The 57,671-nt window shown below is 63.5% G+C and carries 51 protein-coding genes (1 of these 51 running past the window's edge); 16 read left to right on the top strand and 35 right to left on the bottom strand.

All coding sequences use genetic code 11. From position 1 onward, the window contains the following. The 3 genes from pyrF to PCLY_RS09435 form a co-directional block, all read right to left on the bottom strand. On the bottom strand, positions 1–381 hold the 5' portion of the coding sequence (gene pyrF, locus PCLY_RS09445; protein ID WP_061239049.1) for an orotidine-5'-phosphate decarboxylase. Its footprint begins 321 nt before the window's first position; only the first 381 of its 702 coding nucleotides appear in the window; its start codon is at positions 379–381; its stop codon lies off the left edge, out of view. A gap of 151 nt (positions 382–532) precedes the next feature. Further along, entirely contained in the window at positions 533–1,450 is a 918-nt protein-coding gene (locus PCLY_RS09440; protein WP_156458578.1) for a response regulator, read from the bottom strand. Next, positions 1,447–2,751, bottom strand: coding sequence for an ATP-binding protein (locus PCLY_RS09435; RefSeq protein ID WP_082768049.1), 1,305 nt, complete (start codon positions 2,749–2,751; stop codon positions 1,447–1,449). Before PCLY_RS09435 ends, PCLY_RS09440 begins: the two co-directional genes overlap by 4 nt. Before the next feature lie 196 nt (positions 2,752–2,947). On the opposite strand from PCLY_RS09435, the gene PCLY_RS24440 reads away from it, so the two are divergent. Together PCLY_RS24440 and PCLY_RS09430 are read left to right on the top strand one after the other, a co-directional pair. After that, positions 2,948–3,115, top strand: coding sequence for a DUF2897 family protein (locus PCLY_RS24440; protein WP_082768048.1), 168 nt, complete (start codon positions 2,948–2,950; stop codon positions 3,113–3,115). Between the two features lie 65 nt (positions 3,116–3,180). Next, complete coding sequence (locus PCLY_RS09430) at positions 3,181–3,939, top strand: CPBP family intramembrane glutamic endopeptidase (RefSeq protein ID WP_061239047.1); 759 nt, start codon at positions 3,181–3,183, stop codon at positions 3,937–3,939. Here PCLY_RS09430 and PCLY_RS09425 read toward each other — a convergent pair. Both PCLY_RS09425 and PCLY_RS09420 read right to left on the bottom strand, forming a co-directional pair. Beyond that, positions 3,890–4,708, bottom strand: a complete 819-nt coding sequence (locus PCLY_RS09425) for a substrate-binding periplasmic protein (RefSeq protein WP_061239046.1) — start codon at positions 4,706–4,708, stop codon at positions 3,890–3,892. The genes PCLY_RS09430 and PCLY_RS09425 overlap by 50 nt on opposite strands. 231 nt (positions 4,709–4,939) lie before the next feature. Further along, positions 4,940–5,563, bottom strand: coding sequence for a TetR/AcrR family transcriptional regulator (locus tag PCLY_RS09420; protein WP_061239045.1), 624 nt, complete (start codon positions 5,561–5,563; stop codon positions 4,940–4,942). Positions 5,564–5,785: 222 nt separating this feature from the next. On the opposite strand from PCLY_RS09420, the gene PCLY_RS09415 reads away from it, so the two are divergent. The 8 genes from PCLY_RS09415 to PCLY_RS09380 all read left to right on the top strand — a co-directional run bounded on the left by PCLY_RS09415 (position 5,786) and on the right by PCLY_RS09380 (position 17,559). Beyond that, positions 5,786–7,573: an acyclic terpene utilization AtuA family protein gene (locus tag PCLY_RS09415; RefSeq protein WP_061239044.1), complete on the top strand. Its 1,788-nt coding sequence runs from the start codon at positions 5,786–5,788 to the stop codon at positions 7,571–7,573. A gap of 111 nt (positions 7,574–7,684) precedes the next feature. Further along, the gene (locus PCLY_RS09410) at positions 7,685–8,554 is read left to right on the top strand and encodes an SDR family oxidoreductase (RefSeq protein WP_061239043.1); all 870 of its coding nucleotides are present in this window, start codon (positions 7,685–7,687) and stop codon (positions 8,552–8,554) included. A gap of 4 nt (positions 8,555–8,558) precedes the next feature. Next, the gene (gene atuC, locus PCLY_RS09405; RefSeq protein WP_061239042.1) at positions 8,559–10,175 is read left to right on the top strand and encodes a geranyl-CoA carboxylase subunit beta; all 1,617 of its coding nucleotides are present in this window, start codon (positions 8,559–8,561) and stop codon (positions 10,173–10,175) included. Between the two features lie 48 nt (positions 10,176–10,223). Then, complete coding sequence (atuD, locus tag PCLY_RS09400) at positions 10,224–11,381, top strand: citronellyl-CoA dehydrogenase (protein WP_061239041.1); 1,158 nt, start codon at positions 10,224–10,226, stop codon at positions 11,379–11,381. Between the two features lie 327 nt (positions 11,382–11,708). Further along, positions 11,709–12,509, top strand: a complete 801-nt coding sequence (gene atuE, locus PCLY_RS09395) for an isohexenylglutaconyl-CoA hydratase (protein WP_061239040.1) — start codon at positions 11,709–11,711, stop codon at positions 12,507–12,509. Positions 12,510–12,608: 99 nt separating this feature from the next. After that, positions 12,609–14,597 (top strand): acetyl/propionyl/methylcrotonyl-CoA carboxylase subunit alpha, encoded by a 1,989-nt coding sequence (locus tag PCLY_RS09390; RefSeq protein ID WP_061239039.1) that lies wholly within the window; start codon positions 12,609–12,611, stop codon positions 14,595–14,597. 108 nt (positions 14,598–14,705) lie between these two features. Beyond that, positions 14,706–15,530: an SDR family oxidoreductase gene (locus tag PCLY_RS09385; RefSeq protein WP_061239038.1), complete on the top strand. Its 825-nt coding sequence runs from the start codon at positions 14,706–14,708 to the stop codon at positions 15,528–15,530. Between the two features lie 202 nt (positions 15,531–15,732). Next, complete coding sequence (locus tag PCLY_RS09380; RefSeq protein WP_061239037.1) at positions 15,733–17,559, top strand: long-chain-acyl-CoA synthetase; 1,827 nt, start codon at positions 15,733–15,735, stop codon at positions 17,557–17,559. Positions 17,560–17,604: 45 nt separating this feature from the next. Here PCLY_RS09380 and PCLY_RS09375 read toward each other — a convergent pair whose 3' ends face one another. The 8 genes from PCLY_RS09375 to PCLY_RS09340 form a co-directional block, all read right to left on the bottom strand. Beyond that, positions 17,605–17,943 (bottom strand): hypothetical protein, encoded by a 339-nt coding sequence (locus PCLY_RS09375; RefSeq protein WP_231740137.1) that lies wholly within the window; start codon positions 17,941–17,943, stop codon positions 17,605–17,607. A gap of 228 nt (positions 17,944–18,171) precedes the next feature. Next, positions 18,172–18,861, bottom strand: a complete 690-nt coding sequence (locus PCLY_RS09370) for a hypothetical protein (protein ID WP_061239035.1) — start codon at positions 18,859–18,861, stop codon at positions 18,172–18,174. Continuing rightward, positions 18,858–19,430 (bottom strand): RNA polymerase sigma factor, encoded by a 573-nt coding sequence (locus tag PCLY_RS09365; protein WP_061239034.1) that lies wholly within the window; start codon positions 19,428–19,430, stop codon positions 18,858–18,860. The genes PCLY_RS09370 and PCLY_RS09365 overlap by 4 nt, the downstream gene beginning before the upstream one ends. Next, the gene (locus tag PCLY_RS09360; RefSeq protein WP_061239033.1) at positions 19,427–21,115 is read right to left on the bottom strand and encodes a vWA domain-containing protein; all 1,689 of its coding nucleotides are present in this window, start codon (positions 21,113–21,115) and stop codon (positions 19,427–19,429) included. The genes PCLY_RS09365 and PCLY_RS09360 overlap by 4 nt, the downstream gene beginning before the upstream one ends. Positions 21,116–21,202: 87 nt before the next feature. After that, positions 21,203–22,648 (bottom strand): aminotransferase-like domain-containing protein, encoded by a 1,446-nt coding sequence (locus PCLY_RS09355; protein ID WP_061239032.1) that lies wholly within the window; start codon positions 22,646–22,648, stop codon positions 21,203–21,205. A 190-nt stretch (positions 22,649–22,838) separates the two neighbouring features. Beyond that, complete coding sequence (locus PCLY_RS09350) at positions 22,839–23,651, bottom strand: OmpA family protein (protein ID WP_061239031.1); 813 nt, start codon at positions 23,649–23,651, stop codon at positions 22,839–22,841. Continuing rightward, positions 23,651–24,001, bottom strand: coding sequence for a DUF4398 domain-containing protein (locus PCLY_RS09345; protein ID WP_061239030.1), 351 nt, complete (start codon positions 23,999–24,001; stop codon positions 23,651–23,653). Before PCLY_RS09345 ends, PCLY_RS09350 begins: the two co-directional genes overlap by 1 nt. A gap of 9 nt (positions 24,002–24,010) precedes the next feature. Beyond that, complete coding sequence (locus PCLY_RS09340) at positions 24,011–24,844, bottom strand: substrate-binding periplasmic protein (RefSeq protein ID WP_061239029.1); 834 nt, start codon at positions 24,842–24,844, stop codon at positions 24,011–24,013. Positions 24,845–24,957: 113 nt separating this feature from the next. On the opposite strand from PCLY_RS09340, the gene PCLY_RS09335 reads away from it, so the two are divergent. Next, entirely contained in the window at positions 24,958–25,884 is a 927-nt protein-coding gene (locus tag PCLY_RS09335) for an alpha/beta fold hydrolase (protein WP_061239028.1), read from the top strand. 63 nt (positions 25,885–25,947) lie between these two features. On the opposite strand, the gene PCLY_RS09330 is transcribed toward PCLY_RS09335, so the two are convergent. Then, complete coding sequence (locus PCLY_RS09330; protein ID WP_061239027.1) at positions 25,948–26,877, bottom strand: electron transfer flavoprotein subunit alpha/FixB family protein; 930 nt, start codon at positions 26,875–26,877, stop codon at positions 25,948–25,950. Further along, positions 26,878–27,627: an electron transfer flavoprotein subunit beta/FixA family protein gene (locus PCLY_RS09325; protein WP_061239026.1), complete on the bottom strand. Its 750-nt coding sequence runs from the start codon at positions 27,625–27,627 to the stop codon at positions 26,878–26,880. It abuts the gene before it with no gap. Positions 27,628–27,952: 325 nt separating this feature from the next. Between PCLY_RS09325 and PCLY_RS09320 the strand changes: the two genes are divergently transcribed. Beyond that, a complete protein-coding gene (locus tag PCLY_RS09320) occupies positions 27,953–29,617 on the top strand; it encodes an electron transfer flavoprotein-ubiquinone oxidoreductase (RefSeq protein ID WP_061239025.1) in 1,665 nt (554 codons plus the stop codon). Positions 29,618–29,703: 86 nt separating this feature from the next. Here the strand turns inward: PCLY_RS09320 and PCLY_RS09315 are convergent, their stop codons facing one another. The 15 genes from PCLY_RS09315 to leuC form a co-directional block, all read right to left on the bottom strand. Next, entirely contained in the window at positions 29,704–30,480 is a 777-nt protein-coding gene (locus PCLY_RS09315; RefSeq protein ID WP_061239024.1) for an SDR family oxidoreductase, read from the bottom strand. A 2-nt stretch (positions 30,481–30,482) separates the two neighbouring features. Further along, positions 30,483–31,694, bottom strand: coding sequence for an O-succinylhomoserine sulfhydrylase (locus PCLY_RS09310; RefSeq protein ID WP_061239023.1), 1,212 nt, complete (start codon positions 31,692–31,694; stop codon positions 30,483–30,485). 112 nt (positions 31,695–31,806) lie between these two features. After that, positions 31,807–33,315, bottom strand: coding sequence for an amidophosphoribosyltransferase (gene purF, locus PCLY_RS09305; protein ID WP_061239022.1), 1,509 nt, complete (start codon positions 33,313–33,315; stop codon positions 31,807–31,809). A 75-nt stretch (positions 33,316–33,390) separates the two neighbouring features. Next, positions 33,391–33,912 carry a CvpA family protein gene (locus tag PCLY_RS09300; protein WP_061239021.1) on the bottom strand — a complete coding sequence of 174 codons (522 nt, stop codon included), beginning with the start codon at positions 33,910–33,912 and terminating at the stop codon, positions 33,391–33,393. Between the two features lie 82 nt (positions 33,913–33,994). Beyond that, entirely contained in the window at positions 33,995–34,612 is a 618-nt protein-coding gene (locus tag PCLY_RS09295) for an SPOR domain-containing protein (RefSeq protein WP_061239020.1), read from the bottom strand. A 15-nt stretch (positions 34,613–34,627) separates the two neighbouring features. Beyond that, a complete protein-coding gene (gene folC, locus PCLY_RS09290) occupies positions 34,628–35,905 on the bottom strand; it encodes a bifunctional tetrahydrofolate synthase/dihydrofolate synthase (protein ID WP_061239019.1) in 1,278 nt (425 codons plus the stop codon). Next, entirely contained in the window at positions 35,902–36,786 is an 885-nt protein-coding gene (accD, locus tag PCLY_RS09285) for an acetyl-CoA carboxylase, carboxyltransferase subunit beta (protein ID WP_061239018.1), read from the bottom strand. Before accD ends, folC begins: the two co-directional genes overlap by 4 nt. 139 nt (positions 36,787–36,925) lie before the next feature. After that, on the bottom strand, positions 36,926–37,558 hold the full coding sequence (locus tag PCLY_RS09280; protein WP_061239017.1) for a phosphoribosylanthranilate isomerase: 633 nt from the start codon (positions 37,556–37,558) through the stop codon (positions 36,926–36,928). Between the two features lie 45 nt (positions 37,559–37,603). Beyond that, positions 37,604–38,467, bottom strand: coding sequence for a tRNA pseudouridine(38-40) synthase TruA (gene truA / locus PCLY_RS09275; RefSeq protein ID WP_061239546.1), 864 nt, complete (start codon positions 38,465–38,467; stop codon positions 37,604–37,606). Between the two features lie 8 nt (positions 38,468–38,475). Further along, positions 38,476–41,304: a motility hub landmark protein FimV gene (locus PCLY_RS09270; protein ID WP_061239016.1), complete on the bottom strand. Its 2,829-nt coding sequence runs from the start codon at positions 41,302–41,304 to the stop codon at positions 38,476–38,478. Positions 41,305–41,459: 155 nt separating this feature from the next. After that, on the bottom strand, positions 41,460–42,470 hold the full coding sequence (locus tag PCLY_RS09265) for an aspartate-semialdehyde dehydrogenase (protein WP_061239015.1): 1,011 nt from the start codon (positions 42,468–42,470) through the stop codon (positions 41,460–41,462). A 141-nt stretch (positions 42,471–42,611) separates the two neighbouring features. Continuing rightward, a complete protein-coding gene (gene asd, locus PCLY_RS09260; RefSeq protein WP_061239014.1) occupies positions 42,612–43,724 on the bottom strand; it encodes an aspartate-semialdehyde dehydrogenase in 1,113 nt (370 codons plus the stop codon). 56 nt (positions 43,725–43,780) lie between these two features. Continuing rightward, on the bottom strand, positions 43,781–44,863 hold the full coding sequence (leuB, locus tag PCLY_RS09255) for a 3-isopropylmalate dehydrogenase (RefSeq protein WP_061239013.1): 1,083 nt from the start codon (positions 44,861–44,863) through the stop codon (positions 43,781–43,783). 100 nt (positions 44,864–44,963) lie between these two features. Next, a complete protein-coding gene (gene leuD / locus PCLY_RS09250) occupies positions 44,964–45,611 on the bottom strand; it encodes a 3-isopropylmalate dehydratase small subunit (protein WP_061239012.1) in 648 nt (215 codons plus the stop codon). A gap of 11 nt (positions 45,612–45,622) precedes the next feature. Beyond that, entirely contained in the window at positions 45,623–47,050 is a 1,428-nt protein-coding gene (gene leuC, locus PCLY_RS09245) for a 3-isopropylmalate dehydratase large subunit (protein WP_061239011.1), read from the bottom strand. A gap of 225 nt (positions 47,051–47,275) precedes the next feature. Here leuC and PCLY_RS09240 point away from each other — a divergent pair, with 225 nt between their 5' ends. Both PCLY_RS09240 and PCLY_RS09235 read left to right on the top strand, forming a co-directional pair. After that, positions 47,276–48,157 carry a LysR family transcriptional regulator gene (locus PCLY_RS09240; protein ID WP_061239010.1) on the top strand — a complete coding sequence of 294 codons (882 nt, stop codon included), beginning with the start codon at positions 47,276–47,278 and terminating at the stop codon, positions 48,155–48,157. A 102-nt stretch (positions 48,158–48,259) separates the two neighbouring features. Further along, positions 48,260–51,550 carry a sensor domain-containing protein gene (locus PCLY_RS09235; RefSeq protein WP_061239009.1) on the top strand — a complete coding sequence of 1,097 codons (3,291 nt, stop codon included), beginning with the start codon at positions 48,260–48,262 and terminating at the stop codon, positions 51,548–51,550. A 42-nt stretch (positions 51,551–51,592) separates the two neighbouring features. Here PCLY_RS09235 and PCLY_RS09230 read toward each other — a convergent pair whose 3' ends face one another. Beyond that, positions 51,593–52,042: an Hsp20 family protein gene (locus PCLY_RS09230; RefSeq protein WP_061239008.1), complete on the bottom strand. Its 450-nt coding sequence runs from the start codon at positions 52,040–52,042 to the stop codon at positions 51,593–51,595. Between the two features lie 114 nt (positions 52,043–52,156). Beyond that, positions 52,157–53,104, bottom strand: coding sequence for a tRNA dihydrouridine synthase (locus PCLY_RS09225; RefSeq protein WP_061239007.1), 948 nt, complete (start codon positions 53,102–53,104; stop codon positions 52,157–52,159). A gap of 96 nt (positions 53,105–53,200) precedes the next feature. Between PCLY_RS09225 and PCLY_RS09220 the strand changes: the two genes are divergently transcribed. After that, entirely contained in the window at positions 53,201–53,596 is a 396-nt protein-coding gene (locus PCLY_RS09220; RefSeq protein WP_061239006.1) for a hypothetical protein, read from the top strand. A gap of 6 nt (positions 53,597–53,602) precedes the next feature. Here PCLY_RS09220 and PCLY_RS09215 read toward each other — a convergent pair whose 3' ends face one another. Next, positions 53,603–54,052: an acyl-CoA thioesterase gene (locus tag PCLY_RS09215; protein ID WP_061239005.1), complete on the bottom strand. Its 450-nt coding sequence runs from the start codon at positions 54,050–54,052 to the stop codon at positions 53,603–53,605. A 224-nt stretch (positions 54,053–54,276) separates the two neighbouring features. Between PCLY_RS09215 and PCLY_RS09210 the strand changes: the two genes are divergently transcribed. Beyond that, positions 54,277–56,115, top strand: a complete 1,839-nt coding sequence (locus PCLY_RS09210) for a sensor domain-containing diguanylate cyclase (protein WP_061239004.1) — start codon at positions 54,277–54,279, stop codon at positions 56,113–56,115. Here the strand turns inward: PCLY_RS09210 and PCLY_RS09205 are convergent. Both PCLY_RS09205 and PCLY_RS09200 read right to left on the bottom strand, forming a co-directional pair. Beyond that, positions 56,085–56,924 (bottom strand): alpha/beta fold hydrolase, encoded by an 840-nt coding sequence (locus PCLY_RS09205; protein ID WP_061239003.1) that lies wholly within the window; start codon positions 56,922–56,924, stop codon positions 56,085–56,087. The two genes, PCLY_RS09210 and PCLY_RS09205, sit on opposite strands and share 31 nt — an antisense overlap. A 23-nt stretch (positions 56,925–56,947) precedes the next feature. Beyond that, a complete protein-coding gene (locus tag PCLY_RS09200) occupies positions 56,948–57,487 on the bottom strand; it encodes a TetR/AcrR family transcriptional regulator (protein ID WP_061239002.1) in 540 nt (179 codons plus the stop codon). Positions 57,488–57,671: the final 184 nt, after the last annotated feature.

Below are 57,671 nucleotides of genomic sequence, written 5' to 3'. Positions count from 1 at the left end.
CTGCTGCTCCATGCTGGTCAGCACCGTCACGCCGATCAGCAGCGGCTTGGCGCCAGCGAGCTTGTCCAGCTCGTTACGGCATGCTGCCATCATGCGCAGGCCGCCGGAGCAGTGCACGTTGACCATCCACACGCCCATTTCCGCCGCGGCCTTGACCGCCATCGCCGTGGTGTTGGGGATGTCGTGGAATTTCAGATCGAGGAACAGCTCGAAACCCTTGGCCTGCAAGGCCTCGACCACTTGCGGACCACTGCGGGTGAACAGCTCCTTGCCGACCTTGACCCGGCACAGCGCCGGATCGAGCTGATCGGCCAACGCCAGAGCGGCATCACGGCTGGGAAAGTCGAGGGCGACGATGATCGGGGTTTGGCAGGCGGGCATGGGCGGGTCTCGAACAGGATGAAAAACGCCGCGCATTGTAGCGCAAAGCTATCGAACGCTGTCGCGGCTGAAGCGGAATGCCGCCCAGCCGCTCCTACAGGGCAATGAATTTTCGTAGGAGCGGTTGGGCGAACGTTAGGACAGCAAAGGGTCAGGCAATCAAACGTTCACGCAGGCGCCCGAGCATGCCCATCAGGCTGCCCACCTTTTCCTGTTCACGTTCGTCACGGGGCACCTCGGCCAGGCGACTGACCATCTGCTGCGGCTGGGTACGCCAGAGCTGCGCCTGTTCGGCAGCGGCTTTCAGCCCCTTCTCGAACAAACCACGACGAATGGGCTTGGGCAGGTAGCGGAAAATCTGCGCCTCGTTGACCAGACGCAACAGCGCCTGGGTGTCCTGAAACGGCGTGACCACCAGGCTGAGCAGCCGTGGATGAGCCTGTGCCAGCGTCTTGAGCAACGGCGCGGTATCATCACCCGCCAGCTTGAGGTCACTGACCAGAATGTCCACGCTCTCGTTGTTGAGCTGCAGCATGGCCTCGGCCAGGTTGCGCGCGCGCAGCAGGCGGTGCCCGCCCGCGGCACAGAACTCGCCGACCACGTCGAGGGTGCCCTGCTCATCATCGAGCAGCAGGAGCGACAGCGGCGCACTCAGCGCCTCGCTGGCCACGGCTGGCAACGGCAACGCCTGGCGTACCGCCAGTTCGGCGGCCTGGCGCAGGGTGAAGGCCATCTCCTGCGGGTCCCAGGGTTTGGTCAGGTAGCGGAAGATGCCGCCATTGTTCAGCGCCTCCACCGCCGCATCCAGATCGGAATAGCCGGTCAACAGAATGCGCAGCGTGTTCGGCGCGATTTCGCGTGCTTCAGCCAGCAACTGTGCGCCACTCATCTGCGGCATGCGCTGATCGCTGACCAGCACATGAATCTGCTCCTCGCGCAGGCGCTGTAACGCGCGTAACGGGTCGCTCTCGGTCAGGACCTCGTAGTGGCGGCGAAACTGCATCGCGAGGCTACGCAGAATGCGCTCCTCGTCATCGACGAAGAGAATGCGAACGGGTGCAGACATCAGGCGCTCCTTTTCATGGCGACGGTAGCGGGCAGCGGCAGGCTGATCAGAAAACGCGTGCCACGCCCCGGTTCGGAGGCAACGCGAATCTGCCCACAGTGGTCCTGGACGATCTTGTAGCTGATGGACAAACCAAGGCCGGTACCCTGGCCGACCGGCTTGGTGGTGAAGAAGGGGTCGAAGATCTTCGCCATGACCTCGGACGGCATACCGCGTCCGTTGTCCTGCAGCGAGATATGGATGCCCTGCTCATCCGCCCAACTGCGAATCTGGATGCGCCCCAGGCCATCGATGGCCTGGGCGGCGTTGGTCAGCAGGTTGAGCAGCACCTGGTTGATCTGCGACGGCGCGCAGGCGATGCGTGGCAACTCGCCGAGCTGCTGCACCACCTCGACCTTGTCCTTGATGTGGTTACGGGCAATCAGCAGGGCGCTGCGGATGCAGTCGTTGAGGTCGACCTCCTCGCTCATGGCGCGATCAAGACGAGCGAAATCCTTGAGCCCTACCACCAGCTCGGCAATCTGTTCCAGGCCGTACAGGGTGTCGCCATAGAGTTGCTGCAGATCCTCGGCCAGCAGCTCCGGCGCCGCGTGCTGGCGGGCCTGCTCGGCAACCTGCAGCGCCTGAGCGAGGCTCGCCTCGTCGCAATCGGGGTCGTTCAGGCACTGCCCCAGTCGCGCCTGCGCAGCGGCCAATTCGAACAGCGGCTCGCTCAGCTCACGCAGCAGTTGCACGTTGTTCTTCACATAACCCAGCGGCGTGTTCAGCTCGTGGGCGACGCCCGCGACCATCTGCCCGAGCGAGGCCATCTTCTCCGATTGCAGCAACTGCGCCTGGGACTCCTTGAGGTCCACCAGCGCCTGACGCAGCACGCGGTTGCGCTGGGCGACGCGCGCCTCCATGGCCTTGAGCAGGTCCAGCACCGTGCCCTGGCCGCAGTACCCGCCCTGAGCATCAATCAGGATGAAGTCTTCGGTGATCGGGTACTGCAACTGCGCGGTGACCTGTTTGGCAGCATCCTCGAGGCTGGTTTGCAGACTGACGATCAGCGGCGCCTCGTTCATCACCTCACCCACCGGATGACGACCACGTAGGTCGCGCCCGAAGCGCTGCATGAAGATGTCCTGCAGCGTGGCGCGGCTGACCAGGCCAAGCGGCCGATTGTGCTCGTCCACCACCGGCAAGGAGAGAAAAGCGCGGTGTTCCGCCGCCAGGAACAGATCGGCGACTTCATTGATGCTCATCGATGCGGCGAGCGGTGTGACGGCTCGCATCAGCGATTGCAGCGCTCTGGCATGGGTCACGAACGGCCTCCCCGTGCTATTGGAAAGCCGATATTCAAGCAGTGCCAGGTTGCCATCATGTGACAGGCATCACAGGGCCTCGCGCCTGCAAGCCGGACAGCGCCGCGCTCGGCAGCTGCAGATGCCGCAGCAGCCAGCCTGACAAGCAGGTTGCGAGCGGGTATGGTGGAAGTCCAACCCACGAGAGGAATCGATCATGCCCTGGTACGCCTGGCTCATCCTGATCCTGGCCTTGGGCTCCATTCTCGGCAGCATCTTGATGCTGCGTGACACGGCGAAGAAACTGCCGTTGACCGAGGAACAGCTCAAGCGCATCCACGAGCGCAATATCGAGCAGGACGCCAAGGATCGCCGCGAAGGCTGAGTGCCCTCTTCACGCCTGCCCCCAAACGGCCTGCTAGACTGCGCCTCCTTCCCCGAGGAGGCGCCATGCCCCTGCATCTGCGACTGCTGCTACCCGCTTTCACCCTGGCGCTGGGTCATGCGCTGGGCTTCATTGATCCCATCGGCCTGGTACTTGGCGCCGCCGCCAGCGCGCTGATTCTGCTCGGTGATCGACGCCTGCCGGATGGCGCCTGGCGGATTCTGGTGCTGGCCAGCGGTATCGCACTGGCTGCACATCTGGTACCTGGTTTCAGCCCCTGGGCACTGTGGCAACCACGCTCAATCAGCCCTGACGCACCGCCCTACGCCTTGCGCCTGTCCTGGGACAAACTGCTACTCGGTAGCGCCCTGCTGGCCTGGTGGCTGGGGCAACCGTCCAAGCCCGCGCGCTCTGTGCAGGGTGCGGCACTGAGCTGCTTCGTTACGCTGCTGGCGGTGCCAGTGCTGGCGATGCTGGTCGGTCTGCTGGCGTGGCAGCCGAAATGGCCGGAGGGCCTGCTGCTGTGGTTACTGGTGAACCTGGGGGTGGCCGTACTGGCCGAGGAGCTGTTGTTTCGCGGCGTGCTTCAGCCTGCGCTGGTCAAACGCCTGGGGACCTGGCCTGGCCTGTTGCTGACGGCAGCCCTGTTCGGTGCCGTGCACCTTCCCTTCAGCCCACTGTTCGCCTTGCTGGCAACCCTCGCTGGCCTCGGTTACGGCCTGGCCTTCCATTACAGCGGCCGCCTGAGCCTGGCGATCGCGCTGCATGGTGCCGTCAATCTTCTGCATCTGTTGCTATTGAGCTACCCGCTACGACTGCTTTGACCTCGATACGGTAAGGCGAAAAGATGCGCTGCAACTCGCCATCGGCGCGCAGTTTGTCGAGCAATGCGGCGAAGCGCTCAGGGCTGATCGGCGCGCCACCGCGGATCATCGCATGATGGCGGTAGACCTGATCGACGCGCTCGGAAATCAGCAACTGGCGCGCATGCTCACGATTGCGCTTGATGAAGTCGTAGAGATTGGAGCGAGTCACCAGTGCGATATCGGCACGGCCCCGCACCACCATCAGCAGATTGCTGTCGTGTGAATGCCCGAGATTGGCGTTGAAGGTACGGGTGAGGAAGTCCGGGTCACTGTTGAACTGGGCGAAGCCATAGTGATAACCGCGATACAGGGCCAGGCGCTTGCCTTCGAGTTGGTCGAAGTACTCCTGGCCACGCAGTTCCTCGTCGCGGGCAACGAACAGCTCGGCGTCTTCCAGGCCCATGTCGACAGCGGCGGCATCGATGCCCTGCCAGCCCCAATCCGGATTCTCGAAAATCGCCATGTCGATGCGTCCGCGCTGCAGGTCGTCGAAGCGACGCACGATAGCCGTGGGCACCATGGTGAACTGATAGTCGCCCTGAGCTCGGTTGAGCGATTCGAGCAGTTGCGGCAGAAGCCCGCTCGACTCCAGCGAATTGGACTTGATCACGTAGGGAGGAAAATACGCACCGCCCACCTTGACCACTTCGGCAGCACAAGCGTAACCCGCGAACAGGAAACCCAGGGCAATCCAACATCCATGAATCCAGTGCCGCAAGTGCCGCATGTCGAATCCCCAAAAATTCCTTCTTTTAGTGTGATGCAGCCTACTCCAGTCTCTCCTGACCGACCAGATGGTTTTTCGCTACACAGACACTTTGTTGCGCAATGTCAGACGATAACTCCCAAGTTCCCCGGGTAGCCCGCACTGGCCCGGGGTCAGCCCCGTGAACAGGCGGAATATCGCAGCAAATACCTGCCCGCCAGGCTGACGCAATGGTAAGGAGGCACAAGCGACTCAGGCGTCCTTGCACACCAGTGACAGGGCTTCTTCGGCCAGTTGATCCAGACTCATCGGCCCCTGCGGTCGGAACCAGGTGTTGGTCCAGCTCAGGGCGCCGGTGAGAAAACGCCGCTGAATGAACGGATCACCCTTGAAGTAACCCGCGTCACGCGCCTCGCCAAGCACCTTCAGCCAGATCTGCTCATAGGTGTCACGCAACGCCAGCACCTGCGCCTGGCCCTCTTCCGACAGCGAACGCCATTCGTAAACCAGTACCGCCATGGCTTCACCGGTACCGCCCATGATCGACTGCAGCTCGCAGCGGATCAGCGCCAGCAAGCGCTCACGCGTGCCCCGCGCCGAGGCCAGCGCATCGCGCATCAGCGCGGTGTTGTAGACGATGGTTTCCTCCATCACCGAACGCAGGATTTCCTCCTTGCTCTTGAAGTGATGAAAGATGCTGCCCGACTGAATGCCGATGGCCGCGGCCAGATCACGCACGGTGGTGCGCTCGTAGCCCTTGCTGCGAAACAGATGGGCTGCCATCTGCAACAGCTTGCCGCGCGCGCTCTGCGGATCGGTCACCTGGCCACTTTCGACCAACTCCTGCATCACGGCCTGGGCTCTGTGTTCGTCCACGCTGACTGCTCCCCTTAGTTGCCCTGCTCGGCGATTGTTCTGATGAATTCTTCATGCTGCCGGCAAGTGCTTGTCTTGCTTGATGAAATGTATGCGGCGGCAGGCAACCAAGCAAGCGCTTGGGCGCATTTTTGGCCAGTTTGCCCTCTTCCGCCGCTTTTCAACCAAGCGCTTGCTTGGTAATGTCGACTCACCTTCTCAATGTGTGCCGGGCCAATTCCAATGAGCAAAACCGTACGCATCGGCTGCGCCTCCGCATTCTGGGGCGACACCTCCACCGCCGCCGCCCAGTTGGTGCGCGGTACCGACCTGGATTATCTGGTGTTCGACTACCTGGCCGAGATCACCATGTCGATCATGGCCGGCGCGCGCATGAAGAAGCCGGACGACGGCTACGCCCGCGATTTCGTCGAAGTGCTCACGCCGCTGCTGGGCGAGTTGGCGGCGAAGAACATCCGCGTCATCAGCAACGCTGGCGGGGTCAACCCGATGGCCTGCGCGGCCGCCCTGGGCGCCGCCTGCGAGCAGGCCGGGGTAAAGCTGAAGATAGCCGTGCTGCACGGCGACAACCTGCAGCCCCAGCTCGGCGAGCTGGTCAAGGCCGACACCCGCGAGATGTTCACCGACGCCGCACTGCCGCCTTTCTGCGTTTCGGTCAACGCCTACCTGGGCGCACCGGGCATCGTCGCCGCGCTGGAACAGGGCGCCGACATCGTCATCACCGGCCGCGTGGTCGACAGCGCAATAGTCAGCGCCGCCCTGGTGCACGAGTTCGGCTGGGCCTGGAGCGACTACGACAAGCTGGCCCAGGCCGCGCTGGCCGGGCACATCATCGAGTGCGGCGCGCAGTGCACCGGTGGCAACTTCACCGACTGGCGCGACGTACCGGATTACGAGCACATCGGTTTCCCCATCGTCGAAGTCGAGGACGATGGCCGTTTCGTCGTGACCAAGCCAGAGGGTTCCGGCGGCCTGGTCACGCCTTTTACCGTTGGCGAGCAGATGCTCTACGAGATCGGCGATCCGCGTGCCTACCTGCTGCCGGATGTGATCTGCGACTTCACCCAGGTCGAACTGAGCCAGGTCGGCGACAACCGCGTGCAGCTCCAGGGCGCGCGCGGCCTGCCGCCCAGCGATCAGTACAAGGTCAGCGCCACCCACCCGGACGGTTTCCGCTGCACCGCCAGCTTCCTGCTGGCCGGCATCGACGCCGTGGCCAAGGCCGAGCGCGTCGCCCAGGCGATCATAAACAAGACCGATGAGCTGTTCGCTGAACGCGGCTGGGGCCATTATCAGGAGATCAGCGTCGAGCTGCTCGGCAGCGAAGCCACCTATGGCGGCCAAGGTCAGCGCCGGGATAACCGCGAGGTGGTGGTGAAGATCGCCGCGCGCCACGCCAGGAAGGAGGCACTGATCCTCTTCTCCCGCGAGATCGCCCAGGCCGCCACCGGCATGGCGCCGGGTCTGACCGGCATCGTCGGCGGCCGCCCCACCGTCTACCCGGTGATCCGGCTGTTCAGCTTCCTGGTGGACAAGAGCGCCTGCAGCCTGGACGTGGAAATCGACGGCGAGCGCCAGCCGGTCGCCCTGCCCCAGGTCGATGGCTTCGATCCGGCGCAGCTCCGTGCGCCCGCCGCGCTGCCCGTGCCGATGGGCGAAGCCGACGCCACCGTACCGCTGATCCGCCTGGCCGTGGCCCGCTCCGGCGACAAGGGCAACCACAGCAACATCGGCGTGATGGCGAGAAAGCCCGAATACCTGGCGTGGATAGCCGCTGCACTGACGCCCGAAGCCGTGGCCAACTGGATGGCGCATACCCTGGACGCCGAGCAGGGCCGCGTCAGCCGCTGGTACCTGCCAGGCAGCCACAGCCTCAACTTCCTGCTGGAGAACGCGCTGGGTGGTGGCGGCGTCGCCAGCCTGCGCATCGACCCGCAGGGCAAGGCTTTCGCCCAGCAACTGCTGGAATTTCCGGTGCCAGTGCCCAGCGCGCTGGCTGAAGCGCTGTAGGTGCTAATCGTAGGGTGGATGACGCTTCATCCATCCACCGGCTTCTGGTGGAAAACGCTTCGCGGTTTTCCACCCTACATGTTGTAGGAACCGAGAAGGACAACAAGAACCATGAGCTACGACTCCGTATTCAAACCTGGCCTGTTCGCTGACCAGACCATTCTGGTCACCGGTGGCGGCAGCGGCATTGGCCGCTGCGTAGCCCACGAACTGGCTCACCTCGGCGCCCACCTTGTGCTGGTCGGGCGCAAGCAGGACAAGCTGGAGAAAACCTGCGCCGAGATCATCGAGGACGGAGGTAGCGCCAGCTATCGGGTCTGCGACATCCGCGACGAAGACGCGGTCAAGGCCATGATCGCTGCGGTGATTCAGGAACGCGGGCGCATCCATCAGCTGGTGAACAATGCTGGCGGCCAGTTCCCCGCGCCGCTGATCGGCATCAACCAGAAAGGCTTCGAGACCGTGGTGCGCACCAATCTGGTGGGCGGCTTTCTGGTGGCCAGGGAAGTCTTCCTGCAGAGCATGAGCAAGCACGGTGGCAGCATCGTCAACATGCTCGCCGACATGTGGGGCGGCATGCCCGGCATGGGGCACTCCGGCGCGGCCCGCGCGGGCATGGAGAACTTCACCAAGACTGCCGCCTACGAATGGGGCCACGCCGGTGTGCGAGTCAACGCCGTGGCGCCGGGCTGGATCGCCTCCAGCGGTATGGACACCTACCCCGAGTCGATGAAGAACATGATCCGCAACCTCAAGGATCACGTGCCGCTGCAACGCATCGGCAGCGAGTCCGAGGTAGCCGCGGCCATCGTTTTCCTGCTCAGCCCCGGCGCCAATTTCATCAGCGGCAACACCATCCGCATCGATGGCGCCGCCAGTCAGGGCACCCGTGCCTGGACGCTGGGCAAGGCGAAAAACAGCGAGCCCTACAACGGTTTCCATCGGGCCTACCTGCCCGACGTGCTGAAAGATCAGGAGTAAGGCGATGCCTGTGATCCAATCGGAAATCGATGTGCATGACGCAGCCTTCGCGCAGAACCGCGAAGCCATGCTCGCGGCCATCGCGGCCTTCCGCGACGTGGAGCAGAAGGTGCTGGACAAGGCCCAGGAGGCCAAGGCCAAGTTTGACAAACGCGGCCAGTTGCTGCCGCGTGAACGCATCAGCCTGCTGCTCGATACCGGTGCGCCCTTTCTCGAACTGGCCTCGTTGGCCGGCTACAAGCTGCACGACGACAAGGATGGTAGCCAGGCCGGCGGCGGCCTGATCGCCGGTATCGGCTACATCGCCGGGGTGCGTTGCCTGGTGATCGCCAACAACAGTGCGATCAAGGGCGGCACCATCTCCCCCAGCGGCCTGAAGAAGTCGCTGCGCCTGCAGCAGATCGCCTTCGAGAACAAGCTGCCAGTGGTGACCCTGGCCGAGAGCGGCGGCGCCAACCTCAACTACGCTGCCGACATCTTCGTCGAAGGCGCGCGCGGCTTCGCCAACCAGGCGCGCATGTCGGCCATGGGCCTGCCGCAGATCACCGTGGTGCACGGCTCCAGCACCGCCGGCGGGGCTTACCAGCCGGGCCTGTCGGATTACGTGGTGGTGGTGCGCGGCAAGGCCAAGATGTTCCTGGCCGGCCCTCCTCTGCTTAAAGCAGCCACCGGCGAGATCGCCACCGACGAGCAACTCGGCGGCGCCGAGATGCATGCCCAGGTCGCCGGCACCGCCGAATACCTGGCCGAGAACGACGCCGACGGCGTACGCCTGGCCCGCGAGATCATCGCCATGCTGCCGTGGAACCAGCAGTTGCCGGCGCGTCCGACGAAGACCTGGCGCGAGCCGCTGTACCCGGCCGAGGAGCTGCTCGGCCTGGTACCGGCCGACGCCAAGAAGCCCTATGACGTGCGCGAGATCATCGCGCGCATCGCCGATGGCTCGGCGTTCCTCGACTTCAAGAACGAATTCGACAGCCAGACCGTCTGCGGCCACCTGCAGATCGAAGGCCAGGCCTGCGGTTTCATCGGTAACAACGGCCCGATCACCCCGCAAGGCGCAGCCAAGGCGGCGCAGTTCATCCAGCTATGCGAGCAGAGCAACACGCCGATCCTGTTCTTCCATAACACCACCGGTTTCATGGTCGGCACCGAGTCCGAGCGCAGCGGCGTGATCAAGCACGGCTCGAAGATGATCCAGGCCGTGGCCAACGCCACCGTGCCCAAGCTGACCATAGTCGTCGGCGGCTCCTACGGCGCCGGCAACTACGCCATGTGCGGCAGAGGACTGGATCCGCGCTTTATCTTCGCCTGGCCCAACAGCAAGACCGCCGTGATGGGCGGCGCCCAGGCCGGCAAGGTGCTGCGTATCGTCACCGAAGAGAAACATACCAAGGAAGGCAAGGAAGCCGATCCGAAAATGCTCGACATGCTGGAAACCGTGACCGCGCAAAAGCTCGACAGCCAGTCCACAGCACTGTACGGCACCGCCAGCCTGTGGGACGACGGCCTGATCGACCCGCGCGATACGCGCAAGCTGCTGGGCTTTTTGCTGGACATCTGCGCCGAAGCCAACCTGCGACCGCTGAAGAAGAGCAGCTTCGGCGTCGCGCGTTTCTGACCTCAATACAAGATCCGGTGCGCACGGCGCACCCTACGGAGAACAACAATGATCTTTACCCAGGAACACGAGGAACTCCGCCGCACCGTGCGCAACTTCGTCGACAAGGAAATCAATCCGCATGTCGACGAGTGGGAAAAGGCAGGCCGCTTCCCCATCCACGACATTTTCAAGAAGGCCGGCGAGCTGGGCCTGCTGGGCATCTCCAAGCCGGAGAAATTCGGCGGCATGGGCCTGGACTACAGCTACTCCATCGTCGCTGCCGAAGAGTTCGGCACCATTCATTGCGGCGGCATCCCCATGTCCATCGGCGTGCAGACCGACATGTGCACCCCGGCCCTGGCGCGCTTCGGCTCCGACGAGTTGCGCGACGAGTTCCTGCGCCCGGCCATCAGCGGCGAGAGGGTCGGCTGCATCGGTGTCTCCGAGGTCGGTGCCGGCTCCGACGTGGCAGGCCTGAAGACCACCGCGCGCAAGGACGGTGACGACTACGTGATAAACGGCAGCAAGATGTGGATCACCAACTCGCCGTCGGCCGACTTCATCTGCCTGCTGGCCAACACCTCGGACGACAAGCCGCACGTCAACAAGTCGCTGATCATGGTGCCGATGAAGACGCCGGGCATCACGCTCAGCCCGCACCTGGACAAACTCGGCATGCGCAGCTCGGAAACCGCCCAGGTGTTCTTCGACAACGTGCGCGTACCGCAGCGCTACCGCATCGGCCACGAAGGCGCCGGCTTCATGATGCAGATGCTGCAGTTCCAGGAAGAGCGCCTGTTCGGCGCGGCCAACATGATCAAGGGCCTGGAGCACTGCGTCGACACCACCATCGACTACTGCAAGCAGCGCCACACCTTCGGCCAACCGCTGATCGACAACCAGGTCATCCACTTCCGCATGGCCGAGCTGCAGACCGAGATCGAGTGCCTGCGCGCGCTGGTCTACCAGGCCACCGAGCAGTACGTGAAGGGCCGCGACGTGACCAAGCTGGCGTCGATGGCCAAGCTCAAGGCCGGCCGCCTGGGCCGCGAAGTGTCCGATGCCTGCCTGCAGTACTGGGGCGGCATGGGCTTCATGTGGGACAACCCGGTGTCGCGCGCCTACCGCGACGTGCGCCTGGTCAGCATCGGCGGCGGTGCCGACGAAATCATGCTCGGCATCATCTGCAAGCTGATGGGCATTCTGCCTGGGAAGAAAAAATAACGTCGCGTAGCGACGGCCCGGAGGGGGCACCTCTAAAAACGTAGGCGAGGCAGCCACCGCAAGGCAGAAACAGGCGAAGAAGCGCAGTTTACGTGTTGTAAATGAGCATTCTGAGCCTGTTTTTAACGCCGCGATGGCAACGTAGGTAGTTTTTAGAGGTGCCCTAGGGTGGCCGCCAGGGACGGCAGGCCATAAGAAGGGCTGAACGTAGGGTGGACGTCGCTTTTCACGTCCACCACCACGGTGGATCGATAAAGCGTGATCCACCCTACGCACTGAAATGCCATTGTCGTGCGGCGGGTTTCACCCGCCCTACCGAGGTATGCGATGAACGACCTGCCCCACTGCGAAACCCTGCTGCTGAATCTCGACGCTGGCGTGCTGCACGTCACCCTCAACCGCCCGGACAGCCGCAACGCCATGAGCTTGGCAATGGTCAGCGAACTGCGCGCGACCCTGGAAGCGGTGCGCCATGATCCGAACGTGCGCGCCCTCGTGCTGCGCGGCGCCGGCGGCCACTTCTGCGCCGGTGGCGACATCAAGGACATGGCCGGCGCCCGCGCCAAGGGGGGCGACGCCTACCGCGAGCTGAACCGCGCCTTCGGTGCGCTGCTGGAAGAGGCCCAGGCCACGCCGCAGGTACTGGTTGCCGTGCTGGAAGGTGCCGTACTCGGCGGCGGTTTCGGCCTGGCCTGCGTGTCCGACGTGGCCATCGCCGCCAGCGGCTGCAAATTCGGCCTGCCGGAAACCACGCTGGGCATCCTCCCGGCGCAGATCGCCCCCTTCGTCGTGCAGCGCATCGGCCTGACTCAGGCGCGCCGCCTGGCCCTGACCGCCGCCCGCTTCGACGGAGCCGAAGCCCTGCGCCTGGGCCTGGTGCATTACTGCGAAAGCGATGACGCCGCCCTGCAGCAGCGCCTGGCCGAAACCCTGGAGCAGATTCGCCAGTGCGCGCCACAGGCCAACGCCCAGACCAAGGCCCTGCTGCTGGCCAGCGAAAGCGAAGCCCTCGGCCCGCTGCTCGACCGCGCCGCCGAACAGTTCTCCGCCGCCGTCACCGGCGCCGAGGGTGTCGAAGGCACCATGGCCTTCGTGCAGAAACGCAAGCCAAAGTGGGCTGCCAATTAACCCTGTGGGAGGGGCTTTAGCCGCGACATGTAGCCCCCACACATGCCAGAACACCGTAGCCCGGATGCAATCCGGGGATCGCCCCACAGGAGCACGAAGATGCCCGCATTCAACAAGATCCTGATCGCCAACCGCGGCGAGATCGCCTGCCGGGTGATGCGCACCGCCGTCGAGCTCGGCTACCGCACCGTGGCGGTGTACTCCGAGGCTGATGCCGACGCCCGCCACGTACAGCTCGCCGACGAAGCGGTGTGCATCGGCCCGGCCCAGGTCAACCAGTCCTACCTGCGCATCGAGGCCATCATCGAGGCCGCGCAAAAGACCGGCGCCGACGCCATTCACCCCGGCTACGGCTTCCTCTCCGAGAACGCCGACTTCGCCCGCGCCTGTGAAGCAGCCGGCATCGTCTTTATCGGCCCAACCGTGGACGCCATCCACCTGATGGGCAGCAAGCGCCTATCCAAGATCGCCATGCTGGAAGCCGGTGTGCCCTGCATTCCCGGCTACGAAGGCGCCGCCCAGGATGACGACACCCTGGCCAGCGAGGCCGAGCGCATCGGCTACCCGCTGATGATCAAGGCCAGCGCCGGTGGTGGCGGTCGCGGCATGCGCCTGGTAGAGGAATCCGCCGAACTGCTGGGGCAGATCCGTACCGCCCGCTCGGAGGCGCAGAATGCCTTCGGCTCCGGCGAGCTGATTCTCGAACGCGCGGTGATCCGCCCACGCCATGTCGAAATCCAGGTCTTCGGCGACCAGCACGGCAACATCGTCTACCTCGGCGAGCGCGACTGCTCGGTGCAGCGTCGCCACCAGAAAGTGGTCGAGGAAGCGCCCTGCCCGGTGATGACGCCCGAACTGCGCCGCGCCATGGGCGAGTCGGCGGTCAAGGCTGCAGCCTCGGTCAACTACGTCGGCGCCGGCACCGTGGAATTTCTGCTCGATCAGAGCGGTGAGTTCTTCTTCCTGGAAATGAACACCCGCCTGCAGGTCGAACATCCGGTCACCGAACTGATCACCGGGCAGGATCTGGTGGCCTGGCAGATTCGCGTAGCGGAAGGCCAGCCCCTACCGTTGCAGCAGGAAGAAATCTGCCTCAGCGGCCACGCCATGGAGGTGCGCCTGTACGCCGAGGATTCGGCCGCTGGCTTCCTGCCACAAACCGGCCAGGTGCTGCGCTGGGAGCCCGAACTGCTGACTGGCGTGCGCATCGACCACGGCCTGGTCGAGGGCCAGGCCATCACCCCCTTCTACGACCCGATGCTGGCCAAGGTCATCGCCTATGGCGCAACCCGCGACGAAGCCCGGCGCAAGCTGGTGCGCGCCGTCGAGCAGTGCGTGCTGCTGGGCGTGAACGGCAACCAGCGCTTTCTCGCCAACCTGCTCAAGCACCCGCAGTTCGCCGCCGGCAACGCCACCACGGCCTTTATCGCTGAGCATTTCGAAGGTGACCCCAGCCTGCAGCCGCATAGGGCCAGCCTGGCTGAACTGGCCATCGCTGCCGCCCTGCTCTACCAGACCTCGGCCAGCGCCCGCGCGCACCAGCCCGGCCTGTCCGGCTGGCGTAGCGCCGGCAGTGCGCCCTGGCGCTTCGTCCTCAAGCAGGGCGAGCACAAGCACGCCGTGGAACTGGACGTGATCACCAGCGGCCAGCAAGCGCAGCTGTGCGTGCGCCGGGGCGAGGAGCAAGTGTCCTTGCGCCTGCTGGCCAGCGATGGCCGCTGGCTGACCCTGGAACTGGACGGCGTGCGCCGCCGCCAGGCCTACCACATCGAAGACAAGCGCCTGTGGCTGTACGCTGAGCACGGCAACCTGGAGCTGCTGGACGTCACCCACGAACCAGCCGGCGGGCAGAGCGCCGCCAGCAGCGGCGCAGTGAAGGCACCGATGGATGGCGCCATCGTCGAGGTGCTGATTGCCGAAGGCGCCAGCGTCAGCAAGGGACAACTGCTGCTGGTGCTGGAAGCAATGAAGATGGAGCACCCGCTCAAGGCGGGCGTCGACGGCATCGTTCGTCGCGTTGGTGTGAGCCAGGGCGACCAGGTGAAGAATCGCCAGCTGCTGGTGGAGATCGAAGCTGCAGAGGCTTGATATATCGCTGTGGGAGAGGCTTTAGCCGCGAGCGTCGTTCATCGCGGCTAAAGCGGATCGCCGCCCGGCCCTTCCCACGCCCCCATAACAACAAGAAGGAGCACGCCCATGTCACTTTCCGGCAAAACCCTGTTCATCACCGGCGCCAGCCGTGGCATCGGCCGCGAGATTGCACTCAAGGCCGCCGCCGATGGCGCCAATATCGTCATCGCGGCCAAGAGCGCCGAACCGCACCCGAAACTCGAAGGCACCATTTTCAGCGTCGCCGCCGAGGTCGGAGCAGCAGGCGGCAAGGCCTTGGCGCTGCAGCTGGATGTGCGTGACGAAAAGGCCGTGGCGGCGGCCATGGCCCAGGCCGCCGAGCATTTCGGCGGCATCGACGCGCTGGTCAACAATGCCGGAGCGATCAAGCTGGTGGGCGTGGAGAAGCTCGAAGCCAAGCGCTTCGACTTGATGTACCAGATCAACACCCGTGCGGTGATGGTCTGCAGCCAGGCGGCCCTGCCTTATCTTAAAAAAAGCGCGGGCGGGCATATCCTCAACCTCTCCCCGCCGCTCAACCTCGACGCCAAGTGGTTCGCCCAGCACGGCCCCTACACCGCCACCAAGTACGGCATGAGCATGCTCACCCTGGGCATGAGCGAGGAGTTCAAGAAGTACGGTATCAGCGTCAATTCGCTGTGGCCGAAGACCATGATCGCCACCGCCGCCATCGAATTCGAGCTGGGCAGCCGCGATGCCTTCAAGCGCGCGCGTACCCCGGCGATCATGGCCGACGCGGCTCACGCGATCCTGGCCAGCGAGGGTCGCAGCATCAGCGGGCGCCTGCTGGTCGACGAGGACATCCTGCGCGAACAGGGTGTCAGCGACTTCGAGCAGTACCGCTTCGATCCCGCAGGCGGCAGCCTGGTACCCGATCTGTTTATCGATTGAGCACTGCTGCCCCCTTCGTAGCCCAGATGCAATCAGGGGATTGGCTTTCTCGATCCCCTGATTGCATCTGGGCTACGCCTTAGTGGGCGCGGCCTATTTGCCGATCTGCCCTCGCCCGCATGCGCCAGGGCCATGGCTGCGCCCAGCCAGGCTGACTAGAGTCAGGGCTCGCCTCCAATTCATGACACCAAGTGCGAGCCCCATGAGCCAAGCCGATCTGATTTCGCCCTTCCGCTTCCTGGCCCATCTACCGCAGCACCTGCCGCGTGTGCCGCGCATGCTGCGTGGCCTCTACTACGCCGGCATCCGCAACCGCGAGAAGAACCTGTCACTGGCCTGGGCCCTGCAGCGCGCCGCCGAACGCTACCCCGAACGCCCGGCGCTGATGGATGAAAACCGCCAGCTCAGTTACCGCGCCTTCAATGCCTGGGCCAACCGCCTGGCCTGGACATTCAAGGCCGAGGGTGTCGGCCATGGCGACGTCGTCGCGGTGATGCTGGAAAACCGCCTGGAACTGCTGGCGATCCTCGCTGCGCTGAGCAAGCTCGGCGCGGTCGGCGCCCTGATCAACACCACCCAGCGCGGCAAGGTGCTGGCGCATAGCTTCAACCTGGTCAAACCCGGCTTTCTGGTGATCGGCGACGAACTGCGCAGCGACTTCGAGGAAATAGCGGCGCAGCTACACGAACAGCAGGCTCGCCGCTACTGGATCGCCGACCAGGACTGCCTGCACGACCCGGGCCAGGCGCCAGACGGCTGGTTCAACCTCATGCAGATCGCCAGTGGACAGGCCGAGGACAACCCGCCGGACAGCCTGCGCGTACGCATGAAGGACGCCTGTTTCCTGATCTACACCTCCGGCACCACCGGCCTGCCCAAGGCCTCGATCATGAGCCACGGCAAGTGGATCAAGGCCTACGGCGGCTTCGGCCATTCCGGCCTGACCCTGAGCGAACGCGACGTGCTCTACCTCACCCTGCCCTGCTACCACAACAACGCCGTCACCGTGTGCTGGAGCGCGGTGCTGGCCGGGGGCGCGGCCATCGCTTTGCGCCGCCGCTTCTCCGCCAGTGCCTTCTGGAGCGACGTCGCGCGTTATAACGCCACCTGCTTCGGCTATATCGGCGAATTGTGCCGGTACCTGCTCAACCAGCCCGTGCACCCCGCAGAACGGGGCAACAGCCTGCGCTGCATGATCGGCAACGGTCTGCGCCCGTCGATCTGGGCCGAGTTCAAGCAGCGCTTCGGCGTCGAGCAGATCACCGAGTTCTATGCCTCCAGCGAAGGCAACATCGGTTTCACCAACGTCTTCAACTTCGACAACACGGTGGGCTACACCCCGGCCACCTACGCCATCGTCCGCTACGACCTGGAGAACGACCGCCCCCTGCGCGGCAGCAACGGTTTTCTGCAGAAGGCCGACAAGGGTGAAGCCGGTCTGTTGATCAGCGAGATCAGCGCCAAATGGCCGTTCGACGGCTACACCGATCCGGCCAAAAGCGAGTCGGTGATCCTGCGCGACGTATTCAAGCGAGGTGACGCCTGGTTCAACACCGGCGACCTGATGCGCGACATCGGCTGCAAGCACGCGCAATTCGTCGACCGCCTCGGCGATACCTTCCGCTGGAAAGGCGAGAACGTTTCCACCACCGAGGTAGAAAACGTGCTCGGTGCCTTCCCCGGCGTGGAGGATGCGGTGGTCTATGGCGTGGAGATTCCCGGCACCAACGGCCGCTGCGGCATGGCCGCGCTGCGCCTGGCGCCCGGCTGCGAACTGGACGGCACGGCACTGGCCAGCCATCTCGACGCGGAGCTGCCGGCCTACGCCGCGCCGCTGTTCATCCGCCTGCTCGGCGAGGTGGAAACCACCGGCACCTTCAAGTACAAGAAAACCGATCTCAAGCAGGCCGGCTACGCCCCGAACCTAGTCGACGGGCCGCTCTACGTGCGCCTGCCGGGTTCGGCGAGCTTCCAGCCGTTGGATGCCGACACGCATACGGCCATCGAACTGCAGGTGCATCGGTTCTGACGCGAAAGTACGCAACGCGCAGAAGACACGCCGTGACTCGGCGCCCTACTGCTTGAACTCGAACTGCAGCTCGGCGCCCTCGATGGAATCCCAGTAATCGTCCACTCGCACGTTGTTGATCAACTTGCCGCTGATCTGGAACGGGCTGACATCCTCGGGTTTCTCACCGAACAACGGTGGCAGCAATGGCGAGATTTCTTCCTGGGTTTCGCTTTCCAGCGCCTGCTCGAATAGCTCCTGCGGGACGCTCAGATCCAGCGCCAGCTTCGACTCGGGCAGCGCCGGTTTGGAGGACGGCGTAGCAGCGGGCTTGGGCTTGGCAGCGACGCTCGGTTTGGCGGGCGATGCTGCGGGTTTCTCATCGACCACCTTGAGCGCTGTCACGGGCTCGGCCTTGGCAGGCTCGGCAACGGCGGCAGGCTCAGCGGCCGCTTGCGGTGCTGGTACGGACTGCTGCGCAATAGGTTCAGGTGTACGCTCGCAAGCGCTCAAGCAACCCAGACACAGCAACAGGAAAATGGTTTTACGTATCATCGGACTAAGGCAGTTTGATCAGTAACGCGCCCATGCTCCTCCGCCTGGGCGCGCCTGACAAGCCGACTTACACGACTTTTACCTCTTGCTTCCTGCATCGGGCTGCTCGGCCGCCAGGTGGGCGAGTTCGGCCTCGACATCCAATTGCGGATAATCGGCCTTGAGCTGCTCCAGCAGCCGCTGCGCCTGCTCCTGCTCGCCCGCCCTGCGCAGCTCCAGCAACCGTAGCAACGCCTCGCGCGGCTCGCTCTGCATCACCAGCTCGGCCATGGGCGCAAGCGCGGCAGCACTGGCCATCGGAGCATCGGCCATCGCCGCCTGCGGCGTCGAGCGTGCCATTTCCTCACTCCTCATGCGCGCCTGCGGTGCGGCCATACGCGCTACCGATTCGCTCTCGGCAGCGCGCTTGGCTGCCATCGGCGCAGGCGCCGGTGCAACGGGGCTCATCACCACGCTGGGCGGCACGGCATCGAAGGCATCTGGCGTCTGCTCCAGTGTGCGCCAGGTCAGGCTGACGCCGATACCGACACAGGCCAGCCCGGCTATGGCCACCGACCAGCGCTGACGGCCACTGCCGAACAGCCAATGGTGCAGACGCTGCGCCCAACCAGCTTCCGCGCTGTCGGGTCGATGCGCGTTGCCGGCCGCCGCGCTGGCAGCCGCCAGAATGCGTGCATCGAGCTCAGCCGAGGGCTCACCGCTGCCATGGGCACGGAAATGCGCCAGCAGCGCCTGTTCGTGATCCAGTGGTTCTCGTTCATGGGTCATGCGGACAACTCCTCGGTGGCCAGCAGCCGGCGCAGCTTCTGCAGGGCATAGCGCAAACGGCTCTTGACCGTCTCGGCCGGCGTGCGGGTCAACTCGGCAATCTCGTTCAATTCCAGGTCGCCATGGGCGCGCAGCAGGAACACTTCGCGCTGATCTTCCGGCAGGTCGGCCAGCGCCGCCTGCAGCCGCTCCCTCTCGCGACTCAGGCTCCAGTGCTGCTCGGGGCCCGGTTGCGAGTCGGCCTGGGCATGCAGGCCCTCATCGTATGGGTCATGCCCAGCCTGATGGCGGCCCGCCTTGCGCCAGTGATCGATCAGGCGGTTACGCGCAATCTGGTACAGCCAGGTCTTGAACAGCACCGCCTCGCGCTGCTCGCTCTGACTGCGTACCAGGCTCATCCAGGTCTCCTGGAACACTTCCTCGGCCAGGGCGTGATCGCCGCACAGGCCGAGCAGAAAGCGAAACAGGCCCAGTCGGTGGCGCTGGTAAAGCAGGTTGAAGGCCGCGGCATCGCCGCGGCGGTAACGCCGCAGCAAGGCGGCGTCGTCATCCGTGAAAGGTGCGTTCACTGCTGAACTCGTGCGGGAGTGGAAGGCGGAGTGTGCAGGCTCTGGGCGATTTCGGCCAGTTGGATGAACTCGCCACGCAGCCCGAAGCGATCCTCGCCCTTGGCCGAGCGCGCCAGCTCGATGCTCTGCGCCAGGTCGAAGTCGCCGGTGTAGCGCCCGTCCTTGAGTTGCTGGGCGAAGGCCGCGACCGCCGCCGCAAAGCGCAGGTCCTCACTGGCAGACGCGACCGCTTTGGCCTCAGCACGCGCGATGGGCCGCTCCAGCAGACGGCTGGCCGCCTCGCCCGGGGCCTTGTAACGAATCCGCAGCCAGGCCAGTTCGCCGCTCTTGCGCGCGGGCTGAGCGCTCACCTGATAGCGCAGCGGCTCCAGCCAGCCCTTGCCGCCAGCCGGGACGATCTCGTAGAGCGCGGTGACGGTATGCCCGGCGCCAATGTCACCGGCATCGACCTTGTCGTTGCTGAAGTCCTCGCGCTTGAGCGCCCGGTTCTCGTAGCCCAGCAGACGGTACTCGCTGACCTCGGCCGGGTTGAATTCCAGCTGCAGCTTCACGTCGCTGGCCACCGTGGCCAGGGTCGAGCCGAGCTGATCGACCAACACCTTGCGCGCCTCACGCAGGTTGTCGATGTAGGCGTAGTTGCCGTTGCCGGCATCGGCCAACTGCTCCATCAGGCGTTCGTTGTAGTTGTCCACGCCGAAACCCAGGGTGGTCAGCGAGACGCCGCTCTTGCGCTTGTCGGCCGCCAGTTGCTTGAGGCTGTCGAAGTCGCTGATGCCGACATTGAAGTCACCATCGGTGGCCAGCAGGATGCGATTGATGCCGCCGTCGATCATATGCTTGCGCGCCTGCTGGTAAGCCAGCTGAATGCCGGACTCCCCCGCCGTCGAACCGCCGGCGCTGAGCTGATCGATGGCCGCACGAATCTTCGCTTTGTCGCTGCCGGGCGCGGAATCCAGCACCACCTGACTGTCACCGGCATAGGTGACCAGCGACACGCGATCCTGCGCGCGCAATTGATCGACCAGCAGCTTCAGGGTGCCCTGCACCATCGGCAGCCCTTCACGACGATGCATCGAACCGGACACGTCGACCAGGAACACCAGGTTGGCCGGCGGCAACTCCTCGACGCTGCGATCCGACGCCTTGATGGCGATACGCAGCAGGCGCGTCTGCGGGTTCCATGGCGTCACCGCCAACTCGGTGCTGACACCAAAGGGCACATCACCTTGCGGCAGCGGGTAGTCGTAGGGGAAGTAGTTGACCAACTCTTCCAGGCGCACGGCGTCCTTCGGCGGTAGCTGCCCGCCATTGAGGAAGCGCCGCACATTGGCGTAGCTGCCGGTGTCGACGTCGATGCTGAAGGTGGACACCGGCGTCTCGGCGACGGCGAATACCGGGTTGTCGGCATAGGCCTGGTACTGCTCGCGCGACTCGTCACGGTAGCCTGGCGGCAAGGTGTCGGCGATGGGCGCGGGGGCATAGGCCATCGACGCCATGCGCTTGTGACTGGCCTCGGCAGTTACGGGCGCGGCCACGCGTTCACGCAGCAGAGAGGTCGCCGGCGACACGCTGGTCTTGGCCTCAGGTTCCGGACCCGAGGCACTGCAGGCGGCGAGCAGCAGCAAGGCACCAGCCGAGAAACCGGCGGCGAACGGACGAACGAATAGCGGGCAATGAGCGAACATGGTGCAGCTCCTGAGCAATGGTACGAAACCTTCGCTCAGGTAGACGCAACCCTGTGCCGAAGCGGGTTAAACCGCGACGCTTTTTTCTCAGCCTTCCCAGGCAGTGCCCGTCTCCTGGCACAACTGCGTGGCCAGCATGCCCAGGGTCATCAGCGCCCTTTCGGCCTCACGGTTCCAGGGGATACCGCAGTTGAGCCGCACACAATGGTTGAACTGCTCGGTATTGCTGAAGATCAGCCCCGGTGCGATGGAAATGCCCTGCTGCAAGGCGCGAACGTGCAGATCCTTGGTGTTGACCCGCGCCGGCAGGCTGACCCAGAGGATGAAACCGCCCTTGGGCCGGGTCATCTGCGTGCCGACCGGGAAATACTGCTGCACCGCCAGCTGGAACGCGCTGAGATTCTTGCGGTACTCCTGACGGATATGCCGCAGGTGGCGGTCATAGCCACCATTTTCCAGATACGCCGCCACCGCCATCTGGGTAACGCTGCACGCCGAATGGGTGGAAAAGGTCTGCAGGCGCTGAATCTCGTCCTGGTACTTGCCGGCGACGATCCAGCCGATACGCACACCCGGCGACAGCGTCTTGGAGAAACTCGAGCAGTAGATCACCCGACTGTCGCGGTCATGGGACTTCAACGACTTGGTCGGCCCCTGCTCGAACATCAACTCGCCGTAGATATCGTCCTCGACGATCTGGAAATCGTAATCGCCAGCCAGGCGCAGCAACTGACGCTGACGCTCCTCGGGGATGGTTCCGCCCAGTGGGTTGGACAGCCGCGCCGTCAGTACCAAGGCCTTGATCGGCCACTGGTTGGCCGCCAGTTGCAGGGCCTCCAGGCTGATGCCGGTAGTCGGGTCGCAGGGGATCTCGATGACCTTGAGTTCCAGCAGATCGGCCAACTGCAGCAGGCCATAGTAGGTCGGCGACTCCACCGCGATCAGATCGCCCGGCTTGGTCAGCACGCGCAGGCTCATCTGCAGCGCATCGACGCAGCCGTGGGTGATCACCACCTCGGACGGATCGACCACCACGCCGGCATCGCGCATGCGAATCGCCACCTGGCGGCGCAGCGGCTCGAAACCAGGGCTGAACATGTAGCTGAACGCACGCGGGCTGTGAAAGCGGGTGACCTTGGCCAACTGCTGGTGCAGCGCACGCACCGGCAGGTAGTCGACATGCGGCACCGCAGCGCCCAGCGGAAATACTCCCTCGCGACGCGACTCGGTGAGCACCTGGTTGATGATGCTGGCGCGGGTGACCAGCCCCGGGCGCTCCACCCTGGCGATATCCGGCGTCGGCGCGGTCAGTGCGGGGGTTTGATGCACGTAGAAACCGGACTGCGGCCGGGCGCGGATCAGGCCCTGGTCTTCGAGATTGGCATAGGCCTGCAACACCGTGGCGTGGCTGACGTTGAGCTGCGCACTCATCTTGCGCACCGAGGGCACCCGCTCACCCGGCTGGTAGACACCACGACGAATATCCTCGGCCAACTGTTGGGCGATGCGTTGGTAAAGCAACAGATTGGTCATGGCCGGGTCCTCGGGTTCACTGAACCATAACAGTAATCTATTGCTACATAATTGTACCGGCACAGATAAAACAATTTTTCGCCCGCAGCACTGTGCCGGATGGCGACGTCCTCACGCCGCCCCCATCGCCCCTCGATTCAGAGCACAAAAAAGCCCCGGACCATGCCGGGGCTTCTTATGCGGCGGACATTCAGCGTTCAGCGCCGAGCTGGCCTCGCTCGTCGGAGAAGACGATCTCCACCCGCCGATTCTGCGCCCTGCCACGGGCGGACGCATTTTCCGCGACAGGGAAGTCGACGCCGTAACCGGCCACCTGAATACGCTTGGCATCCACGCCCAGGTCGACCAACAGGTCGGCCACGGCCTGAGCCCGCGCGCGGGACAGCTCGAGATTCTCGGTAGCATCGCCAGTGTTGTCGGTGTAGCCCTCGATCCGCACCCGGCGCTGCGGGTTGATCTGCAGGAACTGCACGAGCTTGAGCACCGTGCGGTTGGCTGCCGGCTGCAGATCAGCGCGGCCGGCATCGAACAGCATGTCGCCCAGGGTCATCACCAGGCCGCGCTCGGTCTCGCTGGTGGCAAGACTGACCATCTGTTCTTCCAACCAACCATTGTGCTGCTGCACGCTCATCAGCTTGGCCTCGCGCAACGTCAGTTGCAGACGCTGGCGCTCCAGCTCGAGCTTCGCCGCGCGCTCCTGACTGAGACTGATATCGCTGTGCTGCCGGGCAATCGCGGCATAGCGCTGACTGAGGTAAGCGTAATGACGCACATCGTCGCCACTGCCCCAGTAGCTGGACAGGCGCTCGGCACGGGCCAGCGATTCGCCTGCGCGAATCACGTCCTTGGGCGCTGCACGCAGGACGCTGGGGTCTTCCTTGACCGACTGGAAGCTCAGACGCGCCTCTTCCAGCGCCTGCTCACTCGCCACCTGATTGGCCGCACAACCACTGAGCAAGACACCGATCAGCGCCAGGCTGCCCAGGTTACCGAAAACCTTCATCACATGGCCCCCAGCTGCTGGCGCAGGCGGCCGATACGCAGATTGAGTTCGTTCAACTGCTCCCGCCCCTTGGCGTTGAGGTGCTCGGCCTCGGCCAGGCGCGCGTCCAGTTCGGCCTGTTCGGCGAGCTGGCGCGCCTGCTTGTTTTCATCGTCCTGCATGGCGGCCTGGGCCTGCACGAACTTGTCCTCAGCCTGGTGCAATGACTCGGATTGCTCGCTGACCACACCAAGGGACTTGGTCTGCGCCAAGGCCTGTTCGGTCAGCCGCAGCTGTTCGGTAGGCGCGGGGTCGCTGGCGCAGGCCGTCAAGCCCAGCGCCAGCAGCAAGGGAAGGGTTCGATTGATCACGAAAATTTCCTACTGAGTGACGTCGCCAACCGGGTCGGGCTGCATCTGCTGTGCCTTCCAAAGCTCGAGATTGCTTTGCAGGAGTTGCTCAGGCAGGCCGGCGGAGACCATTTCTGTCATCTTGCGAGCGAGCTGTCCGCGCAACCAGGGTTCGTTGCAGGCCGAGTTGTGCGACAGGGTGAGGTAGAGACCTTCACTCGAGATCGGCGGATCCAGCACCTCGAGGTCATCGTCCATACCCAGCGTTTCGGCTAGCGCCAGGCCGGGATAGTGCTCATAAAGCACATAGTCGGTGCGGCCGAGCAGCAGCTTCTGGAACGCCTGAGTCAGGCTGGAAACGCCCTCCAATGTCAGGTTTTCCTTGGCAAAACTGTCGAACTGCTGACCGAAGCTGTTGCCCACCAGGGTATCGCCCTTGTGCCCCTGCAAGTCGATCCAGCTGCCATAGGGGAAGGCTTCGTCCTTGCGCACCCAGACCACGCTGGGGGTGAAGAAGAAAGCCGGATGCACGTAATCCATGTGCTCCAGACGCGGCAGGGTGACAAAGGCGCCGGCGAGCAGATCGACACGGCCGGTGCGTACTTCGTCCTGCGCCCTTGACCAGGGGCCGGTGTAAATCACATCGATCACAACCCCAAGCTCCTTGGCCAGGTGCTTGAGCAGGTCGGCGTTGGCCCCGATCAGTTGCTGCGGGTTCTGCGGGTCACGCCACAGGTAAGGCGGATACTCCGGGTTACCGGTCGCCACCAGGCGCTCGCATTTACCAGCGGCGAAGCCAACCGCCGGCATCAGGACCAAAGAGCCCCACAGCAACAACGACTTAAACGGACAACGCTTAGGCATCGGCTACTCTCGGTTCATGCGTTGATCGGCAGGATGACGAAGCACCCCGGAAACCTTCTGTGTTCATGCTAGCTTAATGGCGCTGCCATAATAATTAGCGATAAGGACGCGCCATGAAAAAACTGCTGCTCTCGCTACTGGTGCTGCTACTGACCAGCAGCGCAATCCTTTACTTCGCTCCCGCGACTCAGCTCACGGCCCTGCGCCTTCTGGAGCGGGAGCGCGCCGGCCTGAGCCACGAGCAGCTACGTGTCGGCGATCTTAACATTCATTACTACCGGGGAGGACCGAGCACGGCCGAAACCCTGGTACTGATCCATGGCTTTGCAGCAGACAAGGATAACTGGCTGCGCTTTTCCCGCCACCTGAGCAACGACTACCAGGTGATCGCGCTCGATCTGCCAGGCTTCGGCGACAGCGACCATCCGGCCGGCAGTTATGACGTCGGCACCCAGGCCGAGCGCCTGGCCAGCATTCTCGAAGCGATGGGCATCGACAAAGCCCACCTGCTGGGCAATTCAATGGGCGGGCATATCGCCGCACTCTACGCGGCCCGTTATCCGCAGCGTGTCAGTTCGCTGGCCCTGTTCGACAATGCCGGCATCGACGCCCCCCACAAGAGCGAACTGTTCCAGCTGCTGGAGAGCGGCGCTGCCAACCCGCTGGTCGTGCGCAGCCCGCAAGACTTTCAGCGCCTGCTGCAGTTCGTCTTCGTCGAGCCACCCTATCTGCCGGAGTCGCTCAAGCAGTATTTGGCCGAGCAGAGCATGGCCAACGCAGCGCACTACGATCAGGTTTTCCAGCAACTGGTCGAACGCTACATTCCCCTCGAACCCGAGCTGCCCAAGATCCAGGCACCCACCTTGCTGCTGTGGGGCAGGCAGGATCGCGTGCTGGATGTATCGAGCATCGACGTCATGCAGCCGCTACTGGCCAAGCCCAGCGTGGTGATCATGGATAACGTCGGTCACGCACCGATGCTCGAACGCCCCGAAGAAAGCGCCCGGCTCTACCGCCGTTTTCTCGACGGTCTGAAGTGACGGATTCGCAGGCAATAAAAAACCCGCTCATCAGAGCGGGTTTTTCTGCAGCGGGAAAGCGGTTTAGACCAGCTTTTCCAGCTCCGGTACGGCTTCGAACAGGTCAGCAACCAGACCGTAGTCTGCCACCTGGAAGATCGGAGCCTCTTCGTCCTTGTTGATCGCAACGATCACCTTGGAGTCCTTCATACCGGCCAGGTGCTGGATCGCGCCGGAAATACCGACGGCGATGTACAGCTGCGGCGCGACGATCTTGCCGGTCTGACCGACCTGCATGTCGTTCGGTACGAAGCCGGCGTCGACCGCAGCGCGGGAGGCGCCGACAGCTGCGCCCAGCTTGTCAGCCAGGGCATAAAGGTGCTTGAAGTTGTCGCCATTGCCCATGCCACGGCCGCCGGAAACGACGATCTTGGCAGCGGTCAGTTCCGGACGATCGGACTTGGCCAGTTCTTCACCGACGAAGGACGACTTGCCGGCATCGGCCGGGCCGGAGACAGCCTCGACAGCAGCGGAGCCACCTTCGGCAGCAGCGGCGTCGAAACCGGTGCTACGTACGGTGATCACCTTGATGGCAGCACTGGACTGCACGGTAGCGATGGCGTTACCGGCATAGATCGGACGCTTGAAGGTGTCGGCGCTCTCGACCGAGATGATCTCGGAGATCTGGTCGACATCCAGCGCAGCGGCGACGCGCGGCAGGATGTTCTTGCCGTTGCTGGTAGCAGCAGCCAGGATGTGGCTGTAGCTCTTGCCCAGCTCGGCTACCAGCGGCGCGACGTTTTCCGGCAGTTGGTGCTCGTAGGCAGCGTTGTCGGCAACCAGAACCTTGGCCACGCCAGCGATCTTGGCAGCAGCTTCGGCCGCAGCGCCAGCATTGGCACCGGCTACCAGAACGTGAATGTCGCCACCGATCTTCTGCGCCGCAGCAACGGTGTTCAGGGTAGCGGCAGCCAGAGCGGCATTGGTGTGTTCAGCGATAACCAGGATAGTCATTTAGATTACCTTCGCCTCGTTCTTCAGTTTCTCGACCAGTTCAGCCACGGACTTGACCTTGATGCCAGCGCTGCGGGCAGCCGGCGCTTCGACTTTCAGGGTCTTGACGGTGGAGGCGGTGGAAACGCCCAGAGCATCCGGGGTAACGGTTTCCAGCGGCTTCTTCTTGGCCTTCATGATGTTCGGCAGCGACGCGTAACGCGGCTCGTTCAGGCGCAGGTCGGTGGTGACAATCGCCGGCAGGTTCAGCGCAACGGTCTGCAGACCGCCATCGATCTCACGGGTGACGTTGACCTTGTCGCCGGCCACCTCGACCTTGGAAGCGAAGGTGCCTTGGCCGAAGCCAGTCAGGGCGCCCAGCATCTGGCCGGTCTGGTTGTTGTCGCTGTCGATGGCCTGCTTGCCCATGATGACCAGCTGCGGCTGTTCCTTGTCGACCACTGCCTTGAGCAGCTTGGCCACGGCCAGGGAATTCAGCTCGTCAGCGGACTCGACCAGAATGGCGCGGTCGGCACCCAGAGCCAGCGCGGTGCGCAGTTGCTCCTGAGCGGTAGCCGGGCCGATGGTGACGACAACGATCTCGCTCGCCACGCCCTTCTCCTTCAGGCGTACGGCTTCTTCCACGGCGATTTCGCAGAAGGGGTTCATGGACATCTTGACGTTGGCGAGGTCGACGCCGCTGTTGTCCGCCTTGACGCGAACCTTGACGTTGTAGTCAACCACTCGTTTGACAGCTACAAGAACCTTCATGGATTCCTCGTTACTCTCCGGTGAATAAGAATGTCGCCCAGGCGAGCCTGGCCAGTGATGCAAAATTGGCCGCAACCAACCTTTCAGCTCAGACGGCGAGCGCAAAACCGCCCGTATCTTGACCCCGCGGCCTGGCCCGGTCAATACAGCGAACCGGCCGGTCATCCGCGATGTAGTACGATTCTAACAGGCCTACAGAAAATTCAAACAAACGTTTGTATTGGCCCGCTGAGAGGGTGTAGATATAATGCCCACGCCGTGCTTAGGGAGCGAGCCGCGCCCTCCCCCTATAAAACATCGAAGAGCCTTGAGTAGGAGATAGCCTGTGGAACGCGAATTTATGGAGTTCGACGTCGTCATCGTCGGCGCCGGCCCGTCCGGACTGTCCGCCGCCTGCCGACTGAAGCAGAAAGCCGCTGACGCGGGCCAGGAGATCAGCGTCTGCGTGGTCGAGAAAGGCTCCGAAGTTGGCGCTCACATCCTCTCCGGTGCGGTCTTCGAGCCGCGCGCCCTGAACGAACTCTTCCCCAACTGGAAAGAGCTTGGCGCCCCGCTGAACACCCCAGTCAAGCGCGATGACATCTATCTGCTGCGCGACGCTGACAAGGCTACCCGAATTCGTGACTTCTTTGTGCCGAAAACCATGCACAACGAAGGCAATTACATCATTTCCCTGGGCAACCTGTGCCGCTGGCTGGCCCAGCAAGCCGAAAATCTGGGCGTGGAAATCTACCCGGGTTTCGCCGCTCAGGAAGCACTGATCGACGAGAACGGCGTAGTGCGCGGCATCGTCACCGGCGACCTGGGTGTCGACCGCGAAGGCAATCCCAAAGAGGGCTACTACACCCCCGGCATGGAACTGCGTGCCAAGTACACCCTGTTCGCCGAGGGCTGCCGTGGCCATATCGGCAAGCAGCTGATCAACAAGTACAACCTCGACAGCGAAGCCGATGCCCAGCACTACGGCATCGGCATCAAGGAAATCTGGGACATCGATCCGGCCAAGCACGACCAGGGTCTGGTGGTACACACCGCCGGTTGGCCGATGGACATCATGGGCACCGAGAACACCGGCGGCTCCTTCCTTTATCACCTGGAGAACAACCAGGTGGTAGTCGGTCTGATCATCGACCTGTCCTACGCCAACCCGCATCTTTCGCCGTTCGACGAGTTCCAGCGCTACAAGCACCACCCGGTGATTGCCCAGTACCTGGAAGGCGGCAAACGCGTTGCCTACGGTGCTCGCGCCATCTGCAAGGGCGGCCTGAACTCGCTGCCGAAGATGGTCTTCCCCGGTGGCGCGCTGGTCGGTTGCGACCTGGGCACCCTGAACTTCGCCAAGATCAAGGGCAGCCACACTGCGATGAAGTCCGGCATGCTCGCCGCCGATGCCATCGCCGAAGCGCTGGCAGCCGGCCGTGAAGGCGGCGACGAACTGACCAACTACGTCGATGGCTTCAAGGCCAGCTGGCTGTACGACGAACTGTTCCGCAGCCGCAACTTCGGTGCAGCCATCCACAAGTACGGCGCCATCGTCGGTGGCGGCATCAACTGGCTGGACCAGAACATCTTCGGCGGCAAGGCGCCCTTCACCCTGCACGACAACAAGCCGGATTACGCCTGCCTGAAGCCGGCCGCAGAGTGCACGAAGATCGCCTACCCGAAACCGGACGGTAAACTGAGCTTCGACAAACTGAGTTCGGTGTTCCTTTCCAACACCAACCACGAAGAAGAACAGCCCTGCCACCTGAAGCTCACCGATCCGAGCATTCCGCTGGCGAAGAACCTGCCACTGTACGACGAACCGGCGCAGCGCTACTGCCCGGCTGGCGTGTATGAGGTGGTGACTCAGGAAGACGGCGAGAAGAAGTTCCAGATCAACGCGCAGAACTGCGTGCACTGCAAGACCTGCGACATCAAGGATCCGGCGCAGAACATCACCTGGATCGCCCCGGAAGGCACTGGCGGCCCGAACTACCCCAACATGTAATTCGGCGCGGCATGAAAAAGGCTCCTTCGGGAGCCTTTTTCTTTATGGCAACTGCAGCCGCAGCTGCCGGTGTCGAGCCGCCACGCTCAATCCTGATAGATCATCTTGCGGCTCATGCCGCCATCGATGACGAACTCCTGGCCGGTGACGAAACCGGCCGCATCGGAGAGCAACCAGGCCACCTGCGCCGCGACATCCTCCACGGTACCGACACGACCGACCGGGTGCTGTGCATGATCGAACACCGACAGCGGCTCGAGGCGCTGCTGCGACGGATCACGGGCATCGATCCAGCCCGGGCTGACGCAATTGACCCGCACCTCCGGCCCCAAGCTGACCGCCAAGGCATGAGTGAGCGCCACCAGGCCGCCCTTGCTCGCGGCGTAGGCCTCGCAATCGGCTTCGGACTGACTCGCACGCGTCGAGGCGATGTTGACGATGGCGCCGCGATGACCGCGCAGGTAAGGCGCGCAATGCTTGGCCAACAGCATCGCGCCGGTCAGGTTGACCGCCAGCATGCGGTTCCAGCGCTTGAGATCGAGCGACTCCAGCGGTGCCGTGTGGGGATCGGAGAGCGCCGCATTGCATACCAGCGCATCGAGACGACCGAACTGACCGAGCACCTCGGCGACTCCGACACTGACCTGATCTTCCTTGGCCACGTCCATGGCCACGAACCAGGCACTATCACCCAGCGCACGCGCCACCCTGGAACCACGCTCACGGTCGACGTCAGCCAGCACCACCTGCCAGCCCTCGGTGATCAGCCAGGCACTGATGCCCAGACCAATGCCACGTGCAGCGCCGCTGACCAGTGCAACGCGCCCATTATTGGGCGTGTCGTCGTTACCCCACTCGAACATGCTCAGAGTGCAGCCAAGCCGCGCGCCAGATCCGCCTTGAGGTCTTCCAGCTCCTCCAGGCCCACGGCAACGCGAATCAGGCTGTCGCTGATCCCCGCATTGGCACGCTCCTGCGGAGTCAGCCGGCCATGCGATGTGGTGGCCGGGTGAGCGATGGTGGTCTTGGTATCGCCCAGATTGGTGGTGATCGAGATGACACGGGTGCCATCGATGACCTTCCAGGCCGCCTCACGCCCGCCCTTGACCTCGAAACTGACCACCGCACCAAAGGCGCTTTGCTGCTGCTTCGCCAGTTCGTGCTGCGGATGACTGGGCAGGCCAGCGTAGTAGACACGCTCGACCTGCGGCTGCTGTTCCAGCCACAGCGCCAACTGCAGCGCGCTCTCGCTCTGCGCACGCATGCGGATACGCAGCGTTTCCAGGCCCTTGACGAACATCCAGGCGTTGAACGGGCTCAGGGTCGGCCCAGCGGTCCGCAGGAAACCGACCACTTCCTTCATCTGCTCGCTGCGACCTGCTACCACTCCGCCCAGGCCGCGGCCCTGGCCATCGATGTACTTGGTCGCCGAATGCATGACGATGTCGGCGCCGAGCTTCAACGGCTGTTGCAGCGCGGGCGTGCAGAAGCAGTTGTCCACCGCCAGCAACGCACCCTGCGCATGGGCTATTTCAGCCAGGGCAGCAATATCCACCAACTCGGCCAATGGATTGGACGGCGACTCGACGAACAGCAGCTTGGTATTGGGTTTGACTGCAGCCTGCCAAGCCTGCAGATCGGCCAGCGGCACATAATCGACTGCGATGCCGAAACGCTTGAGGTACTTCTCGAACAGGCTGATGGTCGAGCCAAATACGCTGCGCGACACCAGCACATGGTCGCCGCCACTGCACAGGCTCATGACGATGGCGAGGATCGCCGACATGCCCGAAGCGGTGGCCACCGCCTGTTCGGCGCCTTCCAGTGCCGCGATGCGCTCCTCGAACGTGCGCACGGTGGGGTTGGTGTAGCGCGAATAGACGTTGCCCGGCACTTCACCGGCAAAACGTGCGGCGGCATCAGCCGCCGTGCGGAATACATAACTGGACGTCAGATACAGGGCTTCGCCATGCTCCCCTTCCGGCGACCGGCGCTGGCCGGCGCGAACCGCCAGAGTGTCGAAGCCGACGCCATCCAGATCGCTGTCGAGCCGGCCCGCTTCCCATTCCAGTGTCATCTCTCTACCTCACGAATAAGTAGCCCGGACGCAATCCGGGAACTTCAGTGTGACATTCCCCCGGATTGCATCCGGGCTACGACCGAGGGCAGGCGTCCCCTGCCCCCGTGCATCAGTTGTTGTACAGATCGATGATCGCGCTGACCGCCTGCGACTTGGCCTTGCTGGCATCGTTGCGCGCCTGCTCGATCCTGTCCAGGTAGGCCTCGTCGACGTCACCGGTCACGTACTTGCCGTCGAACACGGCACAGTCGAAGTTGTCGATCTTGATCTTCTTGCTGCCGCTGACCGCTTCGATCAGGTCAGACAGATCCTGATAGACCAGCCAGTCGGCACCGATCAGCTCACAGACCTGTTCGGTGGTCCGACCGTGCGCGATCAACTCATGCGCGCTGGGCATGTCGATGCCGTAGACGTTCGGGTAGCGCACTGCCGGAGCGGCCGAGCAGAAGTAGACGTTCTTCGCACCCGCCTCGCGAGCCATCTGGATGATCTGCTTGCAGGTGGTGCCGCGCACGATCGAGTCGTCCACCAGCATCACGTTCTTGCCGCGGAACTCCAGCTCGATGGCATTGAGTTTCTGCCGCACGGATTTCTTGCGCGCGGCCTGGCCAGGCATGATGAAGGTACGGCCGATGTAGCGGTTCTTGACGAACCCCTCGCGGAATTTCACGCCGAGGTGGTTGGCCAGCTCCAGCGCTGCGGTGCGGCTGGTGTCGGGAATCGGGATGACCACGTCGATGTCGTGATCCGGACGCTCGCGCAGGATCTTGTCGGCCAGCTTCTCACCCATGCGCAGACGCGCCTTGTACACCGAGATACCGTCCATGATCGAGTCCGGGCGCGCCAGGTAGACGTGCTCGAAGATGCACGGCGCGTACTTCGGGTCGGTCGCACACTGGCGGGTGTACAGCTTGCCTTCTTCGGTGATGTAGACCGCCTCGCCCGGGGCCAGGTCGCGAATCAGGGTGAAGCCCAGTACGTCCAGCGACACGCTTTCCGACGCGATCATGTACTCCACGCCCTCGTCGGTGTGGCGCTGACCGAATACGATCGGGCGAATGCCGTTGGGGTCGCGGAAGCCGACGATGCCGTAGCCGGTGATCATCGCCACCACGGCGTAACCACCCAGACAGCGCTCATGCACGTGGGTGACGGCGGCGAACACGTCTTCCTCGGTTGGCTGCAGCTTGCCGCGCTGGGCCAGCTCGTGGGCAAACACGTTGAGCAGCACCTCCGAGTCGGAGTTGGTGTTCACATGGCGCAGGTCGGACTCGTAGATCTCCTTGGCCAACTGCTCGACGTTGGTCAGGTTGCCGTTGTGCGCCAGGGTGATGCCGTAGGGCGAGTTGACGTAGAACGGCTGCGCCTCGGCCGAGCTGGAGCTGCCAGCCGTCGGATAGCGCACGTGGCCGATGCCCATGTGGCCGACCAGGCGCTGCATGTGGCGCTGCTGGAAGACATCGCGCACCAGGCCGTTGTCCTTGCGCAGGAACAGGCGACCATCATGGCTGGTGACAATACCGGCAGCATCCTGGCCGCGGTGCTGGAGGACGGTCAGCCCGTCATACAGCGCCTGATTGACATTCGATTTACCGACGATACCGACGATGCCACACATGTGCCACGACCCCTGCTAGATAATTCAGGCTAATTCAGCGACCGACGCAGCGGTTAATCCGCATCGGCCACTCTTTTAAAGCAGATCGGCTGGGTGAGCCGCTCCACCGCTAAACCACTGATCGGACCACCCCAGAATGAGGTTCTTCGACCAGTCGGCGACCATCAGAAAATGCGGCACCAGTTGCGACTGCTGCCACCATGTATCTTGTTCAACCGGCGCCAGGCTGATCAGGCCTACCAGCAGCACGACCAGCAAGCCACCGCGTGCGGCGCCGAATACCATGCCGAGAAAACGGTCGGTACCGGACAAGCCTGTCACACGGATCAGTTCGCCAATCAGGAAATTGACCAGGGCGCCCACCAGCAAGGTGGCGATGAAGAGAATGGCACAGGCTGCAATCACCCGTGCAGAAGGCGTTTCGATAAATTCGACGAGATGCTGGGCCAAGGCGCCACCGAACATCCAGGCGACCACACCCGCGATGATCCAGGTCAGCAGCGACAGTGCTTCTTTGACGAAGCCGCGCTTGAGACTGATCAAACTAGAAATGGCGATGACGGCGATGATCGCCCAATCGACCCAGGTGAATACCACGGTGCGGCCTACCAGCGGAAAAGGCGGAGCATTTTAGCAGAGCCCGGCGATTGGAGTAACCGGGCTTTGCAAAGTCCTAAGCTCAACCCGCTTCAGGCTGAAAGCGCACCACAAAACCGCTGAGCTTGTGCTGGCGATTGAGCTGATCACGCAGGCGCTCGGCCTCGGCGCGCTCGATCAGCGGGCCGACGAACACGCGATTCATGCCATCGAAGGTACGGATATAGGCGTTGTAGCCCTGACTGCGCAGGGTTTTCTGCAGATTCTCGGCACCACTACGGCTGGACAGACTGGCCAGCTGCACCGACCAGCTGATCGGCAGGCTGTTGGCATCCAGACGTGCGTCAGGCTTGGCCGGCGTCGCGCTGGCTACTTGCTCGGTCTTGGCCGGCTCGGGCTTGCTCGGCTGAGCAGCAGGCGGCGGGGTTGCCTTGGGCTGCTCAGGGACTTCGACGACCTGAGGCTCGATCTCATCGACCGGCACAGGCTCCTGCGGCAATGCTTCGGGCTCGACCACATCGGCAGGCTCGACGACGATTTCGGCAGCGACCGGCGCCTGCGGCATTGCCGGAGCGTCCACCACCACGCGCCGCATCTCGTCCTCGCGCGACAGCAGCATCGGTACGAATATCACCGCCAGCGCGACCAGCACCAGAGCACCGACCATGCGCTGCTTGAGCCCCTTGTCCAGCATTGCCATCCCCCAATCCCCTTATCAAGCCGGGCGGGCCAGCCAATCCAGGGCCTCGGCCACGCAGAAAAACGATCCAAACAACAGTATTTCGTCACCCTCGGCAGCCAGCTCGCACTGCGCCTCCAGCGCGCTACGCACGCTCGCGTGCAGCACCGCCTGCGCGCCCTGCCCTCGAAGATGCTCGGCCACCTCAGCGGCGTCGCGTGAGCGCGGTGTATCGAGCGGCGCCACGGCCCAGCCAGCGACCTGACTCAACAGCGGTGCCACGACACCAGGCAGATCCTTGTCGACCAGCAAGCCGAACACCGCCCAGCGCTTTCCGCTCAGTGGACGACTCTCCAGGCGCTGCGCCAAGTAGTCGGCCGCATGGGGATTATGCCCAACATCGAGCAACAGCGTGAGCGACTTGCCTCGCCAATCCAGCGTGCGGCGATCCAGCCGACCCACCACGCGAGTGGCGAGCAGGGCCTGAACGATCTGCCGGTGATCCCATGGCAGCGGCAGCAGTGCGTAAGCCTGCAACGCCAGAGCGGCGTTTTCCATCGGCAGGTCGAGAAGCGGTAGCTGCTGCAATCGCAGCATGCAACCGCGCTCGTCGAGCCCATGCCAGGACCAGTCCTGTGCGCCCACGCTCAGGTCATAGTCGCGACCGCGCAGAAACAGAGGCGTGTCCAACATCGCCGCCTGCCCCAGCAATGGCTGCGGAGGGTCGAGGTCACCACACAACGCCGGCTTGCCGAAGCGCATGATCCCGGCCTTTTCGAAGGCGACCGACTCTCGGGTATCGCCCAGCCAGTCAGCGTGGTCCAGACCAATACTGGTGATCAGTGCCAGATCGGCATCGACCAGGTTCACCGCATCCAGGCGCCCACCCAGGCCGACCTCGAGCACCACGGCGTCGAGCTGAGCACGCTCGAGCAACCAGAAGGCCGCCAGCGTGCCCATCTCGAAATAGGTCAGGGAAATCTCGCCACGCGCCGCCTCGACCGCGGCAAAGGCCTGGCACAGCTCTTCGTCGCTGGCTTCATAGCCATCCACGAGCACGCGCTCGTTATAGCGCAGCAGATGAGGAGAACTGTAAACGCCGACGCGCTGCCCCTGGGCAGCGATCAGGCTGGCGAGAAAGGCACAGGTAGAACCCTTGCCGTTGGTGCCGGTGACCGTGACCACCAGCGGCGCAGGCTTGCCCAGCCCCAGGCGCCGCGCCACCTCGCGCGAGCGCTCCAGGCCCATTTCAATGGCCGTGGGATGCAACTGCTCGAGGTAGGCGAGCCACTCGCCCAGGCTACGTGCGGTCATGCAGTGGCCGGCAGGGAAACCGGAGAGGGGCGGTTCATCATCTGCGAGAGCAGACGCGCCAGGCGCGGACGCAGCTCGCTGCGCGAGATGATCATGTCGATCGCACCATGCTCCAGCAGGAACTCGCTGCGCTGGAAGCCTTCCGGCAGCTTCTCGCGCACGGTCTGCTCGATCACGCGCGGTCCTGCGAAACCGATCAGCGCCTTCGGCTCGGCGACGATGACGTCACCGAGCATTGCCAGACTGGCGGAAACGCCGCCATATACAGGGTCGGTCAGCACGGAGATGAACGGCAGGCCTTCTTCACGCAAACGCGCCAGAGCGGCGGAAGTCTTGGCCATCTGCATCAGGGAAATCAGCGCTTCCTGCATGCGCGCACCGCCAGAAGCGGAGAAGCACACCAGTGGGCAACGCTTCTCCAGTGCGACGTTGGCCGCCTGGACGAAACGCTCGCCGACGATGGCGCCCATGGAGCCACCCATGAAGGAGAACTCGAACGCGCACACCGCGATCGGCATGCCCTCGAGGGTACCGCTCATGGAGATCAGCGCGTCCTTCTCGCCGGTCTGCTTCTGCGCACCAGCCAGGCGATCCTTGTACTTCTTGCTGTCGCGGAACTTCAGGCGATCAACCGGCTCCAGGTCGGCGCCGATCTCCTCACGACCATCGGCATCGAGGAACAGGTCGATGCGAGCGCGAGCACCGATACGCATGTGGTGATTGCACTTGGGGCAGACGTCGAGCGTCTTTTCCAGCTCAGGACGATAGAGCACAGCATCACAGGACGGACATTTGTGCCACAGGCCCTCGGGCACAGAGCTCTTCTTCGCCTCGGAACGCATGATCGAGGGAATGAGTTTGTCTACCAACCAGTTGCTCATGCTGTCATTTCTCCATAACCGTTGGTTCGGATGAACGCCTCGTCATGAAACGTCCATCTCCAGCAATTTTTTTTCTGCCGCATCCAGCACCCGCCGCAGCGGGCCATGGCGGCGTGACAGGCTAATTGACGGCCCCGCCTCAATCGCCGTCACATTGCGTGTCACGCACCGCCTGCACGAATGCGTGAATCTTGCCTGCATCCTTTATGCCTTTACTGGCCTCGACCCCGCCGCTGACGTCGACAGCATAAGGTCTGACCTGGCGAATCGCCGCCGCGACATTGCCGGCATCGAGACCACCGGCCAGAACGATGGACCTGCCAGAGTCCTGCGGCACCAGCGACCAGTCGAAAGCCGCACCAGTGCCACCAGGCACACCTTCGACGAAAGTGTCGAGCAAGATGCCTCGTGCACCAGCGTAGGGCGCCATCAGGGCCGCCACGTCCTCACCGGGGCGCACACGCAGCGCCTTGATATAGGGACGGGCGTAGCCTTCGCAATCAGCGGGCGCCTCGTCACCGTGGAACTGCAGGAGATCCAGCGGCACCTGCTGCAACACAGCCCGCAGGGCTTCACGCGGCATGTCGACGAACAGACCGACGCAGGTCACGAACGGCGGCAGGGCCCGAACGATCGCTAGGGCCTGCTCGACGCTGACGGCACGCGGGCTCTTGGCGTAGAACACCAGACCAATGGCGTCGGCGCCCGCCTCCACAGCGGCCAGCGCATCCTCAACCCGGGTAATGCCGCAAATCTTGCTGCGCACGCGCATTCGTTTCACACCCTCGTATGTCGAACGCCGGATGGTAACAAAGGCTCAGCCCCGCCGCACATCCGCGAGACCGGAGAGAAAATGCGGGCCGAGATAACGTGACGGCAGGTCGAACTCCTCTGGGTACTCCACCTGCACCAGATAGAGCCCATAAGGATGAGCGGTCACGCCACCACTGCGGCGCTCCGCGCGCGCTAGCACTTCGCTGATCCACTCAACTGGCCGTTCGCCCGCGCCAATGGCCATCAACACACCGGCGATGTTGCGCACCATGTGGTGCAGGAAGGCGTTGGCGCGAATATCCAGCACGATGAAACAACCGTGCTCGATCACTTCCAGGTGGTGCACGGTTTTGATCGGCGACTTGGCCTGGCACTGACCGGCGCGGAACGAGCTGAAATCATGGGTGCCGACCAGCGCTCGGGCTGCTTCACGCATGCGCGCCACATCCAGCGGCCGATGATTCCAGGTCACCTCTTCGGCCATGTGCGCCGGGCGAATCGGATCACTGTAGATCACGTAGCGATAGCGCCGGGCCATGGCACTGAAGCGCGCATGAAAATGCGCCGGCATCACCTTGGCCCAGGTCACGCTGATGTCCTTGGGCAGGTTCAGATTGGCCCCCATGATCCAGGCATGTAGCGGCCGCTCTACGCAGGTGTCGAAATGCACCACCTGGCCACTGGCATGCACCGATGAATCGGTTCTCCCCGCACAGTGGATAGTGACTGGCGCCCCACCCGCCACCTTGGACAGCGCGTCCTCCAGGCAACCCTGAATAGACGCGACATTGCCACGCTGACGCTGAAAGCCGCGATAACGCGCACCCCGGTATTCAAGACCAAGGGCAACTCTGGAAAAGCCAGCGGCCGCCATTTCGGCGGCCGCTACAGGTACTGCTTGAGACATGGAATCGATCAAACCAACTTGGAAATCATCTCGCGAGCTTCTTGCTGCTGCATGTCGCTACCCTCGGCCATTACCTCATCGAGAATATCGCGTGCGCCCTCGGTATCACCCATGTCGATGTAGGCACGCGCCAGGTCGAGCTTGGTCGCGGTCTCATCGGTGCCGGAGAGGAAGTCGAAGTCATCGTCACCTTCGAGCTCGCTGGACAGACCATCGACCGGCGCCAGCGGAGCGCTCTGCGGCTCCTCGAAGTCAGTCGACAGCTGATCCAGCTCGGCGCTCACTTCATCCAGCTGCGCGGCGAAGCTGCCTGGCTCAACATCCGCCTGCGCCGGGGCTTCGTCTTCGAGCGACAGGTCGAAGTCAGCCGGCAGATCGAGATCGGCAGCCGGGGTTTCTTCCGGCAGGTCGAGGCCCAGACCGGACAGGTCATTGGCGGGCTGGCTCAGCGGCGCCTCATCGTCGAGGCTCAGCAGGAAGTCATCGGCTTCGTCGCTGGAAGTCGCAGCCGGCTCATCCAGATCCAGGCTGAACGCGGACAGATCATCGGCAGGTTGCGACAACTCGACCTTGTCATCATCCAGCGCCAGATCGAAGCTCAGATCGTCATCGGAGGCAGCGGCCGGAGCAGCGGGCTCGTCGACCAGGCCAAAGTCCAGATCATCTTCCAGCGAAAGAGGCGCTTCTTCAGCCTTGGCAGACTGAAGATCACTCTCCAGGTCGGCCTCGAGATCATCAAGGCTGAGGTCGAAGGCGTCATCCAGGTCACCATCATTGGACGCAGGCGCTTCGGCGGCAGGCTCATCCAGGCTGAGATCATCCAGGCTGAACTCGCTCATATCGTCATCGGCGGCCGCAGCGGCAGCTACGGCGCCAGCACCACCGGCAAAGGCGGCAATAGCCGGGTACTTGGATTTCAGCTGCTCGGCCTCGGCATTCACACCACCGATTTCACGCAGCTCATTGTCCTGACGTGCGAAGCCTTCGCGATCACCCAGTTCGGCGTAGACTTCCATCAGTTTCAGACGCAGATCAGCACGATGCGGTTCGTCGTTGATCGCGTTCTGCAGCAGCTCCGCAGCCTGATTGAAGCGACCGTAGGCGATGTAGATGTCCGCCTCGCCCAGTGCGTCTCCCGTCTGCGCCGTAACGCGTTCTTCACCGGCAGCCTGAGCGGCATGGGCTGGCTCATCATCGAGGCCGGCGAAGCTGTCTTCAGGCATGTCCAGATCGGAAGCGAACGCCTGATCCTGCGACAGATCATCGGCCAGCTCATCTTGCAGCTCGGCCTCCTTCATGGCGTTGCGACGCGACAGCGCCATCAGACCCACCAGCAGCAACAGAAGCACGCCACCGCCAGCCAACCCCAGAGTCATGGGATTGGCCATCAGATCATCGATAAAGCTCTGCGGGGCTGGAGCCGGCGCTGGTGCTGGAGCAGCAGGCTTGGTTTCTTCAGCCGGCTTGGCCGGGGCAGCAGGCTCAACGGCAGCAGCCGGCTCACTGGCCGGCTGTTCGGTGGCGGCGGCGCTGTCTTCGACAGGCGCAGCCGGTTCCTCGGAATAATTGTAATCAGGCGCCGCCTCCTCAGGCGGCGTAGTGGGCGGCGTTGCCGCCTCCGTCGCAGGCGGCGCAGCCTCAGGTGCCGCTGCCGGAGCTTGCTCCGCGGGAGTTTCCGCTGCGGGCTCTTCAGCTGGCGTTGCCGCTGGAGCCGCGGAAAGATCCGCCTGCAACTTGGCCATCTGACTGTCTTTCAGTTCAACCAGTCGCTGCAGCTTGTCCAGCTGACTTTGCAGATCACTGACGCGGCTTTGCAATTCGGCATTTTCGCGACGCGTCGAATCCAGGCTTTCCTGAGTGACTGCGAGCTTGTCTGCCAGCGCCTTGCTGTTGGCCGAACCTGTATCGCTACCACGAGTTGACTGGCCCGCCTCTGCGGCAACCAGCTTCAGGCTGTCGCCCGCCTCGGCGGTCGCAGGTGCGGCGCCGGCCTCAGTGCGGCGAGTGGCATCCAGCTGACGCGAAGCGACGGCACGACCTTCGCGCCAAGCGGCGTTCTGCTCGGCCACCTGAGCGATGGCTTCAGCGTTGCTGCGGCTACGAACCTGCTGCTCATCCGGCAGGCGCAGCACCTGACCGCTCTTCATGCGGTTGATGTTGCCCCCGATGAAGGCATCAGGATTCAGGTCCTGAATGGCCAGCATGGTCTGATTGATCGAACCACCGCCGACGCGCTGAGCGATCTCCCACAGCGTGTCGTTGGCGGTGGTTTTGTACTCGTTACCGGAAATGGCGCGCGATGCGGGTGCCGGAGCGACCGGGCGCGGTGCGGCGGCTGGTGCAGCACTGCGTGGCGCTGCCGGAGCTGCAGAGGGGCGCGGCGCAGGCGCGGCGATCGGCAACTGCGGCGCAGCGGCAACGGTAGTTTGCGGAGAATAAAGCGGCGGATCGAGCAGCAGCGTGTACTCACGCAGCAACCGCCCGTTCGGCCAGAGCACTTCCACCAGGAAGTTGAGGTAGGGTTCGCGGACAGCCTTGCTCGAGGTGACGCGAATCACGCTCTTGCCGTTGGGCTTCAGGACGGGAGTGAACTTGAGGTCGGTCAGGAAGTACTGGCGATCTACACCAGCTTTGACGAACTCTTCAGGAGACGCGAGACTCGGAATCACCTCATTCGAGGCCAGGTCACGCACCTCCAGCAATTCGATTTCCGCTACCAACGGCTGATTCAGCGACGATTGCAGGGTAACTTCACCCAACCCCAGCGCATGCGCCATACCGGAAGACAGCGCGGAAGCAGCTGCGATTGCCAGCACCAGTTTGCGAACCCGAACCATAGCGTTATCCCTTGTTTTATCTTTTTTCTCGGCATGCGAGAAGGTCTTGATAACTGCTGCCTGCCTCCGCTCCAAGAGCGGCTCCCCATTCAGCAATCAACTCAGCCAGTATTGCCAAGCTAGAAAGATTCTTCAAATTTCTAGGTAAGTATCTTTTACAGATAGTGTTTTATCAATAACTCCGCTATTTGCACAGCATTCAAGGCAGCGCCTTTTCTTACATTATCAGACGCAATCCACAAATTGAGTTGCTTTGAATCGCTCACGCCACGACGAACACGCCCAACATAGACCTGATCCTGACCCACTGCATCGCCAACTGCCGTCGGGTAGTCACCCGTCTCGACCAGCTCGATGCCCTGCTCCGCTTCGAGCAACTTGCGCACCGCGAGCAAATCGATATCCGCATCGCCCTGTACGGCAACTGCCAGGCTGTCACCGAAGAACACCGGCACCAATGCGCAGGTTGCCGCCACCGAAAGCTCAGGCAAACCCAACAATTGCTGTAACTCGGCCGCCAGACGCTTCTCCAGCTGGGCATGCCCCTGATCGTCAACCTCACCGACCTGTGCCAGCAGGTTGAAGGCAATCTGCCGATCCACCGTTTTCGGCTCCAGCGGGCGTGCATTGAGCAGCTCTGCAGTCTGCCGCGCCAACTCCTGTACACCACTGCGCCCCAGGGTGGAAATCGACAACATGGCGGCTACCTGCAATTGCTGCGGCCGTAGCGCAGGCTTCAGTGTCGCCAACACCAACGCGCAGGCAACCGCCGAAGGCGTAGGTGCACTGACGCACCAGGGCTTGGTCAATGCCGGCAGCCCTTCGACACCAAGCTCGGGCAACACGCAAGGCGCCTGATCCAGTGACAAGGCGCCGCTCAGATCGATAAGGCAGCACCCTGCAGCAAGCGCCCGCTCACGATAAGTGCGCGTGACCTCGCCCCCTGCGGCGAAGAACGCCAATTGCACCTGGGCAAAATCGAAGGCATCCAGCGAGCGGACCCGTACCTGGCGCCCCCGAAACGACAGGCTCTGACCTGCCGACTCGCTGCTCGCAAGCAGGTGCAGGTCCTTGAGTGGAAACTCGCGCTCTTCTAGCAGTTCGACCAGCGCTTCACCGACGCTACCGGTAGCGCCGATCAGGGCAACATTGATGGACTGACTCATGGAGGGCACCTGTGACGCAGAAGGAGCGGCACTGTAACCGCGCCCCCTCGCCCAGGCAATCGACTTGGACACCCCAGAAAAGACAAAGCCCCTCTACCGAAGTAGAAGGGCTTTGCTTGATTCGAGATGCGACCGCCGCGCTTAGCGCTCCAGCAGGATCCGCAGCATACGGCGCAGCGGCTCGGCAGCGCCCCACAGCAGTTGGTCACCCACGGTGAACGCGCCCAGGTACTGCGAACCCATGTTGAGCTTGCGCAGACGGCCGACCGGAACGCTGAGGGTGCCGGTCACGGCAGTCGGGCCAAGATCGCGGATGGAATCTTCGCGATGGTTCGGCACCAGCTTGACCCAGGGATTGTGCTGACTGATCAGGCCTTCGATGTCGGCCATCGGCACATCCTTGTTCAGCTTGATGGTCAGTGCCTGGCTGTGGCAACGCATGGCGCCGATGCGCACGCAGATACCGTCGACCGGGATCGGGCTCTTGAAGCGACCGAGGATCTTGTTGGTCTCGGCCTGGGCCTTCCACTCTTCGCGGCTCTGCCCGTTCGGCAGTTCCTTGTCGATGTAGGGGATCAGACTGCCGGCCAGCGGCACGCCGAAATTGTCCACCGGGAAGCTTTCGCCACGCATGGCTTCGGCGACCTTGCGATCGATGTCGAGGATGGCACTGGCCGGGTCGGCCAGTTCATCAGCGACGGAGCCATTGATCGCGCCCATCTGCTTGATCAGTTCGCGCATATTCTGCGCACCGGCGCCAGAAGCGGCCTGGTAGGTCATGGCACTCATCCACTCCACCAGCCCGGCTTCGTACAGACCGCCAAGGGCCATCAGCATCAGGCTGACGGTGCAGTTGCCGCCGATGTAGTTCTTGGTACCGGCGTCCAGCGCCTGATCAATCACCTTGCGGTTGACTGGGTCGAGCACGATCACCGACTCGTCATCCATGCGCAGGCTGGAGGCAGCATCGATCCAGTAGCCCTGCCAGCCGGCTTCACGCAGCTTGGGGAAGACTTCATTGGTGTAGTCGCCGCCCTGGCAGGTCAGGATCACATCCAGACCTTTCAGGTCATCAATGCTGTAGGCATCTTTCAGCGCAGCGATGTCCTTGCCAATGGCCGGGCCTTGGCCGCCGACATTGGAGGTGGTGAAGAACACCGGCTCGATCAGGTCGAAGTCCCGCTCTTCCAGCATGCGCTGCATGAGCACGGAACCGACCATGCCACGCCAACCGATCAGACCTACACGTTTCATAACGACTACACCTATATAAACAGCCCACCGGAACCACCCCGGCGGGGCTGGAAAGATTACAGACTACGCAGTGCTTCGACTACTGCATCACCCATGGCAGCAGTACCGACGCGGGTCTTGCCTTCGGACCAGATATCACCGGTACGCAGCCCCTGATCCAGCACCAGGCTCACGGCTTTCTCGATGGCATCGGCAGCGGCCACCTGGCCGAAGCTGTAACGCAGCATCATGGATACCGAGAGAATGGTGGCCAGCGGGTTGGCGATGCCCTTGCCGGCGATGTCCGGCGCAGAGCCATGACACGGCTCGTACATGCCCTTGTTGTTGGCGTCCAAGGATGCCGACGGCAGCATGCCGATGGAACCGGTCAGCATCGACGCTTCGTCAGATAAAATGTCACCAAACATGTTGTCGGTGACCATCACGTCGAATTGCTTGGGTGCGCGCACCAGTTGCATGGCGGCGTTATCGACGTACATGTGGCTCAGTTCGACGTCCGGATAGTCCTTGGCGACCTCTTCGACCACGGCGCGCCACAGTTGACTGGATGCCAGCACGTTGGCCTTGTCCACCGAGCACAGCTTCTTGCCACGCACGCGGGCCATGTCGAAACCGACCTTGGCGATACGGCGAATTTCGCTCTCGCTGTACGGCAGGGTGTCGTAGGCCATGCGCTCGCCGCTTTCCAGCACCTTGCTCTCGCGCGGCTGACCGAAGTAGATGCCACCGGTCAGTTCGCGGACGATGAGGATGTCCAGGCCGGCGACCACTTCCGGTTTGAGACTGGAGGCCTCGGCCAGTTGCGGATAGAGGATGGCCGGACGCAGGTTGCCGAACAGGCCCAGCTGCGAGCGGATCTTCAGCAGACCGCGCTCGGGGCGGATGGCCGGATCGATTGTGTCCCACTTCGGCCCGCCAACGGCACCCAGCAGTACGGCATCGGCAGCCTTGGCGCGGGCCATGGTCTCGTCGGCCAGCGGCACGCCATAGCGATCGATGGCGGCGCCACCCAGATCATCGAAGCTCAACTCGAAACCCAGGGCGTACTTGTCGTTGGCCAGGTTCAGCACCTTGACCGCCTCGGCCATGATTTCCGGGCCGATACCATCACCTGGGAGAACCAGAATCTGCTTGCTCATTGCATTCCTCAATCTATCCGCAGGGTGGATGACGCTATTTTCATCCACCGCAACCCGGCACGCTGGATGGATAAAGCACCCTCCAGCCTACCCTGATGTATTACTTGATCGCGCCGAACAGCCAGGGGCTGCTCTGCTGGTATTGGGCCTCGAAGGACTTGATCGCTTCCTGATCCTGCAGGGTCAGACCGATGTCGTCCAGACCATTGAGCAGACAGTGCTTGCGGAAGGCATCGACCTCGAAGCTGTACTGCACGCCATCGGGGCGAGTCACGGTCTGCGCCTCGAGGTCGACGGTCAGCTGGTAACCCTCGGTGGCCTCGGCCTGCTCGAACAGCGCATCGACCTCTTCATCCTTGAGGATGATCGGCAGCAGGCCGTTCTTGAAGCTGTTGTTGTAGAAGATGTCGGCGAAGCTCGGTGCGATCACGGTACGGAAGCCGTACTCGTCCAGCGCCCACGGTGCGTGCTCGCGCGAGGAGCCACAGCCGAAATTCTCACGGGCCAGCAGCACACTGGCGCCCTGATAGCGCGGGAAATTCAGCACGAAATCCTGGTTGATCGGACGCTTGGAGTTGTCCTGGTTCGGCTGACCGACATCCAGGTAGCGCCACTCATCGAACAGGTTGGGGCCGAAGCCGGTGCGCTTGATCGACTTCAGGAACTGCTTGGGAATGATCTGGTCGGTGTCGACGTTGGCGCGATCGAGCGGGCAGACCAGACCGGTGTGTTGGGTGAAAGCTTTCATGTGCGGTCTCCTCAGGCCTGAATCAATTCGCGAACGTCGATGAAACGACCGGTCACTGCTGCTGCAGCAGCCATGGCCGGGCTGACCAGGTGGGTGCGACCACCGGCGCCCTGACGGCCTTCGAAGTTGCGGTTGGAGGTCGAGGCGCAATGCTCGCCACTGCCGAGCTTGTCCGGGTTCATCGCCAGGCACATGGAGCAGCCCGGCTCACGCCATTCGAAACCGGCCTCGATGAAGATCTTGTCCAGCCCTTCGGCCTCGGCCTGCGCCTTGACCAGACCAGAGCCCGGCACCACCAGCGCCTGCTTGACGGTCGCGGCGACCTTGCGGCCCTTGGCCACCTCGGCAGCAGCGCGCAGGTCTTCGATGCGCGAGTTGGTGCACGAGCCGATGAACACGCGATCCAGCTGGATATCGGTGATCGGCTGGTTGGCCAAAAGGCCCATGTACTTCAGCGCACGGGTGATCGAGTCCTTCTTCACCGGGTCGGCTTCTACGGCCGGATCCGGCACGTTCTGGTCAACGGCCAGCACCATCTCCGGCGAGGTACCCCAGCTGACCTGCGGCTTGATGTCTTCGGCTTTCAGCTCGACCACGGTGTCGAACAGCGCATCGGCGTCGGATACCAGGTTCTGCCACTGCGCCACGGCCTTGTCCCAGTCGCTGCCCTTGGGCGCGAACGGGCGATCCTTGACGTAGGCGATGGTCTTCTCGTCGACTGCCACCAGGCCCACACGGGCACCGGCCTCGATGGACATGTTGCAGATGGTCATGCGCCCTTCCAGCGACAGATCGCGGATCGCGCTGCCGGCGAATTCCAGCGCATGGCCGTTACCACCGGCGGTGCCGATCTTGCCGATCACGGCCAGGACGATGTCCTTGGCGGTGACGCCGAATGGCAACTTGCCTTCGACACGCACCTGCATGTTCTTCATCTTCTTGGCCACCAGGCACTGGGTAGCGAGCACGTGCTCGACTTCCGAGGTGCCGATGCCATGGGCCAACGCACCGAAGGCGCCATGGGTGGAGGTGTGCGAGTCGCCGCAGACCACGGTCATGCCCGGCAGCGTGGCGCCCTGCTCCGGGCCGACCACATGAACGATGCCCTGGCGCACGTCGTTCATCTTGAATTCGAGGATGCCGAAGTCGTCGCAGTTCTCGTCGAGGGTCTGCACCTGGATGCGCGAGACCTCGTCGGCGATGGCTTCGAGACCACCCTGACGCTCGGCCTTGGTGGTCGGCACGTTGTGATCGGGAGTGGCGATGTTGGCGTCGATGCGCCACGGCTTGCGCCCGGCCAGACGCAGCCCTTCGAATGCCTGCGGCGAGGTCACTTCATGGAGGATGTGACGATCGATGTAGATCAACGAGGAACCGTCGTCACGACGTTTCACTTCGTGCATTTCCCAGAGCTTGTCGTAGAGCGTCTTGCCAGTCATCAGCCTTACCTCATCAGCGCCTTTTGAGCACCTCTGGAAACTGCCTGCGTTATCACCGCGCGGCGTCAGAAGTGCGCTTTTCTATGCCCGGGCGAAAAATGGCCCTTCGGCTTATGGGGAGAATGCTATGGCCGGGCACGAAATAACTCAAATTCATATTTTTTATTCAAAGGATTCCACAGAGGAATGTATGCTCGGTGCATCATCCCTTACCCGGAGCGCCCCATGGATCTGGCCAACCTCAATGCCTTCATCGCCATCGCCGAAACGGGCAGCTTTTCCGAAGCGGGCGAGCGCCTGCATCTGACCCAACCCGCCGTCAGCAAGCGCATCGCAGGTCTGGAACAGCAGCTGGGTGTGCGCCTGTTCGACCGCCTCGGCCGGGAGATCGGCCTGACCCAAGCCGGCCGCGCCCTGCTGCCACGCGCCTACCAGATCCTCAATGTACTGGACGACACCCGCCGCGCCCTGACCAACCTGTCCGGCGAGGTCAGCGGCCGCCTGACCCTGGCGACCAGCCACCATATCGGCCTGCACCGCCTGCCTGCCCTGCTGCGTGCCTTCACCCGCGCTCACCCGCAGGTGGCGCTGGACATCCAGTTTCTCGACTCGGAGGTGGCGTATGAAGAAGTGCTGCATGGCCGCGCCGAACTGGCGGTAATCACCCTCGCCCCGGAAACCCGTGACCCCATTCGCGCCACCGCGGTATGGGACGACCCGCTGGATTTCGTCGCCGCACCGGAACATCCGCTGGCGCGTAGCCAGGCGATCAGCCTGGCCGATGTCGCACAGCACCCGGCCGTCTTCCCCGGCGGCAACACCTTCACCCACCACATCGTCCAGCGCCTGTTCGAAGCCCAGGGCCTGACGCCCAACATCGCCATGAGCACCAACTACCTGGAAACCATCAAGATGATGGTGTCCATCGGCCTGGCCTGGAGCGTGCTGCCGCGCACCATGCTCGACGAGCAGGTCGCCCGCCTGCCGATACCGGGCATCCAGCTGACCCGCCAGCTGGGCTACATCCTGCATACCGAGCGCACGCTCTCGAATGCCGCACGCGCATTCATGGATCTGCTCGATAGCCAGCGGGACGATCTTGCATAGGCGACCAACCTGCGACTAACGTGGCGTTACAACGATAAGAAAATGTCTACATGCCATTAATGCCCGTCCCGCGCACCGCGCACTCCTGAGGAAGGTTCGGCCATGTCCAGATCGACTGACCAGACCCCGCCCCTACCACATATACCGGCGATGGATCCCGCCGAATTCGAGCAGACCTGGCAGGACGCGCCGCGTCTGCTAGCGGCACTGAATGGCGCCCAACTCGGCACCTGGTACTGGGACATTCGCAGCGGCCAGGTCAGCTGGTCTCGCGGTGCCCAGGCCCTGTTCGGGCTGGACCCCAATCGCCCGATGACGCGCGAACTGCATTACATCGAACTGATCCCCGAAGAGGAACGCGCCGAGGTCCTGGCCAAATTCAACGCCATCCTCAAGGGCGAGCAGATCGCCAACGCCCTGCGCCATCGCATCCGCTGGCCGGATGGTAGCCTGCACTGGCTGGAGATCACCGGCAGCCTGCAACGCGAGGCCGACGGCCGCCCGCGCATGTTCGGCGTGATCCGCGACATCAGCGCCCAGCAGGAACGTGCCGACGCCCTGCGCGCCTCCGAGGAGCGCTTCGCCAGCCTGTTCCGCCTGAGCCCCGACATCATGATGCTGGTACGTTACGACGACAGCGAGATCATCGAGGTCAACCAGCACTTCACCCAGGCCTTCGGCTGGACGGCCAGCGAAATTCTCGGCCGCCCCACCCTCGATCTGAACCTCTGGGTGCACACCAGCCAGCGCAACCAGTTGCGCGAGCAGGCGCCGCAGAGCCGCGAACCGGTGATCCAGGAAGTCCAGCTACGCACGCGCAGCGGAGTGATTCTCGACGGCATCCTGTCGAGCCAGTACATCGAACTGCAGGGTGATCGCCTGATGCTCTGCACCTTCCTCGACACCAGCGAGCGCAAGCGGGCAGAAAACGCGCTGCGCGCCAGTGAGGAGAAATTCGCCAAGGCCTTCATGCACACCCCTGACGCGATATCCATCACCGACCGTGTGACGGGCCGCTTCATCGAGGTCAACCCCAGTTTCGAGCAGCAATTTGGCTGGAGCAGCGCCGAAGCCGTGGGCCGCACCTCCCTCGAGCTGGGCGTCTGGGCGGACCCGAATGACCGCCAGCGCATGCTCGAAGCGCTGCAGAGCGGACGCCTGAACAACCTCGAAGTACGCCTGTTCAGTCGCGACGGCAGGGTCACCACCAACCTGTTGTTCGGAGGCGAGATCGAACTGAACGGCACCAGCTGCCTGGTGCTCACCGTGCGCAACATCACCGAGCAACGCGCGCAGGAGCAGGCGCTCAGTGAGAGCAAGCAGCGCCTGCGCCTGGCCCTGGAGTCCGCCGACCTGGGCACCTGGGACTGGCACATTCCCAGTAACCGACTGTTCGCCAGCGCCCGGGCGTCACAGCTGCAGGGCCTGGAGTCGCTACCATTCGAGGGCGCCTTTCTCGACTTCTTCCGCCAGGTGCCGATGGACGATCGGCGCAGCCTGCGCCAGAGCTACCAACAATTGGTCGAGCAGCGCCGCAGCCACTATCAGGTGACCTATCGGGTCCAGCGGGAAGATGGCGGCCTGCGTTTTCTCGAGAGCACCGCCAAGCTGCAACTCGACGATGCCGGCCAGCCGCTGCGCATGGTCGGTACGCTGGTCGATATCAGCGAGCGTGTGCTGCGCGAACAGCGCCTGCAGGCCTCGGAAGAGAAGTTCGCCAAAGCCTTCCACTCCAGCCCGGATGCCATCACCATCACCGAGCGTGACAGCGGCCGCTATATCGAGATCAACGAAGGCTTTACCCGGATCACCGGCTATCAGAGCGCGGAGGTAATCGGCCGCACGGTGCACGAGCTGAACATCTGGGCCTACCCTGAAGAGCGCATACGCATGATCGAGCACCTGACCCAGCAGGGCCAGGTGCTGCACATGGAAATGCACGGTCAGCACCGCGATGGCGAGGTGCGCCTGGTCGAGGTCTCGGTGCAACCTATCGAACTCAATGGCGTGCCTTGCCTGCTGCTCACTGCGCGCGACATCAGCGAGCTCAAGCAAGCCCAGGCACAGGTCCAGCACCTGGCCTACCATGATGCGCTGACCAACCTGCCCAACCGCGCCCTGCTGATGGATCGCCTGACTCAGCAGATCGCCCTGCTCAAGCGCCACGACCTGCGCGGCGCCCTGCTCTTCCTCGATCTCGATCACTTCAAGCACATCAACGATTCGCTCGGCCACCCGGTCGGCGACTCCGTGTTGCGCCTGGTCACCGCACGCCTGGAAGCCAGCGTACGCCTGGAGGACACCGTGGCACGCCTGGGTGGCGACGAATTCGTCGTGCTGCTCTCCGGCCTGGAGGGCAAACGCTCGGAAGTCACCCGCCAAGTACGCCAGGTCGCCGAAAAGCTGCGCCATCTGCTGGCCGAACCGATGCTGCTGGACGGCCACCGCCTGCAGGTCACCCCGAGCATCGGCGTCGCCCTGATTCCCGACCATGGCAACACCCCGGCAGATCTGCTCAAGCGCGCCGATATCGCCCTGTACCGCGCCAAGGACTCCGGGCGCAATGCCATCCAGCTGTTTCGCAGCACCATGCAGGACGCCGCCAGCGCCCGCCTGCGCCTGGAAAACGATCTGCGCCTGGCCCTGGCGCGCGGCGAATTCGAGCTGCACTTCCAACCCCAGGTCGATGCCCGCGATGGCAAGGTGGTCGGCGCCGAAGCCCTGCTGCGCTGGCAGCATCCACAACTGGGCCCACAGTCGCCCGCGCAGTTCATCCAGGTCCTCGAGGAAAGCGGGCTGATCGTCGAAGTCGGCGGCTGGGTGCTGGCCGAGGCCTGCCACTTCTGCTCGCGACTGCTGGCTGACAACCTGATCGATGGCGAGCGCTTCAGCCTGTGCGTCAACATCAGTCCCCGGCAGTTCCGCCAGCACGACTTCGTCGAACGAGTCGCAGGCAGTCTGCGCGACAGCCAGCTGCCCAACGCCATGCTCAAACTGGAAATCACCGAAGGCATCGTCATCCAGAACATCGACGACACCGTCGGCAAGATGCTGCGACTGAAGAAGCATGGCGTCAGCTTCGCCATGGACGACTTCGGCACCGGCTACAGCTCGCTGACCTACCTCAAGCGCCTGCCGGTGGACATGCTGAAGATCGACCAGTCATTCGTGCGCGACGCCACCAGCGACCCCAATGATGCCGAGATCATTCGCGCCATCGTGGCCATGGCCCGTAGCCTGGGCCTGGCACTGATCGCCGAGGGTGTCGAGCAGCAGGACCAACTGGACTTCCTGCAAACGCAGGGCTGCCACCTCTATCAGGGCTACCTGTTCAGCAAACCGCTACCGCAGGATATTTTCCGCGAGCTGCTGGGCAACCAGAAAGCCCAATGAAAAAAGGCGCCCCGCAGGGCGCCTTTCTCGTCAGCTATCGGCTCAGTTTTCCAGCGCCGGACGCTGGCTGCCGATAGGAATGCGCTTGGCCTTTGCCTCTTCCGGCACGATGCGCTCCAGCTCGACATGGAGCAGGCCGTTGACCAGGTCGGCGCCCTTGACCTCGATATGGTCGGCCAGGCGGAACGACAGCTTGAAAGCGCGCTGGGCAATGCCCTGATGCAGGTAGCTGATGCTCTCGGCGCTGCGGTCACGCTTGTTGCCGATCACGGTGAGCACGCCCCGCTCGACCTGCAGTTCCAGGTCACTCTCTTCGAAGCCGGCAGCCGCAACCACGATGCGGTAGTGGTCCTCGCCATGCTTCTCGACGTTGTAGGGCGGGTAGGAGCTGCCGGCGTCATTGCTACGCAGGGCAGACTCGAAAAGATCGTTGAAACGGTCGAAACCGACGGACTGGCGAAACAGAGGGGCCAGGGACAGTACGTTGCTCATGAGTAATCTCCTGAAAATTTCAGCAAGTGTCATATCGCGGAACCCGACTTCGGCATCCCGCAGTCACTTATCTGAGGTCGCTCGGAAATTTTTCAAGAGCCAGGAAATCGCACCCTATGCAGGCAGCGCCAGCAACTGGTCGATACGCTGGCAGTCCTGCTCGCGGCGAACCTCGGCGAACAACGCGACAGCCTGCGGATAGGTGCGCGTGAGCATCGCCAGCCATTGCTTCAGGCGCCCCGGCGCATAGCGCGGCGCCAACTTGCGCCGCGCCTGCTGCCAGAAGTCGAGCAGCAGCGGCTGCAGTTCGGCCCAACTCATTTCCTCCGGCTCGCCACCGGCCCTGACGGCAGCGATCTGCCGCGCCAGCCCGGGACGGGAAACCAGCCCTCGCCCCAGCATGATGTCGTCCACACCACTGATCTCACGGCAACGGCGCCAGTCGTCCAGCGTCCACACTTCACCATTGGCGAATACCGGCACGCCGACCACATCCTGCACGCGCGCCACCCACTCCCAGTGAGCCGGCGGCTTGTAGCCCTCGACCTTGGTCCTGGCATGCACGACGATCTGACTGGCGCCGCCCTCGGCAAGCGCTCGTGCGCAGTCCAGCGCCCCCTCCTTGCCCTCGAAGCCCAGGCGCATCTTCGCAGTGACCGGAATCGCCGCCGGCACCGTGCGCCGCACCTCGCGAACGATGGCATGCAGCAACTCCGGCTCCTTGAGCAACACCGCGCCACCTCGCGACTTGTTCACCGTCTTGGCCGGGCAACCGAAGTTGAGATCGATCACTGGCGCGCCGAGCGTGCAGGCGAAGGCGGCGTTGTCCGCCAGACACTGCGGATCAGAACCAAGAAACTGCACGCGCATCGGCGTACCGGCCTGCGTGCGCGAGCCATTGAACAACTCGGGCGCCAGCTTGTGATAGGTGGCAGCCGGCAACAGCCGCTCGCTGACGCGAATGAACTCGGTGACGCACCAGTCGATGCCGCCGATGCGGGTCAGCACGTCGCGCAGAATCTCGTCGACCAGCCCTTCCATGGGCGCCAGGGCGATTTGCATGAGGTTGTCCGGAAAAATGGGGCGCACAGTTTAAGGGGTCGCGCACGACGCGCAAGATGGGCCACACTGGTTCATCGTCAAACAGGAAAACTCACCATGCGTTATCTCGCGCTGATCGTCCTGGGTATCTGTTGTCTGGGCGCGCAGGCCAACGATGGGTTGCCAGGCAACATCGCCCCCATGCCAGCCGATCCGGTTGCCGATGCGCCGGCCCGCCTGATACTCAGCCGCGACATGAATGCACCGAATGCCTGCGACGTGGAGATCTACGTCAACCGGCAGGTGGTGGCGAAACTTGGCCCCGGCGAGCACACCAGCCTGGACCTGCCCAGCGGCGAGTTGAGCGTCGCCGTGGCCATGTCGCCAGATGGCTATTGCGGCGGCCTCGGGCCGGACGTGGCGCAGTCCGTCATTCTGCAGCCCGGCGAAACCCGCCAGTTGGCCGTCATGGTCGAAGCCGAGCAGGTGTTTCTCGCCCCGCTCAATGACTGAGCAGCCTTACAGCTCCAGCGGATAAGGCGGCATCAGCGCCTTGCCATAGCCCTCGACGAATTCCGCCGGCATGCGTTTGGGGCGCCCACTGGACAGCTCGATGCAGACGAAGGTGGTCTTCGCGCGCAGCAAGGTCAGGCCATCCTCCGGGCGCACCAGCTGAAAACGTCGATCCATCTTCAGACGCTGATCGGACTCGACGATCCAGGTTGCCATCTGCAGATGCTGGCCTTCGTAGGCGCTGGCCAGGTAGTCGATCTCATGACGCACCACCGCCATGGCGCGGTCCAGACGGCGATACTCCACCAGGTCCAGCCCGAGAAACTGCGAGTGCCGCCAGGCGCAACGCTCCAGCCAGCTGACGTACACCGCGTTGTTGGCATGGCCAAGGCCGTCGATGTCCTCCGCGCTCACTTCGATATCGATGACGAAGGGGCTGGGCAACTCCCAATTCATGACTGTACCTCCAGGTTTGCAGCCTGCACGCAGCAAGCTGAGCGATCCGGTTTCTGGCGTGACCGCGCGCATCCTTGGTGGCGTTCGATCAGATGCCGCATGATACGCGGCGCAGCCTCTCCCTGCAGTGCGAGCTTTCATCGCACCATCGTCGCGCGCCATAATGCAGCGCACTCGCCCGCGAGCCCGAGAACGAGCAATTGACTGCCATCCTGCGCCTATTGATGCTTCTGCTAGTGCCAGCGCTGACCTGGGCGCAAAGCATGCCGTTGCCGATCGGCCAGACGCCGGCGTTGCCCGGCCCCTACATGGAGTACTGGGAAGACTCTGGCGGTGGGGCCGACATCACCGATGTCCGTGCGCTACCCGATTCTGCCTGGCAGGCGGTAGCACGGCGCGATGCCAGCTTCGGCTACAGCGGCAACAGCTACTGGCTGCGCCTGGACGTAAACAACCCGCATAAACGCTCGCTTGGCTGGGTTCTGTTGATCGGCAATCCATTGCTCGATCAACTCGACGCCTACGGCCTGGACGGCACGCGCATCTATCGCGCCGGCGACCAGCGTCCCTTCGACTGGCGCTGGGTCGAACACCGGCAGTTGGTCTTGCCCCTGCATGTGGAGCCAGGCGAGCAACAGCGCATCTGGCTGCGCATGCAGACCGACGGCTCGGCCAACCTCAGCGCCAGCCTGATGACACGCGAGGCCTTCGACCATCAGGAACAACGCAGTCTGTTGCTCCAAGGCCTGTTCTTCGGCGCCCTGCTGGCGATGCTGATCTATAGCCTGAGCATTTTCTGCATCACCCGCGACCGCAACTACCTCTGGTACAGCCTGTTCGTCGCCAGCTTCGGTCTCTACCAGTTCATCCAGCTCGGCTTCGCCCTGCAATGGTTATGGCCCAACGCCCTGGCCTGGCATCAACTGAGCTTCCCCTTCAGCTCGGCACTGGCGACGCTGTGCGGCATTCACTTCACCTATGGCGTACTGGAGCTGGGGCAAGCGGCCAGGCCCTATCGCTGGAGCGTCAATGCACTCAAGGCCGGCGCCTGGCTGGTGCTGGGCATGGCGCTTTTCGGGCCCTACGCGCCCGCCCTGATCGGCAGCTTCGTGCTGGTCGCGGCCTGCGCCCTGGCCGCCTTCGTCATCACCCTGCTGCGCTGGCGCGGTGGTTACCCGGCTGCGCGCCTGTTCGCCCTGGGCTGGTTCGTGCTGATCGCCGCCAGCCTGGCCAGCATCCTCACCGGCACAGGGCTGCTGCCGTACTCCCAGCTGACACAGCACGCCCAACAGATTGGCGGCCTGATCGAAATGACGGTGTTCTCCATCGCCCTCGCCTCGCGCATTCGCTTGATACAGGACGCCGAACGCCAGGCCCAGGCCAAGCTGATAGAGCAGGAGCGCCGCCTGCGCAACGAGCAGACCAAGCACCTGGAACTGCAGACACAGATCAGCGACAGCCTGGAGCAGCGCGTACAGGAGCGAACCTCGACACTGCAGGACACCTTGCAGCAGCTATCCAAGGCCAACATGCGGCTGGCCGAGCTGAATCGCCGCGACGGGCTGACCGGCCTGTTCAACCGCCAGACACTCAGCGAAGAGCTGACGCGCGCCTGCGCCCGCGCCGAGCGCAGCCGCCAGTCGCTGGCGGTCTTGATGCTGGATCTGGATCACTTCAAACAGGTCAATGATCGCTACGGCCATCTCGCTGGCGATGCCTGCCTGCGCCATGCAGCCCAGCGCATCCAGCAGCGCCTGCGCAGCAGTGACCTTTTGGCGCGTTTCGGCGGCGAGGAGTTCGTCGCCCTGCTCGACAGCACCGACCTCACCGGCGCGCTCGACCTGGCCGAACAACTGCGCGAGGACCTCGCGCGCAATCCCTGCCCTTACCAGCAGCAGTCGATAGCACTGAGCCTGAGCATTGGCCTGCATGCCGGAGTACCGAGCGACCCAGGCTGCGCAGAGCACTGGCTGGAGCTGGCAGACCGCGCCCTGTATCGCGCCAAGGCGGGCGGGCGCAACCGCGTGGTCAGTTACGAGGCCAGGGCCTTCAACGACGCCTGAGGCACGTGCTCCAGCAGCTTGAGCACGGCCTGCAGGATCAGAGGATCACTCAGCAAGCGCTGATGTCCGCCTGCCGGCAGACGCAGCAACTGACTGTCGAACCAGGCCTCGTGGATCAGATCGGCCTCGCCCACCGGCACGACCGGGTCATCCTCGGCATGCACGACCAAGCCTGGCACGTCCAACTGGTAACGCTGCACATCGAGATGGGCCGCGGGAATGCCTGCCGTCGTTTCCACCTGGCGCACGAAGTGCGCTCGCGCCTCCGCCGGCAGGCCCATGAACCGCGCGAAGCCGCGCAACACACCCAGGATGCGACTTGGCGCAGCAATGGTCACCAGGGTCTCGCTGCGCAAGCCCATTTGCGTGGCCAGCAACGCGCTGGCACCCCCCATCGAGTGACCAATCACGGCACGTAACGGCGGCAGTTCACTGGCGGCCTCGAGCAATGCACGCGCAAACAGCACCACATTGGCCTGACGCCCAGGCGAACGGCCATGAGCAGGCGCATCCAGCGCCACGACGCCATAGCCGGCGTCGACCAGACCGTGGATCAGCTGCGCGAACTGGGTTGGCCGCCCTTCCCAACCATGCATCAGCAGCACCGTCGGCCCGCTCCCCCAGCGCAGCGCTGACAGGCCAAAGCGCAGGGTGATGCGCTCGGCACTGGCCAGCAACGGCAGCTCCCAGTCCCGCGGCGGCAGCCTGCGCGGCGTCATGAAGCGCTCGCGCAAGCGGCTGGCGATCAATTGCGGGGCTACCCTGCCCAGCGTAGCGTTGACACCTCGCACCCAGGTCATCTGATTCATCACCTTGTTCCTCTCGCTCGATTTCAGACAACTGCCGCCTTGGCGGCCCGCAATACCCGGTCGGACAGCTCGCCAGGCCCCAATGCCCGAGCCAGCGCCAGCCCCCCGATCATCAGCGCCAGATCAGCAAGCGCGACATCCGCTTCCTCCGGCGTGGCGCTCATATGCGCCGCCATCAATTCAGTGTGCTCGGCCAGCGACTGACGAAAGCCCGCCGACAAACGCGAGATTTCCGCCAGCGAACTCGGCAGCGGGCAGCGATCCTCAGCATCGTCACGGTGCCTGCGCGAGAGATAGAACGCCGCCAGCAGCACCCGACGCTCCCTGCCAGACAGGCGCTGATCGCACTCGGCCAAGCGCTCGCGCCTCAGCTCGAGCAACTGACGGAAGGCTTCGAGCATCAGTGCATCCTTGCTGGCGAAATGCGCATAGAAACCGCCCACCGTCAGCCCCGCCGCCGCCATCACTTCGGCTACTGCCGGGTCACTGGGGCCACGCTCGGCGAGCACACGGCCAGCTGCGGCGATGATGCGTTGACGGGTTTCGCTTTTACGCTCGGTCATGACCATCGCCTTAATATGACGGATGCAATATTACACCCATCATATTAACTTGCAAGCCGCTACCGAGACCGCTGGTCCGCCTGGCTAAACCGCCACCTGAGGATTCAGAAATAAAAAACGCGCAAACAAAAAGGGGCCACCTCGTAAGAGGTGGCCCCTGGGTTCCGCAAATGCGGCAAGAAAA

The sequence above is a fragment of the Ectopseudomonas composti genome (genome assembly GCF_001567565.1).
In the GTDB taxonomy this organism is placed as follows: Bacteria; Pseudomonadota; Gammaproteobacteria; order Pseudomonadales; family Pseudomonadaceae; genus Aquipseudomonas; species Aquipseudomonas composti_A.
Note: the sequence above shows the minus strand (reverse complement) of the source record. Positions and strands in the feature narration are given on the sequence as shown.

Excerpts from the sequence above, each read along its gene's own strand:
- PCLY_RS24440 (WP_082768048.1), top strand. The coding sequence starts at position 2,948 with ATGCCCTGGTACGCCTGGCTCATCCTGATCCTGGCCTTGGGCTCCATT.
- PCLY_RS09430 (WP_061239047.1), top strand. The coding sequence starts at position 3,181 with ATGCCCCTGCATCTGCGACTGCTGCTACCCGCTTTCACCCTGGCGCTG.
- PCLY_RS09425 (WP_061239046.1), bottom strand. The coding sequence starts at position 4,708 with ATGCGGCACTTGCGGCACTGGATTCATGGATGTTGGATTGCCCTGGGT.
- PCLY_RS09415 (WP_061239044.1), top strand. The coding sequence starts at position 5,786 with ATGAGCAAAACCGTACGCATCGGCTGCGCCTCCGCATTCTGGGGCGAC.
- PCLY_RS09410 (WP_061239043.1), top strand. The coding sequence starts at position 7,685 with ATGAGCTACGACTCCGTATTCAAACCTGGCCTGTTCGCTGACCAGACC.
- atuC (WP_061239042.1), top strand. The coding sequence starts at position 8,559 with ATGCCTGTGATCCAATCGGAAATCGATGTGCATGACGCAGCCTTCGCG.
- atuD (WP_061239041.1), top strand. The coding sequence starts at position 10,224 with ATGATCTTTACCCAGGAACACGAGGAACTCCGCCGCACCGTGCGCAAC.
- atuE (WP_061239040.1), top strand. The coding sequence starts at position 11,709 with ATGAACGACCTGCCCCACTGCGAAACCCTGCTGCTGAATCTCGACGCT.
- PCLY_RS09390 (WP_061239039.1), top strand. The coding sequence starts at position 12,609 with ATGCCCGCATTCAACAAGATCCTGATCGCCAACCGCGGCGAGATCGCC.
- PCLY_RS09385 (WP_061239038.1), top strand. The coding sequence starts at position 14,706 with ATGTCACTTTCCGGCAAAACCCTGTTCATCACCGGCGCCAGCCGTGGC.
- PCLY_RS09380 (WP_061239037.1), top strand. The coding sequence starts at position 15,733 with ATGAGCCAAGCCGATCTGATTTCGCCCTTCCGCTTCCTGGCCCATCTA.
- PCLY_RS09370 (WP_061239035.1), bottom strand. The coding sequence starts at position 18,861 with ATGACCCATGAACGAGAACCACTGGATCACGAACAGGCGCTGCTGGCG.
- PCLY_RS09360 (WP_061239033.1), bottom strand. The coding sequence starts at position 21,115 with ATGTTCGCTCATTGCCCGCTATTCGTTCGTCCGTTCGCCGCCGGTTTC.
- PCLY_RS09355 (WP_061239032.1), bottom strand. The coding sequence starts at position 22,648 with ATGACCAATCTGTTGCTTTACCAACGCATCGCCCAACAGTTGGCCGAG.
- PCLY_RS09350 (WP_061239031.1), bottom strand. The coding sequence starts at position 23,651 with ATGAAGGTTTTCGGTAACCTGGGCAGCCTGGCGCTGATCGGTGTCTTG.
- PCLY_RS09340 (WP_061239029.1), bottom strand. The coding sequence starts at position 24,844 with ATGCCTAAGCGTTGTCCGTTTAAGTCGTTGTTGCTGTGGGGCTCTTTG.
- PCLY_RS09335 (WP_061239028.1), top strand. The coding sequence starts at position 24,958 with ATGAAAAAACTGCTGCTCTCGCTACTGGTGCTGCTACTGACCAGCAGC.
- PCLY_RS09330 (WP_061239027.1), bottom strand. The coding sequence starts at position 26,877 with ATGACTATCCTGGTTATCGCTGAACACACCAATGCCGCTCTGGCTGCC.
- PCLY_RS09325 (WP_061239026.1), bottom strand. The coding sequence starts at position 27,627 with ATGAAGGTTCTTGTAGCTGTCAAACGAGTGGTTGACTACAACGTCAAG.
- PCLY_RS09315 (WP_061239024.1), bottom strand. The coding sequence starts at position 30,480 with ATGTTCGAGTGGGGTAACGACGACACGCCCAATAATGGGCGCGTTGCA.
- PCLY_RS09310 (WP_061239023.1), bottom strand. The coding sequence starts at position 31,694 with ATGACACTGGAATGGGAAGCGGGCCGGCTCGACAGCGATCTGGATGGC.
- purF (WP_061239022.1), bottom strand. The coding sequence starts at position 33,315 with ATGTGTGGCATCGTCGGTATCGTCGGTAAATCGAATGTCAATCAGGCG.
- PCLY_RS09295 (WP_061239020.1), bottom strand. The coding sequence starts at position 34,612 with ATGGCAATGCTGGACAAGGGGCTCAAGCAGCGCATGGTCGGTGCTCTG.
- folC (WP_061239019.1), bottom strand. The coding sequence starts at position 35,905 with ATGACCGCACGTAGCCTGGGCGAGTGGCTCGCCTACCTCGAGCAGTTG.
- accD (WP_061239018.1), bottom strand. The coding sequence starts at position 36,786 with ATGAGCAACTGGTTGGTAGACAAACTCATTCCCTCGATCATGCGTTCC.
- PCLY_RS09280 (WP_061239017.1), bottom strand. The coding sequence starts at position 37,558 with ATGCGCGTGCGCAGCAAGATTTGCGGCATTACCCGGGTTGAGGATGCG.
- truA (WP_061239546.1), bottom strand. The coding sequence starts at position 38,467 with ATGTCTCAAGCAGTACCTGTAGCGGCCGCCGAAATGGCGGCCGCTGGC.
- PCLY_RS09270 (WP_061239016.1), bottom strand. The coding sequence starts at position 41,304 with ATGGTTCGGGTTCGCAAACTGGTGCTGGCAATCGCAGCTGCTTCCGCG.
- PCLY_RS09265 (WP_061239015.1), bottom strand. The coding sequence starts at position 42,470 with ATGAGTCAGTCCATCAATGTTGCCCTGATCGGCGCTACCGGTAGCGTC.
- asd (WP_061239014.1), bottom strand. The coding sequence starts at position 43,724 with ATGAAACGTGTAGGTCTGATCGGTTGGCGTGGCATGGTCGGTTCCGTG.
- leuB (WP_061239013.1), bottom strand. The coding sequence starts at position 44,863 with ATGAGCAAGCAGATTCTGGTTCTCCCAGGTGATGGTATCGGCCCGGAA.
- leuD (WP_061239012.1), bottom strand. The coding sequence starts at position 45,611 with ATGAAAGCTTTCACCCAACACACCGGTCTGGTCTGCCCGCTCGATCGC.
- leuC (WP_061239011.1), bottom strand. The coding sequence starts at position 47,050 with ATGACTGGCAAGACGCTCTACGACAAGCTCTGGGAAATGCACGAAGTG.
- PCLY_RS09240 (WP_061239010.1), top strand. The coding sequence starts at position 47,276 with ATGGATCTGGCCAACCTCAATGCCTTCATCGCCATCGCCGAAACGGGC.
- PCLY_RS09235 (WP_061239009.1), top strand. The coding sequence starts at position 48,260 with ATGTCCAGATCGACTGACCAGACCCCGCCCCTACCACATATACCGGCG.
- PCLY_RS09230 (WP_061239008.1), bottom strand. The coding sequence starts at position 52,042 with ATGAGCAACGTACTGTCCCTGGCCCCTCTGTTTCGCCAGTCCGTCGGT.
- PCLY_RS09225 (WP_061239007.1), bottom strand. The coding sequence starts at position 53,104 with ATGCAAATCGCCCTGGCGCCCATGGAAGGGCTGGTCGACGAGATTCTG.
- PCLY_RS09220 (WP_061239006.1), top strand. The coding sequence starts at position 53,201 with ATGCGTTATCTCGCGCTGATCGTCCTGGGTATCTGTTGTCTGGGCGCG.
- PCLY_RS09215 (WP_061239005.1), bottom strand. The coding sequence starts at position 54,052 with ATGAATTGGGAGTTGCCCAGCCCCTTCGTCATCGATATCGAAGTGAGC.
- PCLY_RS09210 (WP_061239004.1), top strand. The coding sequence starts at position 54,277 with ATGCTTCTGCTAGTGCCAGCGCTGACCTGGGCGCAAAGCATGCCGTTG.
- PCLY_RS09205 (WP_061239003.1), bottom strand. The coding sequence starts at position 56,924 with ATGAATCAGATGACCTGGGTGCGAGGTGTCAACGCTACGCTGGGCAGG.
- PCLY_RS09200 (WP_061239002.1), bottom strand. The coding sequence starts at position 57,487 with ATGACCGAGCGTAAAAGCGAAACCCGTCAACGCATCATCGCCGCAGCT.